A 56,624-nucleotide genomic window follows, 5' to 3' on the forward strand; every position below is an offset into this window, starting at 1 on the left:
GGGGGGGGGGGGGGGGGGCCCCGCGCCGCAGGTCACCGGGCGCACCCGCGCCGGCCGCGCCGCGCGTCGGGAGCGGAGCCGCCGTCGGGGGATGCGGAGGACGCCGGGTGGACGAGGCGACGTTCGCGGCGCCCCTCTGGGCCTGGGCGGCGGTGGGCGCGGTCATCGCCGTCATGCTCGCGGTGGACATACTCTCCCACCGCGACAACCACGTGATCGAACTGCGCGAGGCGCTGCTGTGGAGCGGCATCTGGATCGCGGCGGGGCTCACCTTCGGCCTGGTGATCTGGCTGTGGCGGGGCGGCGAGCCGGCCGTGGCGTACTTCTCCGGCTACCTGCTGGAGAAGGCGCTCTCCGTCGACAACGTCTTCGTCTTCGCGCTGCTGTTCGGGTACTTCCGGGTGCCCGCCGCGTACCAGCACAAGGTGCTCTTCTGGGGGGTCGTCGGCGCGCTCGCGTTCCGGCTGGCCTTCATCTTCGCCGGCGCGGAGCTGCTGGAGCGGCTGGCCTGGGCCGGCGTCGTGCTCGGCGCCTTCCTGATCTGGACGGGGTGGCGACTCGCGGTACGCGGCGAGCCGGACGTCGACCCCGACCGCAACGTCGCGGTCCGGGCGTTTCGGCGGCTGGTGCCCACGGAGCCCGGCTACCACGGCGGCCGGTTCACCGTCCGGGTCGGCGGCCGGCGTCGGGCCACGCTGCTGCTGGTGGCGCTGGTCGCGATCGAGGCCACCGACGTGGTCTTCGCGATCGACTCGGTGGCGGCCATCCTGGCCATCACCACCGACACGTTCCTCGTCTGGACGGCGACCGCGTTCGCCGTGCTCGGCCTGCGCAGCCTGTACTTCTGCCTGGCCGGGCTGCTGCGGCACTTCGGCTACCTGCGGTACGGGCTGGCCGTGCTGCTGGCCTTCGCCGGGGTGAAACTGATCCTGGCCGAGACGCCGGTCGGGAAGCTGCCGGTCTGGTTGACCCTCGCGGTGGTGGTGCTGACGCTGTCGATCGCGATCGGGTGGAGCGTTTTCGACGCCCGTCGGGAGCGGCGCCGGCGCGCGGGCGGCTGACCGCGCGTCCACCGGTCGCGGCCGGGCCGCGGCGCTCAGCCCGCCCGCACGACCGGGTCGGCGAGCTGGGCGCAGAGCACGGCGGGCGCTTCGGCGAGCGACGGGCCGTACCAGGTCAGGTGCCTGCCGGAGAGCAGCGCGCAGGGGGTGCCGGGGAATGCCTCCGGCCCGTCGTCGGCGGTGAAGCGGTACGGCTCGTCGGGCAGCACCACCAGCTCCGGCGCGCGGGCGCGCAGCTCGTCGAGGATCGGCCGGGGATAGCGCTCGACGTCGTCGGCGTACACGTTGGTCACGCCGAGCCGGCGCAGCACGTCGCCGGCGAAGGTGTCGGCGCCGAGCACCACCCACGGCCGCCGCCAGACCGGCACCACCGCCCGGCGGTACGGCGGGGCCGTGGGCAGCGCGGACCACGCCCGGCGGGCCGCGGCGAGCCAGTCGGGTTCGCCCGGGGCGCCCAGGTCGCGGAGCAGGTCCGCCAGCTCGGTCAGCGCCTCGTCGACGGTACGCGGGTAGGTCACCCGCACCGGCACGCCGGCGGCGGCCAGCGCGTCGGCGTCCTCCCGGCGGTTCTCCTCGACGTTGAGCAGGACCAGGTCGGGCCGCAGCGCGAGCACCCGGTCCAGGTCGGGGTACTTGCTCCCGCCGACCCGCGCGACGTCGAGCCCGGCGGGGTGGGTGCACCAGTCGGTGGCGCCGACCAGCAGACCCGGCAGGGTCAGGGCGACGGCCTCGGTCAGCGACGGCACCAGCGACACGACCCGCACCCCGCGCACCTCCCCGGTTCAGTGCGCCGACCGCCGGCGCACCGGTCGATCATGCCCCGACCCGTGGCGCGGCTCGCGGCCCGGGCGACCCTTGCGACGTCTCTACAACGTTGTAATACTCGGCTGGTCCCGTCAGGAGGTTCGATGAGGTCCCACTCCACCGCGCCCGCGCCGCGCGCCGACCAGCCCGCCGCCCCCGTCGAGGAGGAGGTGCCCCTGGAGGCGCTCGGCGACCTCTACCGGGACGGCATCACCGCGTGCCGGGGCGCCTTCGCCGTGGACTGGGTGGAGCGCGTCGGCGAGGACGTCGACGCCGCGTTCCGGGAGGCCCGCTCCCGGCCCGACGGCGCGGTCGGCCGCGGCCCACAGCGGTGGTACGTGGAGATCCACCCCGAGCAGCTGCGCGGGTTCGTCGACCTGGTGACCCACCCCTGGGTGGCCGCGGTGTGCCGGGCCGTGCTCGGCCCCGACTACCAGATCGTCGAGCTCGGGTTCGACATCCCGTTCCCCGGCGCGGTCATGCAGCCGTGGCACCGGGACTTCCCGATGCCGGAGGACACCCGCCGGCAGCGGCGGCTGACCTCGCTGGCCTTCAACCTGACCACCGTCGACACGGTGGAGGAGATGGGCCCGTTCGAGATCGCCCCGGGCACCCAGTGGGACGACGGGCGGGACTTCGACCACCAGATGTTCCCGCCCAGGGAGCGCTACCCCCGCTACGAGCAACGGGCGGTCCGCAAGTACCCGCAGCGCGGCGACATCTCCGCCCGCTCCGCGCTGACCATCCACCGCGGCACGCCGAACGTCTCCGCCCTGTCCCGGCCGGTGCTGGTGCTCGGCGTCGACGCGCCGGGAGCGGGCAACGCCGACCACCACGACATGGCGGTCACCCGGGGGTACTGGGAGAGCCTGCCCGAGCAGGTGCGCGCGCACCTGTCCTGCCCGGTGGTCGACGCCCTGACGCCGATCCGGCAGAAGCACACCATCGAGGGCCTGGTGATGGGCGCGGAGTAGCCCCGGGGCGGCTAGTGGGTGGTGGGGCGCAGCCAGCGCTGCCGGGTCAGCGCGTACTCCACCTCGCCGTGCTCCGCGCCGTCGATCATCTCCGGCCAGTCCCCGACGTACGTCCGCACGAGCCGCAGCCCGGCCTTCTCCATGACCGAACGCGAGGCGGCGTTGACGGTCATCGTGTTCGCGGTGACCCGCTGCACGCCGAGCTCGGTGAAGCCCTTGTCGATCAACGCCCGGCAGCCCTCGGTGGCGAGACCGACCCCCCAGGCGGCCCGGCGCAGCCGGTAGCCCAGCTCCACCTCCCGGGCGTCGCCGTCGCGGGTCGGGCGGAACTCGAACCAGCCCAGGAAGTCGCCCGACTCCCGGCCCAGCGCCGCCCACCACCCCAGCCCCGGCGGACGCCGGTAGTGGGCGAGGATCCGGGGCAGGACGCGCTCCCGGACGGCCTCGGGCGGGGTGGGGCGCCCGCCGGTGAGGTACCGCATCACCTCGGGGTCGCCGTCCAGCTCGACGAGCAGGTCGGCGTCGTCGGGGGTGAACTCGCGCAGCACCAGCCGCGGGGTGCTCAGGAAGACGCTCACCCGCCCATCCCACCGGCGCGGGCGGGGGGGCCTCAAACGAATTCCGGCCGTGCGGTCCGAGGGGCACCGCCACCGAGCCGGTCATGATCGACGGCCTAGACTCGCCCCGGCCGACGAGTCGGCCTCCGATCGGCGGCGGGACGGACGGATCAGGCGGATGACGAGCACCGGTGGTGGGGACGACTCCTGGCTGCGGGCGGTTGCCGGCGACGGCGGGCGCGGCCCGCTGCTCGCCCGGGACGGCCAGCTCGTGCACGGCCCCCGCCGGCTCGGCGAGTTGGTGCACGGGCGTCCGCCGGGCGTCACCGGCAACCAGTGGAGCACGGCCCTGCGGGAGGGCTACGACCTCGTCGTCTGCGCCGCCGACACGGCCCGGCCGGTGTTCGCCGTCGAGATCGGCCCCGTCGCGCCCCCCGGCTCCGCCGGGCAGCGGGTCGAGCGGCTGAAGAACGCGGTCGCCGAGGCGGTCGGCCTGGCGGTGCTGCGGATCGGGTCGCCAACGCTGCGCGCCGATGCCCACGGGCGCCGGATCGTGGCGTACGTGATCGACGCGCGCGGGTACGCGGCCCTCGGCGCGGGAGAGGCCGACGACGCCGACGTGCCCCCGGTCGGCTTCCGCGACATCCTCGGCCGGCTGCCCGACGGGCGCACCGGTCACGTCAACGACCTCGGCGCCCTGGCCCGGGCCGCCGCCGTCGAGGCGTACGTGGCGCGGCGGCTGGTCGACCCGATCGTGCGCGGGTTGCACGTGCGCTGGGCCGGCGGGCCGGCCGAGGGGTGGAGCTGGGTGCGGGTGCGCCCCGGCGCCTGCCTCGTGGAGCGGGTGACGGTGCACGAGCAGCGCGTCTCCGCGGGGGTGGATCCGGGGCGGCTGGCCGAGGACCTGGCGGCGGTGGCCGTCGGCGAGCGGATGCGCGCGCTGGACGCGGCCGAGCCGGTGCTCACGCCCCGGGACGAGTTGCTGGCCGAGATCCGGCGGCTGGAGTCCCGGCAGGGCGAGATGACGGACGGCTTCGCGTTCGTCCACCTCTGCGCGGACTGACCCGCCCCGCCTCGGCACCTGACCGCCCGCGTGCCCGACGCACCCCGCCGGCCCGACGCACCCCGCCGGTCCGACGCGCCCCGCCGGTCCGACGCGCCCCGCCGGTCCGACGCGCCCCGCCGGTCCGCGACGCTCCCGCCGAGCACGCTCCCCGCCGCGCTGCCGGCCTCGTGCGACCCGATCGCCATCCCGGCGTACGCGGGGCTGAGGCCGCGTAGCGACACCGGGTGGACGCCGAGGCGGATGGCGACGAAACTGCCCAGCCGCTTGATCAGAATGGCCGTCCAGGGGTGCCAGAAGGTGCGGGGCGACCGCCGGCCGTCTGGCTCCACCAGCGCGTCGTCCGCCACCTCCGAGATCGCACCGGTAATGCCCGACAAATCTGTCGGTCATTACGCTCGGGAAGTGCCACGAACCCCGGTCGCGGCGGTGTGATCGTGGTGATGATCACGCCGGAGGGGACGGGGTGCGGCCGGTTGTCGGCCGGCGGCCCGACGAGGCGCCGATGGCCGAAGCGGCGAATGGGTCGGGCCGAGAATGTTCCCGCGACCGGGTGCCGGTCGTGCGAATGGACGGCCGTGGGAAAAGACCGGCGGGGCCGCGCTGATTCCTCAGCGTGACCCCGCACGAGCCCGAGCGTGAGCCCGGTGCCGGTCAGCGGTTCTTGTACGCCTCGACGACCTCGACCGGGATGCGGCCACGCTCGGAAATCTTGTAGCCGTTCTTGGTGGCCCATTCCCGGATGGCCCGGTTCTGCTCCCGGTCCATTCCCGAGCCGCCCGGCGTGCCCGCCCGGCGGGGCGCCCGCCCGGTGTCGACGGATCCGCGACCGATCCGCCGGCCAGCGTTGATGTACGGGTCGAGGGCCTTACGGAGCACGCCCGCGTTCTCGTCGGAGACGTCGATGGTGTAGGCCACTCCGTCCAGACTGAACTCGACGGTCCGGTCGGCCTTTCCACCGTCGAGGTCGTCGGTCAGGACCGTGATTACTTTTCTCGCCATCGTCAATTACTCCCTGTGTGGGGCGGGGTGTGGTCAAAGTTTGACGTATCCCACGGCGAATCCGCAACAATGCGCGTCGTCCTCATTTCGGCGGGTCGCGTTATCGCGGGAAAACGGCTCGGCGCAAAGCCCGGGGTTCAGTCGCCGAGCAGACCGGCGTGCCCGGCGAGCGCCGCCGCCTCGGCCCGGGTGGAGACCCGCAACTTCCGCAGCAGCGCGGCCGTCATCCGCTTCACGGTGCGTTCCGAGACGTGCATCCGTTCGGCGATCTCGAGAGTGCTGCGGCCCGCCGCGATGGCCCGCAGCATGGCCCGTTCCTCGTCGTCGAGGTCGACCGGGGCCGCCCGGCCGGGACGCAGCAGCGCGCGCAGCAGGTGCCCCGGCAGCACCGCCCAGCCGTCGAGGACGGCCAGCAGCGGGGGCAGCAGCTCCTCCGGCTCGGCGGTCTTCGGCAGGTACCCCTCAGCGCCGGCGCGCAGCGCCTCCAGGGCGGGAGCCGGGTCCTCCGCGCCCGACATGGCCACCACCCGCACCCGGGGCGTGGTGCGCCGGATCGCCGCCACCGCCCGGACCCCGCCCGGCGGCGGCATGTGCAGGTCGACCAGCGCCAGGTCGGGCAGGCAGCGGCTGACCAGCGAGGCGGCGGCCGACGCGTCGCCGGTGGAGCCCACCACCGCCGCCCGCCCGTCGGTCGTGGCCGGCAGCAGCAGTTCCAGCCCGCGGACGAACAGCGGGTGGTCGTCCACGACGGCCAACCGGACGACGGGGGGAGCGGGCATGTCTGGGCCGTTCCCGAGCGGGTACCGATCATGCGGCCGTGGGCCGAACGAGGGAGGTCGGGCGGATGCGCGGACGGCACGGGGGGCGGGGACCGCTGCGGGTGCTCCGGTGGGCGGGGCCCGAACCCGGTCCGGCCGACCCGGCGGCCCTGGACACCGACCCGGAACTGCTGCTGCGCGTGCTCTGCCACGAGTTCCGCACCCCGGTCAGCGCCCTCACCTCGCTCACCCGGGCGCTCGCCGACGACCGGCTTCCGCTCACCGGCGACGACCGGCGTGCCATCACCGCGCTGGCCCACGAGCAGGCCGTACACCTGCAGGGCCTGCTGCGCGACGCGGCCGCCGGCACCGGGGCCCTCGCGCCGGCGGCGGACCCGACGGCGCCGCTGGCGGAGATCCTGCGCGGCGCGGCGGCCCTGGTGCCCTCGCACCGCCGGCTGACCGGGGTGACCCGACGGGCCGGGGCGTGCCTGGTGCCGCGGCGCCGGACCCGGCAGGTGGTGACCAACCTGGTGGAGAACGCGCTGCGGCACGGCCCGGCCGAGGGCCGGATCGGCATCCACGCCGCGCTCGGCCGCGCCGGCCTGCGCATCGTCGTCACCGACGAGGGGCGGATCGACCCGACCCTCGTCGAGGCGCTCTGCCGGCCCGCTCCCGCCCCCGGGCCCTGCGGGCTCGGGCTGTGGATCGTCCGGCGGCTGCTCGCCGCCGACGGCGGGCGCCTGCGCCTGCACCGGCTGCGCCCGCGCGGGGTGGCCCTCGAGGTGGTGCTGCCCGCGTCCCCGGCGACAGGTTGACCCCGCCGGGCCGCCGGTTGGCCCGATGGGGCCGGCCGTCGCGGGAACCGCCTCGGTGACAGCCCGACCGGCACCGAGGAGGACACGTGTTCAGCCACATCAAGGACCTGCAGTTCGAGGCCAAGCCGGACGGCCCGGACGCCGCGTTCGCGCGCCGGCTCCAGGAGATCCTGGGCGGCAAGTGGGGCGAGATGACCGTCGCCAACCAGTACCTCTACCAGGGCTGGAACTGCCGCCTGCCGGGCAAGTACAAGGACCTCTTCCTCGACGTCGGCACCGAGGAGATGGGCCACGTCGAGATGATCGCCACGATGATCACCCGGCTGCTGGAGAACGCGCCGCTGTCGTTGCAGGAGGCCGCCGCCGACAACCCGATGGTGGGGGCGATCTACGGCGGGTCCAACCCGGCGCACTTCATCCACGGCGGCGGCGGCGCCCTGCCGGCCGACAGCAACGGCGTGCCCTGGAACGGCGCCTTCATCACCGCCAGCGGCAACCTGATGGCCGACTTCCAGCTCAACGTCACCGCCGAGGCGCAGGGCCGGCTCCAGGTGGCCCGGCTGTTCAACATGACCGACGACCCCGGGGTCAAGAACATGCTGCGCTTCCTGCTGGCCCGCGACACCATGCACCAGAACATGTGGATGGCGGCCATCGAGCAGCTCAAGGAGGACGGCCTGGAGGAGATGCCGGTGCCGGACGCGTTCCCCGACTCCAAGGAGTTCACCGAGAAGTTCAGCTACACGTACCTGGACTTCTCGCCGGGCACCGACGCGTCGGAGGGGCGCTGGGCGTCCGGGCCGGCGCCCGACGGCAAGGGCGAGTTCCGCTACGACCACAGCCCGCGCGCGCACGCGCCCGAGCCGGTCCTGCCGCCCGGCGACCCGCGGCTCTACGGCACGAACCCGGGCCTCGCCAAGGGCGCCGTCAACAAGGTCAAGAGCAAGCTCACCTGACGTCGTCGCGCCGGGCCGTCCGCGAGCGGCGGACGGCCCGGGCGGCCCCGTACCCGCCGGAGGTGTGCCGTGACCGAACTCGTGCTCCGCCCGCTCGCGGACGCGTTCATGCAGGTGGGTGTCTACGTCGCCGTCATGGTGGCCCTCTTCGGCTGGCTGCGCTGGCGCCACGGCGACCGGGTCACCGACGGGCTCACCAGCCGGCCCCGGCTCGGTCCGCTGGTCGGCGCCCTGCTCGGGGTCAGCCCCGGCTGCGGCGGGGCGATCATCCTGATGCCGCTGTACGCCCGGGGGAAGGTCTCCTTCGGCACCGTGGTCGCCGCCCTGGCGGCCACCATGGGGGACTCGTCGTGGGTGGTGCTCGCCTGGAATCCCGTGTTCGCCCTGAAGATCCACGCGCTGCTCTTCGCGGTCGGCCTCGTGACCGGGTACGTCGTCGACGCGCTCGGCATCGACCCGGCCCGCGCGGCCGACCGCCGGGTCGCCGCCGCGCCCGCGCCGGTCGGCCCGGCCGCCGCGGGCGGACTGGACCTCGCCGGGTCGCGGCGGCTGCTCGGCGGGCTGCTGCCCCGCGTGCCGGCGTCCACGGCGTTCTGGGGGCTGACCACGCCGGCGTTCGCGGTGTCGGTGCCGGTGGTCTTCCAGCTGGTCGACCCGGGCGCGCTGACGCGGTCCCTCGGGGGCGTCGACCCGTACCTGGCGCTGGGGGTGCTCGGCTCGCTGACCGCGGCGCTGATCTTCGCCGGGGGGCGCGGGAAGCTGGCCGACGACAGCCTGGAGACGGCGCAGCCCCGGTCGCTGCGGGAGATGCTGCGGCACAGCGCGCACGAGGCGTCCTTCGTCACCGTCTGGGTCGCCGTGGCGTACCTGGCCTGGCAGGTGGTGACCACGACGACCGGCTTCGACGGCTCGCAGCTCGCCCTCACCGGGCTCGTCGGCGTGCTGGTCGGCGCGGGCATCGGCCTCATCCCCGGCTGCGCGGTGCAGATCGTCTTCACCGGCCTCTACGTCAGCGGCGGCCTGCCGCTGCCCACCCTGGTCGCCAACGCGATCAGCCAGGACGGCGACGCGCTGATTCCGCTCGCCGCGCTGCGCCGGCACTCGGCGGCGCTCGCCACCGTCGTCACCACCGTCCCGGCGGCGGCCGTCGGCGCCGCCCTGCTCGTCCTGCTCTGACCCCGTACGAAGGGAGAGACCCGATGCCCGTCGCGATCCCGATCGCCCGCGCCCGGCGCAAGCTCGTCGTCTTCGCCGTGCTGACCGGCCTCGCCGCGCTGGCCGGCCTGCCCGGCTGGACCGTCGCCGCGCTGGCGCTGACCTGCCTGGCGATCCCGCTCGCCGTGGCGGCGGCCGGGGGCGCCGCACTGGCGCGTGAGCTGCTGCGTCCGACGCGCGGCGCGGCGGCGCCGAGTGGCCTGGGTCACAACCCGGAACAAGGGGAACGCTTTGTTACTTGAGTTGGACACGCTCAACTCAACGCGATAGCAGGTGTTCGATGGCAACTCTTCCGGTACTTCCCCTGACCGACGCCGTGCTCCTGCCCGGCATGGTGATCCCGGTGACCCTCGACCCGACCACCCAGGCCGCCGTCGACGCGGCCCGCGCCACCGGCGAGGGCAAGCTGCTCGCCGTGCCCCGCCTCGACGGCGAGTACGGCCCCGTCGGCGCGGTCGCCACCATCGAGAAGGTCGGCCGGCTGCCCAGCGGCGAACCGGCCGCCGTGCTGCGCGGCCTGTCCCGCGCCCGGATCGGCTCGGGCGTGCCCGGGCCCGGCGCGGCGCTCTGGGTCGAGGCGACCGAACTCGACGAACCCGCTCCCGCCGGCCGCGCCCGCGAGCTCGCCCGCGAGTACCGCGCCCTGATGACGTCCGTGCTCCAGCAGCGCGGCGCCTGGCAGGTCATCGACGCGATCGAGCGGATGACCGACCTCTCCGAGCTGGCCGACTCGGCCGGCTACGTCTCCTGGCTCAGCCTGGCCCAGAAGACCGAGCTGCTCGCCGCGCCGGACGTCACCGCCCGGCTGGAACTGCTCGTCGGCTGGGTGAAGGACCACCTGGCCGAGCAGGAGATCGCCGAGCAGATCAGCACCGACGTCCGCGAGGGACTGGAGAAGTCCCAGCGGGAGTTCCTGCTCCGTCAGCAGCTCTCCGCCATCCGCAAGGAACTCGGCGAGGACGAGCCGGACGGCTCCGCCGACTACCGGGCCCGCGTCGAGGCCGCCGACCTGCCCGACAAGGTCCGCGAGGCGGCCCTGCGCGAGGTCGGCAAGCTGGAGCGGGCCAGCGACGCCTCCCCGGAGGCGGGCTGGATCCGCACCTGGCTCGACACGGTGCTGGAGATGCCGTGGGGCACCCGTACCGAGGACAACACGGACCTGGCCGCGGCCCGCGCCGTGCTCGACGCCGACCACGCCGGCCTGGCCGACGTGAAGGACCGCATCCTGGAGTACCTCGCCGTGCGCAACCGGCGGGCCGAGCGCAACCTCGGCGTCGTCGGCGGCCGGGGCTCCGGCGCGGTGCTCGCCCTCGCCGGCCCGCCCGGCGTCGGCAAGACCAGCCTCGGCGAGTCGATCGCCCACGCGCTCGGCCGCAACTTCGTGCGGGTCTCCCTCGGCGGCGTGCGCGACGAGGCCGAGATCCGCGGCCACCGGCGCACCTACGTCGGCGCGCTGCCCGGCCGGATCGTGCGCGCCCTGCGCGAGGCCGGCTCGATGAACCCGGTCGTGCTCCTCGACGAGGTCGACAAGCTCGCCGCCGGCTACTCCGGCGACCCGGCCGCCGCCCTGCTCGAGGTGCTCGACCCGGCGCAGAACCACACCTTCCGCGACCACTACCTCGAGGTGGACCTCGACCTGTCCGACGTGCTCTTCCTGGCCACCGCCAACGTGGTGGAGGCCATCCCCGGCCCGCTGCTGGACCGGATGGAGCTGGTCACCCTCGACGGGTACACGGAGGAGGAGAAGGTCGCCATCGCCCGGGACCACCTGCTGCCCCGGCAGCGGGAGCGGGCCGGGCTCACCGCCGAGGAGGTCGCCGTCGCCGACGACGCCCTCGCCCGGATCGCGGGCGAGTACACCCGCGAGGCCGGCGTACGGCAGCTCGAACGCTCCCTGGCGAAGATCCTCCGCAAGGTCGCGGTGGCCCTGGCGACCGACCCGGCACCCGTCCGCGTCGACACCGGCAACCTCGCCACCTACCTCGGGCGGCCGAAGTTCACGCCGGAGTCGGCGGAACGCACGGCCGTGCCCGGCGTCGCCACCGGCCTGGCGGTCACCGGAGCCGGGGGCGACGTGCTCTTCATCGAGGCCACCAGCATGGAGGGCGAGCCGGGGCTGACGCTGACCGGCCAGCTCGGCGACGTGATGAAGGAGTCGGCGCACATCGCGCTGTCGTACCTGCGCTCCAACGGGCGCCGGCTCGGGCTGGACCCGAACGCCCTCGCCGGGCGGCGGATCCACCTGCACGTGCCGGCGGGCGCGGTGCCCAAGGACGGCCCCAGCGCGGGCATCACCATGGTGACCGCCCTGGCGTCGCTGGCCAGCGGCCGGCCGGTGCGGCCCGAGTTCGGGATGACCGGCGAGGTGACCCTCTCCGGCCGGGTACTGCCCATCGGCGGGGTCAAGCAGAAGCTGCTCGCCGCCCACCGGGCCGGCCTGACCGAGGTGATCATCCCGGCCCGCAACGAGCCGGACCTGGACGACCTGCCCGCCGAGGTCCGGGAGGCGCTGACCGTGCACACCCTGGCCGACGTCGCCGACGTGCTCGCCCTGGCGCTGCGCCCGGCCGACGCCGACACCCGCCCGGATCCGGCGCTGGCCGCCGCCTGAGGCGTCGAGGAAGGGGCCCCTGCCGCCTGGCAGGGGCCCCTTCCTCCGTCGGGGGCGTGGGCAGGGAAGGCCCTCGCCCGCACCGTCCTAGCGGCGGTCGCGCCGGTCGAAGTCGCGGTCGCGGCGCTCGCGCCGGTCGGCCCCGTCGAAGCGGTCGCCGCCGCCGCCGTCGCCGTCACGGTCTCGGCGTACGGTCGCCTTGCGGCCCTTGATGGTGCTGCCCCGTAGCCCGGCGATCACCTCGTCGGCGACGCTCTGGGGCACCTCCACCAGCGAGAACCGGTCGGCGATCTCGATCGAGCCGATGTCCCGGCCGCTGACCCCGGTCTCGCCGGTGATCGCGCCCACCAGGTCCTGCGGCCGGACCCCGGCGCGCCGGCCCAGCCCGATGAAGACCTGGGTGGTGCCGCCGGTACGGGGCCGGGCGCCGCCACGCCGCTCGCCCCGGCCGCCGGTCTCGGGCCGCCCCTCGCGCGGGCCCCGGACGGGGACCTGGGGGATCTCCTCCTCGTCGTCCGAGCCGGGCGACGTCGCCTCGTGCGCCAGCTTGACCGCCGCGAGGGCCACCTCCACCAGGTCGAACTCGTCGGTCAACGACTCCACGATCGCCCGGTACGGGTCGAGGTCGTCCTCGAGCAGGCTCTCCCGCAGGGCGCCCTGGGTCAGCTCCAACCGCCGGGTGCGCATGTCCGCCACCGTCGGGATCTTGTCGATGGCGATCCGCTGGCCGGTGACCCGCTCGATGGTCTTGAGCATCCGGTGCTCGCGCGGCTCGGCGAGGGTGATCGCCACGCCCTCCCGCCCGGCCCGGCCGACCCGGCCGATGCGGTGCACGTACGACTCGGGAGCCGACGGCACGTCGTAGTTGACCACGTGGGTGAGCTGCTCGACGTCCAGGCCGCGGGCCGCCACGTCGGTGGCCACCAGCAGGTCCGCGGTGCCCGTGCGCAGCCGGCCCATCACCCGGTCGCGCTGCTCCTGGCTCATCCCGCCGTGCAGCGCCTCGGCCCGGTAGCCCCGGCCGTTCATGGTCTCGGTGAGCCGGTCGACCTCCTCGCGGCTGCGGCAGAAGACGATCGCGGCGGTGGGGGACTCGACGTCCAGCACCCGCCCCAGCGCCGCCGGCTTGTGCGCCCGGGCGACGATGTACGCGCTCTGCCGCACCCGGGGTGCCTCGCCGGCCACCTGCTGTTCGCGGGCGATGAGGATGCGTACCGGGTCGGTCAGGTGCTTGCGGGCCAGCCCGTCGATGCGCGCCGGCATCGTCGCCGAGAAGAGCACCGTCTGCCGCTGTGCCGGCGCGTGCTCCAGGATCGCCTCGATGTCCTCGGCGAAGCCCATGTCGAGCATCTCGTCGGCCTCGTCGAGCACCACCGTGGCCAGCGAGCCCAGGTCGAGCGTGCCCCGGGCGATGTGGTCGAGCGCGCGGCCCGGGGTGGCGACCACGACGTCGACCCCGAGGTCGAGGGCGCGCAGCTGCCGGCCGATCGGCTGCCCGCCGTAAATGGGCAGCACCCGCGCGCCCAGGTCCTTGCCGTAGCGGTGGAACGCCTCGGAGACCTGCACCGCGAGCTCGCGGGTGGGCACCAGCACGAGCGCCACCGGGGCGCCGCCGGGCCGGTCGTCGGGCATCCGCTGCAACAGCGGCAGCGCGAAGGCGGCCGTCTTGCCCGTGCCCGTCGCGGCCTGACCCAGCAGGTCCCGACCGGCCAGCAGGGGCGGGATAGCCTCCCGCTGGATCGGGGTGGGCTCCTCGTAGCCCAGGGCGGACAGCGCGCCCAGCAACTCGGCGCGCAGCCCGAGATCCGCGAAGGCGCTCGTGTCGTCGAGGGCGTCGGGGCCGGGCTCGGTGGGCGGGTCGTGCCGTACGGGTGCGGAACTCATGCCGTCAAGCTTTTCATCACCGCCGCGACGCCGTTTCGCCGACCGGCACAACGGCCACCCGCGCGGGGCCGGCGGGCGCCCGTCGCCCTGCTCCGGCGGGCTAGCCTGACGGCGTGCGTACGGTCGAACTGGTCTGCTCGCCCGACCTGGAGGCCGCGTTGCGCGGCGCCTGGGAGCGGCTGGCCGCGGTGGGGCTGCCCAGCCTGGCCCGCAACGCCCACCCGACCAACCGGCCGCACCTGACCCTCGCCGCCGTCGACGGGTTCCCGCCCGGCGCCCGGCAGCGGCTGGCCGCCCTGCTCGACGCGGCGTTGCCGCTGCCGGTGCGGCTGGACCGGATCGCGGTGCTCGACGGCAGCGCGCCGCTGGTGTGGCTGGTGCACCCGTCGCCGGAGCTGACCGCACTGCACGCGTCGGTCTGGGACGTCCTCGCCGGGGCGCCCGGACAGCGCCCCTGGCACGCGCCGGGGCGCTGGCAGCCGCACCTGAGCCTGGCGCTGCGCTTCCGCGACGCCGACCGCCGGCTGGCCCGGGCGGTGGCAGGCGTCGACCGCCCCGACGGTGCCTTCGTCGCCGGGCGCAGCTACGACGGGCAGACCCGCACGGTCAGCCCGCTCGGCGGCGCCGACCCGGTGGGGGTGCCGGGCCGGCCGCCGCGGGGCGCCTGAGACACGCTCGGGCCCCCGCCGTGTCCGGCGGGGGCCCGAGCGCGGGGGTTCAGCGGTGGAAGCGCAGGTAGTCGAAGTGCGCGGTGACCGCCGGGTCGGCGCCGCCGTGCGCGACCAGCCCGATCCGGGGGGTGGTGTCGGCCGGGAAGGTCCACACCCCGCCCCACGTCCAGTTCCGCCCGTCCCGGCTGGAGCCGGCCCGGAACTCGTGCTCGCCGGTCTCCGGGTCGACCCGGTGCGCCAGCCGCAGCCAGGTGGTGGTCGCCGGGGTGCCGACGATGTTGCCCCCGTAGACCGGCTGGCCGGCGAAGGGCAGCTCGTAGCCGTACTCCACCTGCCGGGTGTTCCAGATGGCGACCTGCGCCAGCCGGGCGAACCGGTCGTCGTCGACGTAGGCGACCAGCCCGGCCTGCTGGTAGTTGCGGACGGTCTCCTCGCCGAGGTCCAGGGTCAACTTCGTCTCCACGACGTAGTCGCCGCCGGGCGCGTCGCGCAGCAGCACGCCGGCGGTGTTGCCGGTACCGGTCAGGTCGGCGCCCTGCACAGGCCAGCGCAGCGCCCCGCCGGACACGGTGGCCGCCGGGTCCTGCCGGACCCACCGCCACGCCGGGTCCAGCCCGCCGGTGAACTCGTCGGAGAACGCGGGCAGCAGGCGGCCCGCCCGCGGCTCGGCCACGGCGTGACGGACCGGGCGGTGCAGCCGGGCGACGCTGACGTTGTCGAACCCGGCGGCCCCGCCGGTCGCGGTGAGCGTGAGCCGCCCGGCCACCGGCCGCGCCAGCGGCAGCGACACCACCGCCAGCTGGTCGCCGAGCCGGGCCGGGCTCAGCTCGGCCACCAGGTGCCGGCCGCGTACCTCGACGGCGAGGTGGTGCCCGGCCGCGGCGTCGAAGCCGGCGGGCAGCGGCGCGCTTGCGGTGCGGTCGCCGTCGCGGGCGACCAGCCGGCCGGCGGCGGCGTCCACCCGCACCGAGACCCGGTCGCCGAGCGTGACCCCGGCCGCCCCGGTGGCGGGAAGCCGCAGGTCGGCCTCCGCCCGCACGTCCCCGCCCACGGTCGTACGGCTGGTCAGCGCGCCGCTGCCGGTGAGCCGGCCGTCGGCGACCCGCCATTCCCCGGCGCCGCGTCGCCAGCCGGCCAGCCCGGCGTCGAAGCGCTCGTCGATCCGCGCGGTGGTGACCGGTGCGGGTCGGGCGCCCTCGGAGGGGCCGGCACCGGCGTTCACCGTCGGCCAGCCGTCGATCCAGTCGAGGCGGTCCAGCAGCATCGGTCGCTCGTTGATGCCGAACGGCTCGTCCAGGTACGGGTCGGCCCGGTCGATCGCGTGGTAGACGATCCAGTCCTGGCCGGAGAGGTCGGTGAGGAAGCCGTTGTGGCCGGTGCCGATCCACCGGTTGCCGTTCTGGGTGAGCACGGGCGTGCCGCCGGCCCGGGAGGCGGTCAGCGCGATGCCGTCGCGGTCGACGAACGGCCCGCGCGGGTCGCGGGAGCGGCCGACGTGGACGGAGTAGCCGGTGGCCGGGCCGGCGCAGCAGTTGGCCGTGGAGGCGAACAGGTAGTACCAGCCGTCGTGGCGCACCACGTGGCTGCCCTCGAACTTGTTGTCGATGGCGACCGGCGTGGGCGTGCCGACCGCGCGCAGCCCGTCGGGGGAGAGCTCGGTCACCGAGATCCCGCCGTAGTAGCTGCCGTGGTAGAGGTAGTGGCGGCCGTCGACGTCGGTGAACTGGCTCGGGTCGATGGTCCACAGCCAGCCGCCACCACCGCCGGGCCGCGGCGCGACCACGGGCTCCTCGGCGAAGGTCCACGGGCCGGTCGGGGTGGGCGCGGTGGCCGCGCCGACGGCGAAGTCACCGCCGTCGGGGGAGACGGTCGTGTCGGTGACAGTCACGTACATGACCCAGCGGTTGCCGATGCGGCGCACGTCGGGGGCCCAGAAGCCGGCGCCGGGCGCCGCGTACGACGGGCGCTGGTCGGCGCCGAAGGCGTCCCCGACGTACGTCCAGTCGACCAGGTCGGCCGAGCGGGCGGTGGGAACCCGGTGGAACGTCCCCTCGCCCTCGCGCAGCGGGTCGGTGGTGCCGTACGCGTACCAGAAACCGTCCTCACCACGGACGATCACGGGGTCGGCGAAGGTGTCGGCGAACCCGGCCGAGACGGGGTTGCGGTAGCGGGGCTCGGGTGCGGCGGCGGCCGGCGCGGACGCCGTCGCGGCCAGGACCAGACCGGCGACGGCGGCGAGCGCCCCGGCGCGGCGGAGATGTCCCATCAGACCTGCCTCGGGTGCGAGAGATGTCGACCAGGATCGGTGCGTGTCCGTTTCTACAACGTTGGATACAACGTTGTAAAGACGTGGCGACCCTTCGGCGCCGGCCGCAGGGTGCCCGTGCCAGCATGGAGTCCGTGACCACCCCCGCGCCGGACGGCCGGGCCCTCGCCCGGCTCGCCGCCCTGCTCGCCGACGACACCCGGGCCCGCATCTGCCTGGCCCTGCTCGACGGCCGGGCGTGGACGGCGGGGGAGCTGGCCCGGCTCGCCGGGGTGGCCCCGTCCACCGCCAGCGACCACCTCACCCGCCTGGTCGGGGGCGGGCTGTTGGTCGAGCAACGGCAGGGACGACACCGCTACGTCCAGCTCGCCGGCCCCTCGGCGGCCCAGTTGGTCGAGGATCTGGCCGGCTACGCGCCCGGGCGGTCCGAGCCGGCCCGCTCGCTGCGCGCCGCCCGTGCCGGCGCTGCCCTGGCGTACGCCCGCACCTGCTACGACCACCTGGCCGGGCACCTCGGGGTGCTGCTGCGCGACAGGCTGCTCGCGCGCGGGCTGCTCGACGGCGCCGGCGGGTCGGCGCTCACCTCGGCCGGGCGAGGCTGGTTGGCTGAGCTGGGGGTGCCGATCGCGCCGCTGCGGGCCGCCCGCCGTCCCCTGGTGCGCGACTGCCTGGACTGGACCGAGCGCCGGCCGCACCTGGCCGGCGCGTTGGGCGCGGCGCTGTGCGCCCGCTTCTTCGAGGCGGGCTGGCTGACCCGCGGCGGCGGACGGGAGGTCCGGCTGACCCCGGACGGTGCTCCGGCGCTGGCCGCCGCACTCGGTCTCGCCCCGGCCGACCTCGCGCCGCCCGCGACCGCGCCGGACCGCGGAAGCGGTCGCGCCTGACTCGGTCGCGCCTGATCCGGTCGCGCCTGATCCGGTCGCGCCTGATCCGGTCGCGCCTGACTCGGCCGCGCCTCGTTTGCCCCGTGCGGCGCCTTCGGACCTCGTTTCTCGAGACGGTTCGCATTCCCTCGAAACGGCTCGGACCTCGTTCCTTGAGGCGGACGGCGAGGGAGCCAGTCGCCGCCCTCGTTACCGATCGTGACGGCCGGGTGGGTCACTCACTGTCACTGCCAACGTCCCGGCCTCCCGGTGTCCTCTGCGCCCTTTGCTCTGCATTCCTCGGCGCACCACCAGGCTGAGCTGGGTATCTGACGAGGGCGTGATGATCGAGGGCGCAAGCTTCGTTGACCGTCAGTAGCTGTTGCGTATGTGGATGCAGAGCAAAGGAGTCGGAGGCATGTGGGGCCGGCCGGCTGTGACCGTCACTTTTCGTGATGGTGTGGTTGGCGTCGGCCGGTCGCGGCGATCCGTGGAGCGGTCCCGTGGTCCGACCGTGACGGCGCCGCACGCGCCGGCAGCCGACGTTTCGGCGGGCGCCGAAGGGTTCCGGCCCTACCGTCGCGGAGGCGACCGTCGCCGGCCCCATGGGCCCGACCATGATCGAGGTGGAGCCCCGATGAACGCGCGCTGCGCCGCCTTCCACGCCCTGCACCGCGCCGCCCGGCCGCTGCTGCTGCCCAACGCCTGGGACCACGCCAGCGCCGCCGCGTTCGTGGCGCACGGGTACCCGGCGGTCGGCACCACCAGCCTGGGGGTCGCGGCCGCCGCCGGCGTGCCGGACGCGGCGGCCGCCACCCGGGCGGAGAACCTCCGCCTGGCCCGGGCGCTGCGCCCGCTCCCGGTACTGGTGACCGTCGACGTGGAGGCGGGGTACGCCGACGACCCGGCGGTCGTCGCCGGGCTGGTGGCGGAGCTGGCCGCGCTCGGGGTGGTGGGGGTGAACGTCGAGGACGGCCGGGCGGACGGCACCCTCGACCCGCCCGAGCTGGCGGCGGCGAAGGTGGCCGCCATCAAGGCCGCGGCGCCCGACCTGTTCGTCAACGCCCGCACCGACCCGTGGTGGCTCGGCACGCCCGATCCCCTGCCGGAGGCCCTGCGCCGGGCCCGCGCGTACCTGGCCGCCGGGGCGGACGGGATCTTCGTGCCCGGGGCGCCGGACGCCGCCACCGTCGCCGCGCTCGTCGCGGGGATCGACGCGCCGCTGAACGTGCTGCACCGGCCGGGCGGGCCTACCCTCGACGAGCTGCGGGCGCTCGGCGTGGCCCGGGTGAGCACGGGCTCGCTGCTGTTCCGGGCCGCGCTGGGCGCCGCCCTGGACGCCCTGGACGCCGTCCGGTCCGGCGCCGCGCCGCGCGCCGAACCGCCCTCGTACGCCGAGGTGCAGCGGTTGAGCGGGGCGTCCCGACCGTGACCCTTCGTGCGCGGCGGTGACCCTCGGGCATCCCGAAGAAGTAGATAGGAGGATTGTTCGGACTCATCCCTTCCGGCCCAATTACGGTGTGTGCAGGGCGATGCACACAGTGATGCCGTGACGGGAGAGAGGACCCGACCATGCGAGTGCCCAGCCGAAGCCCAGGACAGCGGCCCGGTTCTCCCGTCACACCCGCCGCCCCGGCCCGTCGGCGCGCGTTCGCCACGCCGACGCGACCCGCCGCCGCGCCGGACCTGGACGCCTACCGGGCGGCCGTGGCCGAGCTGCTGGTCGAGGTCGGCGCACTGGCCGACGCGTCGTGCACCACCGCCCGGCAGGTGCTGATCGACGACCGACTGCGCGAACCCGCCATCGCCGCCGTGCTCGACGCCACCGGGCAGGGGCTCGTCGGCGCGCGCGAGACGCTGCTGCTGGAGATGGCCCGCTACCAGCCCAACGTGCGCAGCTCCGCCGCCGACCTCACCGCGCTGGTCCGGATCTACCTGCTCTCCCGCATCGACGTGATGTGGTGGCGCGACGCCCCCACCTTCCTCACCGACGCCCAGGTCGACGCCAGCCCCGACCTGGTGGACCTGGAGTGGCTGCGCCGGCGGGACCTGCTGCGCTTCCGCTACACCGAGCAGCCGCGGACGCTGTTGCGACGCGGGCTGCGGGCGGTGCGGCGCCGGCTGCTGCCCGACGCCACGCCGCGCACCGCCGGCCTGCGGTTCCGGCGGGCCCGCCGCGAGATGGTGGCGCTGCTCAACGACCTCGCCCGGCAGTTCGCCGCCAGCACCCCGCCCGGCACGCCGCCGCTGTGGGTGACCAGCCTGGTCCGCAGCGCCGAGCACCAGCACCGGCTGCGCCGACTCGGGTACGCCGCCATGGTGCCCAGCGGCCACTGCCTCGGCTGGGCGGTCGACGTCGAGATGGAGTGGTTCGGCCGCTTCGGCGTCCGGGACACCCTGGCCGAGCTGCTGCTGGCCCGGCAGCGGGCCGGCGAGGTCAACGTGGTCGACGAGGGGCAGGCCTGGCACCTGTGCCTGGCGCCACCGGCACGGCGGCGGCTGCGGCGGGCGTACGAAGCCGAGATGGGGGTCTGAGCCGATGTGCGGCATCGCGTTGAGCCTCGGCCCCGAGGCCGATCCGACGACCTTCCGGCGGATGCTCGCCACCCTCGCGCCACGCGGCGAGGTCACCGAGACCCGCTACGAGAACGGCCTGCTCACCGGCACCCGCCGGCTGCCGATCGTGGACCGGGAACGCGCGGTGCAGCCGTGGGTGTCCGCCGACGAGCGGTGGCTGCTCTGCTACAACGGCGAGGTCTTCAACCACCACGAGCTGCGCGCGGAACTGGTCCGGCTGGGACACCGCTTCCGCAGCGCCAGCGACACCGAGGTGGTGCTCGCCGCGTTCCTGCGGTGGGGCGAGGGCATGGTGACCCGGCTGCGCGGCGAGTACGCCTTCGCCGTCGTGGAACGGGCCACCGGCCGGGCCTACCTGGTCCGGGACCCGCTCGGCGTCAAGCCGCTGTACTGGGCGCGGACGCCCGGCTGCCTGCACGTCGCCAGCGAGGTCAAGGCGCTGGTCGGGCACCGCGCCCCGATCGTCGAGGTGCCGCCCGGGCACCACGGCTGGGCGGAGCCCGACGGGTCGGTCCGGCTGCGCGCGTACGTCGACCTGCTCACCCTCGGCGACGGGCTGCCGGTGGTGGACGACCCGGACGAGGCCGCCCTGCTCGTCCGTGCCGCCCTCACCGACAGCATCCGGATGCGGGTGGACACCGACCTCACCGTGGGGGTGGTGCTCTCCGGCGGGCTGGACAGCTCGCTGGCCCTGCTGCACGTGCGCGAGATGCACCCCGACTGCGTCGCCGTCACGGTCGGCGTGCCGGACAGCCCCGACGTCGCGTACGCGCGGCGGCTCGCGAAGGACGTGGGGGTGCCGCACGAGGTCGTCGAGCTGCGCCCCCGCGACATCCGGCTGGCCGACATCCGGGAGGCCATCCGGATGTCCGAGCTGACCGAGTACGGGGACATCATCAACGCGGTGGTCACCGTGCCGCTGTTCCGCCGGCTGCGCGACCTGGGCGTGAAGGTGGTGCTCACCGGGGACGGCTCGGACGAGCTGTTCGGCGGCTACCCGATGTACCACGAGGTCGGCCCCGAGGCGTCCCGCCGCCTCTTCCTGCACAAGATCCGCAACCTCTGCCGTACGGAGTTGCAGCGCGTCGACCGGGCCAGCATGGGGCACGGCGTGGAGGCCCGCGTGCCGTTCCTCGACCTGAGCCTCGTCGAGCTGGCGATGCGGCTGCCCATCGGGCTGAAGATGCGCGAGGGGCAGGAGAAGTGGATCGTCCGGCGGGCCTTCGCCGACCTGCTGCCCGACTACGTCCGGCGCCGGCCGAAGAATCCGATGTCGTACTCCTCGGGGCTGCACGAGCGGGCCCGGCTCTACAAGCCGCTCTTCGCCCGGCTGCACCGCTCGTTCGGCTACCACCTGCTCGAACCGGTGCGCCGCGACTTCGACAACGTGCTGACCCGGTGCGGCAACGACCTGGACCGGGCCATCGCCGACGGCCGGGCCCGGCCCGACTACACCCTGCTGGAGCACGCCCGCGACCTGGCCGGCGCGGCGAAGTGGAACGCCGCCCCGATGGTGCGCCGGCTGGTCGGGCCGCGCCGCACCCGGGGCGACGAGGCGCCGCTGCCGGGGTGACCGGCCGCCACCCGCGCGACCATGGGCGCGACTGTGGCCGGACACTCCCCGGGCTCGGCGTGGATCAACCGGGGCGGTCGCGGGTAGTGGTCCGGCATGGCGGAACTGGACGTGATGGTGGTCGGGCAGGTGGCCCGGGACCTCGTGCTGCTGGTGGACGAGGTCCCGCAGGCCGGCGGGACCACCCCGGTACGGCGGCGGCGCGAGCTGCTCGGCGGCAAGGGGGCCAACCAGGCCGTCGGGCTGGCGCAGCTCGGCGCCGCCGTCGGCCTGCTCGGGGTGGTCGGCGACGACGAGGTGGGGGAGCGGCTGCTGGCGCAGGCGCGGGCCGACGGCATCGACGTCGGGTGCGTGCGGCGCCGGCCGGACACCGCGACCGGGCTCATCGTCGACGTGGTCGACGCCGACGCCGGGTGGCGCTACCTGGAGGACATTCCCGAGGCCACCCTGCTCACCCCCGACGACGTCGCCGGGGCGGCGTCCGCGCTGCGGGCCGCCCGGGCCGTGCTGGTGCAGCTCCAGCAGCCGGCGCGGGCCGCCCTGGCCGCGGCCCGGACCGCCCGGGAGGCGGACCGGCTGGTCGTGCTCGACGGCGCGCCGGCCGAGGCGGCCGACGCCGACGCGCTGCTCGCCCTCGCCGACGTGCTGCGTGCCGACGCGCAGGAGGTCGAGCTGATCACCGGCGACGCGCCGCGGGACGCCGCGGCGGGGCTCGCCGCCGGGCGCGCGCTGCTGCGGCGCGGCCCGTCGCTGCTGGCCGTCGAGGTGGCCGGGGAGGGCAACGCGTTCGTCTGGCCCGACGGCGAGCTGTTCGTGCCGCTGAGCGAGACGCCCACCGTGGACGACACCGGCGCCGGGGACGCCTTCGTCGCCGCGCTGACCCTGGGCGTGCTGCGCGGCGAGCCCCGTGAGCGGGTCGCGCGGCACGCCGTCGCGGCGGCCGGCGCCACCGTGGGCCATCCGGGCGGCCGGCCCGCGCTGACGCCCGAGGCGATCCGCGCGCAGCTCGACCGGATCCCGGCCGGGTGAGCGGCGCTCACCGCACCGGAAGCCGGTAGCGGTGCTCGCCGCCGCCCGCCGCGGTGGTCAACCGGACCTCCCCGCCGCGCAGGTCGTACGTCACCGACCAGCGGGTGTGTGCCTGCCGGACGCCGCGGAGGATCCGGAAGGCCGCGGTGGCGTCCGCCACGCCGCCGCTGCCCTCGAGTGCCTCGGCGACGATCCGGTAGCGGCGGTCCGCGCGGCGACGCTCCTCCGCGACGCCGACGACCGGCACGTTGGTCAGTGCCCGCCAGCCGCCCACGCCTCGCTCGACGCGCAACCGGCCGTCGACGAACTCGACCACGGCCGAGGCGCCACCACGGTCGGCGATCAGGTAGTGCAGCGGCGGGCCGCCCGCGAAGTCCACGTTGTACCGCCGGAAGACCGCCACCGCCTCGTCGACCGTCGCCGCGCGGTCGAGCACCAGCCGCAGGACGCGTACCGATCCGACGGTGGCCCGGCCCGGGTCGCGCTCGGCGCGGGCGCCGTCGTCCGCGGCGAGGCCGACCGCCAGGCCGCGCTCGTTCATGCCGTCGAAGGGCAGCAGCGGCGCGTCGAGCAGCCGCCGGTCGCCGGCCGGGTCGGCGCCCACCCCGAGGTAGGACATGTCGACCACCGAGATGCTGGCGTACGCGTCCGGCGGATCGGTGCGCAGCACCAGCGCCGGATTGGCGTCCCAGTCGAAGTTGCGGGCGAACAGCGGCCGGTCGGGATCGCCGGCGGCGACGAAGAGCGAACACCCGAACGGCTCCGCCGCGGCGGCGTCCGTGCCCACCATCGGGTCGTACGCCCCGACGTAGGTCATCTCGTACAGCGGGAGGTCGGCGACCCTGCGCAGGCTGGCCAGCGTCCGGCGGACCTGGTCGGCGTCCTGCCGGGACGCGCTCGGCGCGCCGGTCGTCGTCACGGGCGCCGCGACGGGCCCCGGGTCCGCGGTCGAGCAGGCGCCGGCGGCCAGCACCAGGGCCAGGCCGGCGCCGAGGAGAGTTCTCCGCATGACCGTTGGACGCGGTGGCGGCGGCGGACGGTTGTCCACCGGGGAGGGTTTTCCGCCCCGGGGGCCCGGGTATCCCGGAAGACCTGACCGAGAGGCGGGTGACTGACATGAAGCGCAACCAGTACCACGTCGTGCCGAACGGCGGCGGCTGGAAGGTCGAGCAGGGCAACCAGGTCGTCGGCACGTTCGACACCAAGCAGCTCGCCGTCGAGGCGGGGCGCCGGGCGGCGCACGGCAACGAGCCGAGCCAGCTCGTCGTGCACACCTCCGACGGCAAGATCGAGACGGAGTACACGTACCAGAACGACCCGTACCCGCCAGCCGGCTGACCGCCGCGTCCACCGTGGACAGCGACGGGCCCGACCCCCTGCGGGGTCGGGCCCGTCGTCGCTGTGCGACTACCAGCTCAGGTAGCTGGGCTGGGTCTGCGCGTTCAGCTCGCGGTACCGGACGAGGTTCGCCGTCCAGGTCCGCCAGTCGGTCAGCTTCAGGACGTCGAGGCCCTTGCGCATGTCGTTGGAGTAGATGTAGCCGTTGTAGTAGTACGCGGACCAGGAGCCGCCCCCGGTCAGCCGGTCGACCGACAGCGGGCCCCGCTCCCAGAACGCGATCTCCTTCGGGTCGGCCGAGTCGGTGAAGTCCCAGACGGAGATGCCGCCCTGGTACCACGCCTGGACCATGATGTCGCGCCCGAGCACGGGGATCAGCGAGCCGTTGTGCGCCACGCAGTTCTCGGTGTCGGCGTTGATCCGGGGAATCTTGTAGTAGCTGCGGAAGACCATCGTCCGGGCGTCGCCACGGCCGGTGATGTCGTAGATCGCGTCGGCGCCGCGCCGGGGGCCGATCGCCTCGGTGCACGTGGCCGCGCTGCCGCCGCCCAGCTCGTCGGTGAAGACGACCTTGGTGCCGGCGTTGTTGAACGTGGCCGAGTGCCAGAACGCGAAGTTGACGGTGTCCCGCACCCGGTTGATCAGCCGCGGGGCCTCCCGGTCCGAGATGTCCATCAGGATGCCGTCACCCATGCACGCGCCCGCCGCGAGGTCCTTCTCCGGGTAGGCGGTGATGTCGTGGCAGCCGGTGGTCGCCGAACCGCCGGGCCGACCCTCGTAGCCGCCGTCGGGGAAGAGGTTCGGGGATGCCACCACCGCCGCGTCGGTGGGCGACTTCACCGGCACCTTGACGATGGAGACGGAGTCGTGCGGGGGCTGGCAGTCGGGGAACTCCGCCCGCGGGCTGTACGAGGAGACGTACACGTAGACGGTCCTGCGGTCCTTGCCCGGCACGAGGGTGTGGGTGTGCGACCCGCAGGCCGTCTCCACCGCCTTGACGTATCGCGGGCTGGCCTTGTCGCTGATGTCGAAGACCTTGATGCCCTCCCAGGACGCCTTCTCCGTCGCCGGCGCGCTGGTGCTGTTGCAGGAGTCGTCGCTGCGGGAGGAGTCGGTGGAGAGGAACAGCAGGTCGCCGTGGACGGAGATGTCGTTCTGCGACCCGGGGCAGTAGACCTGCGACACCACGGTCGGCGCGGTCGGCCGGGAGATGTCGTAGACGACGAAGCCGTTGTAGTTGCCGGCGAAGGCGTAGTGGCCCTGGAAGGCGAGGTCGCTGTTCGTGGCGTCCAGCGGCGCCTGCTTCGGCAGGTTGGCGACCTGCCGCAGGTTGGGGCTGCTGACGATCTCGTCGACGCCGGGGATGGTGTCGGTGGTGTCCACCGGGCCCGATGGGGCGGACCGCGTCACCGTCCCGGCGCTTCCCGGTGCGGCGGTGGCGACGCTGGCGAGGAGGAGGCCGGCCGCGGCCAGGCTCACGGTGGTGAGCCGCCTGGCCCGCGGGGTGCGAAAAGTGGTCATCGGCGATGCCCTTCGCAAGGGGATGGCGATTGCGCACACCTTACCGTCCAATGAGTTCCATCGATGTGATGCACGTCACACAAAAGGATCCCTGTCGATGTATAGCATCGCCATGACCTCTACCGGGGGGAGTGGCCCATGACCAACCGCCGCGCGCGGACGCCGGCCGTCGTCATATCCGCGCTCCTGCTCGTCGTGGTGGTGGTCGTCCTGTCCCGTTCCGGTGGCGGCTCGACCACGGCTCCGGCGGCACAGGTCACCGCCAGCGTCCCGACGGCCGGTCCGGACCGGCCCGCGGTGATCGTGCCCGGTCGGCCGGGGGAGGCCGCCGCGACCCGGCCGGCCGCGGAGCTGCGCGACGCGGCCACGTCCCGGCACAACTCGATGGACGTCTGGTTCGTCCGGATGATGATTCCGCACCACGCCCAGGCGCTGGAGATGGCGGAGCTGGCCCCCGACCGCGCCGCCGACCCGGCCCTGCGCGCCCTCGCCGAGCGGATCCGGGCCAGCCAGGGCCCGGAGATCGGCATGATGCGGGGCTGGTTGCAGGAGCGTGGCCTCCCCACCGAGGTCGCCGGGCACGACCACGCCGGCATGCGGGGCATGCAGACGCCCCAGGCGATCAGGCAGCTCGCCGCGGCGCGGGGCGCCGAGTTCGACCGGCTCTTCGTGCGGATGATGACGGAGCACCACCAGGGCGCGGTCCGGATGGCCACGGACCTGCTCAAGGTCGGCGCCGACCTCACCCTGTCGGAGTTCGCCAACTCCGTCGCCACCGAGCAGACCGTCGAGATCGACCGGATGCGCGAGCTGCTCTCCTGATCCGGGCCGGCGGCCGACCGGGATCGGGGCGGAGGACCCCCTGAACTGCGGCACGTACGCTGGGTGACCGTGAACCGCACGATCTTCGGCCGCCCCCTGCGCGGCGTCGGCTTCGACGTCCTCGTCGCCGTCGCGGTGGTGCTCCTCGCCCTCGCCGGCCTGGCGAACCAGCCCGGCGGATGGAAGGCCACCCTGGTCGGCGCGGCGATGGCGGTGGCGTTGCTGTTCCGCCGGGCCCACCCGTCGGCGGTCGCCCTGGTCGTGGCGGCGCTCGCGCTGGTGCAGGTGGTCGCCGGGTGGGGGCCGCTGGCCTTCGACGTCGCGGTGCTGATCGCCCTCTACAGCGTGGTCAAGTACGCCGACCGGCTCCGCGACGGGGTCCTCGCCGGGATCGGCGCCGCCGTCGGGGTGGTGCTCGCCGGCCTCCAGACCCAGGGCGTCATCGCCTGGTGGGCGACGGCGATCTACTACGGCCTGGTCACCGGGGCGGTCTGGCTGGTCGGGCTGAACGTGCGGACCCGCCGGCTCTACGTGCTCAGCCTCGAGGAACGGGCCGCCACCCTGGAGCGGGAACGCGAGGCGGAGGCGCGCGCCGCGGTCGCCGGGGAGCGCACCCGCATCGCCCGGGAACTGCACGACGTGGTGGCACACAGCATGGCCGTGATGATCGTGCAGGCCGACGGGGCGCGGTTCATGCTCGACCGGGACCCGGAGACCGCCCGCCAGGCGGTCAAGGTGGTCGCCGACACCGGCCGGCAGGCGCTGGAGGAGATGCGCCGGCTGGTCGGCGTACTGCGGGAGCCCAGCCCGCCGGACGCGGCGGCCGGGCCGGGCGCGGCGGGCGAGCCCGACGGCGCCGGGGTGGCCGCCGACCCGGAGCACCGCCGGCTGGTGCTGGCCGAACTCCCGGCCCTGCTCGACCGGTTCCGCGCCGCCGGCCTCCAGGCGCGGCACACGGTCACCGGGCAGCCGACGCCGATGCCGCCGGGGCTGGAGCTGACCGTCTACCGGGTGGTGCAGGAGGGGCTCACCAACGCGCTGAAGCACGCCGGGGTCGGCGCCGGCGTCGAGGTCACCGTCGCCCACGCCGACGACGCCGTGCTGGTCCGGGTCGTCGACGACGGGCGCGGCCGGCCCCCGGTCAGCCCGGCGCCGTCCGGCGGGCACGGCCTGGTCGGCATGCGCGAGCGGGTCGGCGTGTACGACGGCGCCCTGACCGCCGGGCCGCGACTCGCCGGGGGCTGGCAGGTCGAGGCGCGGCTACCGCTACCGTCGACGTCCGGAACGACGGAGGTGACGGCGGCATGACGGTCCGCGTGGTGATCGTGGACGACCAGGCGCTGGTCCGCGCCGGTTTCCGGATGGTGCTGGACTCCCAGCCGGACCTGGCGGTCGTCGGCGAGGCCATCGACGGGGCCGACGCCCTGCGGCTGCTGGCCCGCGTCGAGGCCGACGTCGTGGTGATGGACGTCCGGATGCCCACCATGGACGGGGTGGAGGCCACCCGCCGGATCTGCCGGGACCGTCCCGCCGGATCGCCCCGGGTGCTGGTGCTCACCACCTTCGACACCGAGGAGGACGCGTTCGCCGCGCTCCAGGCCGGCGCCAGCGGATTCCTGCTCAAGAACGTCCCGCCGGAGGAACTGCTGGCGGCCATCCGGGTGGTCGCCCAGGGCGACTCGGTGGTCGCCCCGTCCATCACCCGGCGGCTGCTCGACCGGTTCGCCGGCCGGCTCGGCCCGGGGCCCGCCGAGGACCCCCGGATCGGCCAGCTGACCGAACGCGAGCGGGAGGTCCTGCTGCTGGTGGCGCAGGGCCTCTCCAACGCCGAGATCGCCGCCCGGGTGCACGTCGCGGAGGCCACCGTGAAGACGCACGTCGGGCGGATCCTCGCCAAGCTCCAGCTCCGCGACCGGGTGCAGGCCGTGGTGCTGGCGTATGAGACCGGGCTGGTCACCCCCGGCGGCTGAGCCCGGCTACGACCCAGGTCGTACGGGCCCACCCCGTCAGGGACTCCCCAGGTCGCAGCGGGATCACCGCGTGCGGGTGGACGCGGCCGGGCCGGCGGCGCCCATAGCGTCGGAGACGTCCCAGCCACGATCTCCACGGGGAGCTCCACGTGTCCGTCGCACCTCCCGCGCACGCCACCGCCGGCGTCGCGGTCACCGCCCGCGGCCTGTCCAAGCGGTACGGCTCCGGCCAGGCCGCCGTCGTCGCCCTCGACGGCGTCGACGTCGACTTCGCCGCCGGTCGCTTCACCGCCATCATGGGCCCGTCCGGCTCCGGCAAGTCCACCCTCATGCACTGCCTCGCCGGCCTGGACCGGCCCACCTCCGGCAGCGTGCGCGTCGGCGACGCCGAGCTCGCCCGCCTCGACGACAAGCGGCTCACCCTGCTGCGCCGCGACCGGGTCGGCTTCGTGTTCCAGAAGTTCAACCTGCTGCCGGCGCTGAGCGCCGAGGAGAACATCGTGCTGCCCCTGGCGATCGCCGGCCGGCGGCCGGAGCGGGCCTGGCTGCGCCAGGTCGTCGCCGCGGTGGGGCTCGCCGACCGGCTGCGTCACCGTCCCGCCGAGCTCTCCGGCGGCCAGCAGCAGCGGGTGGCGGTGGCCCGCGCGCTGATCACCAAGCCGTGGGTGATCTTCGCCGACGAGCCGACCGGCAACCTGGACTCGCGCTCCGGCGCCGAGGTGCTGCGCCTGCTCCGTGAGGCCGTCGACACCCTCGGCCAGACGGTGATCATGGTGACCCACGACCCGTCGGCCGCCGGGCACGCGGACCGGGTGGTCTTCCTCGCCGACGGCCGGCCGGTGCGGGACCTCACCGCGCCGACCGCCGAGCGGGTGCTCGACGCGCTGGCCGGCCTCGACCCGGCGCGCGTGCCGGCCGCCGGCCGCGAGGCGGTGGCCCGGTGATCCGCACGACCCTGCGCCAGCTCCGCGCCGAGGCGCTGCGCCTGATGCTCTCGTCGCTGGCCATCGTGCTCGGCGTCGCGTTCATCGCCGGCACGCTGATCTTCGTCGACGGGATGCGGGCCGGCGCGTACGACCGGGCCGGGGCGTTCGACCGGCACACCGACCTCGCCGTCCACTCCGCCACCGACGACCCGCTGCCGACCGCCCTGGTCGAGAAGGTGCGCTCCCTCGACGGGGTCGCCGCCGCCGAGGGGGAACTGCTCGGCTCCGGCGGGATCGTCGGCGCCGACGGCCGCCCCGTGCTCGGCTACGCCGTCCTCGCCGCGATCCCGGTGGACCCGGCGCTGCGCTCGTACGACGTGGTGGCCGGCCGGCTGCCCGACCGCCCCGGCGAGGTGGTGCTGGACGCCGGGACCGCCGAGGAGGAGGGCTTCCCCCTCGGCGCCGCGGTACGCGTCGGCGGCGGCGGGGGAGCGGCCCGCCCGTACACGCTGGTCGGCACGGTCGACGTGGCCGGCACCGCCCGCGACGTCGGCGGTCCGTTCATCGGCCTGGTCGGCGCGGACGCCCTCGCGGCGACCGGCCAGCGGGGCTACGACCGGATCATGGTGGCCGCCCGGCCCGGCGCGGCCGAGGGGGCGCTGGCCGAGCGGGCCGCCGAGGTCGCCGGCGCCGGCGCGACCGTCAAGACCCGGCAGCGCATCCTCGACGACGCCGTGACCGACGCGGTCCGCGACCTGGAGCAGTTCAACATGGTGCTGCTGACCTTCGCCGGGGTCGCCGTCGTGGTCGCCGGCTTCGTCATCGCCAACACCTTCGCCATCGTGCTCGCCCAGCGGACCCGGCGGACCGCGCTGCTGCGGCTGGTCGGCGCGACCCGGGGCCAGCTGTTCCGCGCGGCGCTGCTGGAGGCCGCGCTGGTCGGCCTGGTCGCCTCCGCGGCCGGCGTGCTGATCGGCGTGGCCCTGGCCGGCGGCATGGACCAGCTGATGACGCGGCTCGACGCGCCGGTCTCCGGCGGGCTCACCGTCACCGGCCCGACCGTGCTGGTCAGCCTGCTGCTGGGCACGGCGATCACGATGGGCGCCGCCCTGCTGCCCGCGTGGCGGGGCACCCGCGTCGCCCCGGTCGCCGCGCTCACCGACGCGGCGGTCCAGCCCGCCCGGGGCGCCGGACGGCTCCGGCTGACCGTCGGGGCGCTGGTCCTCGCCGCCGGAATCGCCGCGCTGGTCGGCGCCGCGTCCGCCGTCCAGGTGGTGCTGGTGGCCGCCGGCGGCGTGCTCACCTTCTTCGGGATCGTGCTCTTCGGCCCGGTGCTCGTGCCCGCCCTGGTCCGGATGCTGGGGTGGCCGGCCCGCAGGCTGTTCGGGGCCACCGCCGCCCTGGCCGTGGCGAATGCCGTGCGCAACCCGCGCCGGATCGCCGCGACCGCCACGGCCCTGGTGATCGGGATCGGTCTGGTGTCGGCCTTCGTGGTCGGCGCCCGCAGCACCAAGGACGGCATCGAGCGCAGCGTGGACGCCGAGATCGGGGTCGACTGGCTCGTCACCGGGATCGGCGGGGACCTGCCCGCGCCGCTCGTGGCCGAGCTGCGCGCCCGGCCCGAGCTGGCGGTGGTGCACGAGCAGCGCGCCGCCGTCGCCGCCGACGTGCAGATCCAGGCCGCGCACCCCGCCCTGGTCGGCCGGACGCTGACGGGCGTCGTGGCGGGCGAGGTCGACCGGCTGGCGCCCGGGTGGGTGCTGGTGCACCGGGAGCTGGCCGAGGCCCGGGGCTGGACGACCGGCTCCACCGTCACCGTGCGTGGCCGGTCGTTCCGGGTGGCCGCGGTCGTCACCGCCGACGGGCCGACGCTCGCCGGCAGCCCCGTCCCCGCCGGTCACGTGATCGACGTGGTGGACGCCGACTTCGCCGCCCTCTTCCCCGACGAGCGGGGCTACCTTGCGGAGATCGACCCCGCCGACGGGGTCTCCGCCGGGCAGGCCCGGGCCGCCATCGAGGCGGTGGTCGCCCGCTATCCGACGGCGAACCTGATGGACCAGGGCGCGTACAAGAAGATGCTCACCGCCACGGTCGACATGCTGCTCGCCTTCGTCACCGCGCTGCTGGGCCTGGCCGTGGTGATCGCGCTGGTCGGGGTCGCGAACACGCTGAGCCTGTCGGTGGTGGAGCGGACCCGGGAGAACGCCGTACTGCGGGCTGTCGGACTGACCCGGGGCCGGATGCGCGCCATGCTGGCCGTCGAGGCGGTGCTGATGGCGCTCGTCGGCGCGGTGCTCGGGATCGGCCTCGGCACCGGCGTCAGCGCCGCCACGATGGCCCTGCTGGCCCGGATCAGCGGCGACTTCACCGTGGTGCTGCCGGTGGGGCAGCTCGCGATGATCCTCGGGGTCGCGGTCGTGGCCGCCCTGGTCGCCTCGGTGCTGCCGGCCCGCCGGGCGCTGTCCCGGCCGGTCGTCGAGGCGCTCGGCGACCAGTGACATCCGCCGGCCGGTCCCGTCGCCCGCCGAGGCGCGGGACCGGCCAGCGGTGCCGGGTCTAGAGGCGCTCCACCACCGGGCCGACACACCGGTTGCGGGTGTCGAAGACGTACCGGGCGTGCCGGGTCACGAGGTCGTAGTCGAAGTCGTCGTGGTCGGTGACCACCACCACCGCGTCCGCCGCGCGGACCTCCCGCTCGGTCAGCTCCACCACGAGCACGCCGCCCGGGATCTGGTGCGGCTCCGCGTACGGCTCCACCGCCCGGACGTCCGCGCCGAGGGCCTGCAGGCGCCGGGCCACGTCGACGGCGGGGGAGTCGCGCATGTCGCCGGTGTTCTTCTTGTACGCCAGCCCGAGCAGCAGCAGCCGGGCCCCGCTGACGGCGCGGCCGGTCCGGTTCAGCCCGTTCATGATCCGTTGGGCCACGTGCTCGGGCATCTCGTGGTTGACGTCGTTGGCCAACTCGATGAACCGGAACTGCCGCCCGAGGCGCCGCTTGACCTGCCAGGACAGGTAGCACGGGTCGATCGGCAGGCAGTGCCCGCCGACCCCCGGGCCGGGCCGGAACGGCATGAAGCCGAACGGCTTGGTCTCCGCCGCCTCGATCGCCTGCCACACGTCGATGTCGAGGTGGTGGGAGAGCATCGTCAGCTCGTTGATCAGGGCGATGTTCACCTGGCGGAACGTGTTCTCGATGAGCTTGGTCAGCTCCGCCACCCGGGTGGAGTCCACCGGCACGGTCCGTTCCACGAGCCGGCGGTAGAACCCGTCCACCCGGGCGAGCGCGACCGCGTCCATCCCGGAGACCACCTTCGGGGTGTTCTCCAGGTGCCAGGTCCGGTTGCCCGGGTCGATCCGCTCGGGGCTGTAGCCCAGGTGGAAGTCGCCCGGGCTGCGCAGGCCGCTGGCCGACTCCAGCAGCGGCCGCAGCAGCTCCTCGGTGGTGCCGGGATAGGTGGTGGACTCAAGGATCACCGTGCAGCCCGGCCGCACGTACGGGCCGATGCCGACGCCGGCCTGCTCCACGAAGCTGAGGTCGGGCGTGCCGTCGCGCAGCGGCGTGGGCACCGTGATCACGCAGATGTCGAAGCCCTCCGCGTCGGTGTACGCCGTGCTCGGCCGGTACCGGCCGCTGCCCAGCGCCCGGCCCAGCCGGTCGGTGGGGATGTCCTCGACGAACGACTCACCCGACGCGAGCCGCTTGACCCGGTCGGAGTCGACGTCCAGCCCGACCACGTCCAGGCCGGCCTCGACGGCCCGCATGGCCAGCGGCAGGCCGACGTACCCCTGGCCGATCACGACCAACTTCTCAACGCTCACCCGGACTCCCGAGGCAGACTACGGAAAGAACCTGCTTGGGAGCGTAGAGCGATCTCTGTGCCCGTAAGTCCGGTTTGGGATTATCGGTGCCGCTGGGGTGTGCGCAGCGTCAGGAAAAGAAGCACGCCGGGCGGCGTCGGCAGGCCGCGCGGGACCCCACGGCCGGCCGGGCGGGGGCGCGGACCACGCCGACCGGCGGCCCCACCGCCGTGGACGGGGGCCGTGCCGGGGTCAGACCACCGGCGGGTTCTCCGGCTCGGGCGGCGTGGTCTCCGTCTCGGTCGGCTCCACCGGCGGCGTGGTCTGCGTCGGAGGGCTGCTGCTGGGCGTCGGCTCCGGCGCGTCGTCGGTCTTGGTGGGCTCCGGTGACTCCGGAGCCGCCGACCTGCTCGGCTGGGGGGAGACCGGGGGCGTGGTGGCCGACGGCGAGGGGCTGGTGGTGGAGCCGGCGGGCCGCAAGGGTCGGGTGGGGCCGTCGGGGGCGTCGTCCTGCTCCGCCGGCGCCTCGACGCCGCCGCTCGGCTCGGCGGCCGGGGTGGTGGCCTGCGGCACCTTGACCGCCGGCGCGTCGGCCTCGCTGGTCATGCCGAGCGCCGCCCCGAGAGCCCCCAGCGCCACCAGCACCGCCGCCGCCGCGCCGACGAGGGTGCCGCGCAGCTTCCGGCGAGCGACGGTCGCGCCGACCGGCGCGTCGGTGCGGGTGCCCCGGTCGACGCCGCCCGCCGCCGCGGCGGCGGGCACCATGGCCGTCGGCGCGGACGGGTCGGACACGGCGGCGCGGGCGGCCTCGGCCATCGCCGCCGCGGAGCTGAACCGGTCGGCCGGATCCTTGGCCAGGGCGCGGGAGACCAGCGCGCGGACCGCCTCCGGAACGTCGTGCGGCAGCTCCGGCGGCTCGTCGTCGAGGTGGCGCACGGCGACCTGCAGCGGGTTGTCGCCGGTGAACGGCGGGCTGCCGCTGAGGCAGCAGTAGGCCACGGCGCCGAGGGCGTAGATGTCGGTCGCCCCGGACACCGGCCGGCCGGCTGCCTGCTCCGGCGCCATGTAGAGCGCGGTGCCGGGCACCGCGTTGGTGCTGGTGATGCTGGTGACGTTGGTCGAGCGGGCGACGCCGAAGTCGACCAGCACGACGCTGCCGTCCTCCTGCACCAGCAGGTTGCTCGGCTTGACGTCGCGGTGCACGATCCCGCCGAGGTGCGCGGCGTGCAGCGCCTGCGCGACCTGCGCCACGATCGCCATGGTCTCGGCCACGTCGAGGCGCCCGGCGGCCTCGATCCGCTTGGACAGCGGCTGACCCGTCACGAACTCCATGACCAGGTAGTCGGCCCGGCCGCCGTCGGGCAGGTCGTCCTCGCCGCAGTCGAAGACCTGGACGATGCCCGGGTGGCGCAGGGCGGCCATGATCCGGGCCTCGGCGCGGAAGCGGGCGATGAAGTCGGGGTCGGAGACCAGGGCCGGCAGCAGGACCTTGACCGCGACCTGCCGGCCGAGGACGAGGTCCTTGCCCCGCCAGACGTCGCCCATGCCGCCCGTGGCGACACGCTCGTCCAGGCGGTAGCGACCGCTGAGTACGACCTCCGATGACAACACAGCACCACCGTACCCAGACCGGCGGGGATCGGCGCGCCGCCCGCCGCCGGCCCGACCCGCTGCGGCCGCCGGGCGGGGGCGGCGGGACCGCACCCGCGTCGGATAGGCTGTGACCGCCCGCGGACCGTGTGTGACGGCATTCCACCCATCTGCGCCGCACGCTGGGCGAATGCGTCGCCGTGCGCGACCGCCGAGAGGCGCAGCGTCCCAGGCCCCCGCTTCGTTACGGCGACGCCCCGCCCGAACGGCTAGATAATTCTCACTCTTCTGCCCACGCGATCGGGCTTGCCCGAACGGCCCGGCGCTCCTACCGTTAGCCCGACTTCGGGCCCGCCCCACGGCGTCGCCGCGGCACCTGCGCCACCGGCCGTGCCGCCACGGCAGGAGTCCAGACGTACCGTCCGGGCGATGCGGTCCCGGGCGTGATCAGGTCAGCGGGGGGCTGAGGGTGCGGGATCAGGTCCGGTTGCCGGGCCGTGCTTGCCTCGCGTACGCCCACGTCGGCGTGCGGGGCCTGCGCGTGTCGACGGGACGGAAGCGGCGGCCCCATGACGGGTGAGCTGAACGAGGCTGTCGTGGCGGCGCAGGCCGGTGACGAGGACGCCTTCCGCTTCCTCTACCGCAGCCTCCAGCCCGGCCTGCTGCGATACCTGACCGCCCTGGTCGGCGCGGACGCCGAGGACGTCGCGTCCGAGGCCTGGCTGCAGATCTCCCGCGACCTGCCCAGCTTCACCGGTGGCGAGTTCCGGGCCTGGACCGTCACCATCGCCCGCAACCGGGCCATGGACCACCTGCGCCGGCAGCGCCGTCGCCCCTCGCTTCCCGTGCCGGTGCAGGCGCTCGCCGAACTGGCCGGCGACGCCGACACCGCGGAACGGGCCGGCGAGACGATCGGCACCGAGGCGGCGCTCGCGCTGATCGCCACCCTGCCGCCCCGCGAGGCCGAGGCCGTCCTGCTCCGCGCGGTCATCGGGCTGGACGCCGAGACCGCCGGCCGGGTGCTCGGCCGCCGGCCCGGCGCCGTGCGCACCGCCGCCCACCGGGGGCTGCGCCGGCTCGCCGCGCTGATGGAACGCCACGACCCGACCCAGTCGCCGGCCGCCCCCGAGGCCGCCGCGCCGCCCCGACCGCGTACCGGCCGGCGGCAGGCGTCGCACGCCGAGCCGGCGGACGGTTGACGTGAGGGGATTCAGCATGTTCTTCCGTCGGGCCGAGCGGCCCGCCGACCGCGACGCGTCCGACCGGCTCCTCGACGCGGCTCGCGCGGGCACGCCCCGTACGCCGGAGACCGACGGGTCCGACCCGCTCGCCCGGCTGCTCTCCGCCGCCGCCGCCCCCGCCCGGCCCGGCGAACTGGCCGGGGAGGAGGACGCCCTGGCCGCGTTCCGGGCGGCCCGCGCGGCCGGCCCCGCCGCCGGGGCGGTCCCGCCGCCACGCCGGCGCCGGTTCACCGCCGGCGCCGTGGCCTGGGGTGCGGGGATCGCCGTCACCGCGACCGCGGGCGCCGCCTTCGCGGCCGTCACCCTGGACCGCGCCGACGACCCGGTCCCGCCGCCCCGCCCCGCCACCCCGACGCCGGCCACCCCGGGGCCGGGCACCACGGAGCCGGAGCGGGACGGGCCCACCGCAGCCACCGGCGGCCACCCCAGCGGGAGCGCGCCCCATCCCTCCGCCGCTCCCACCTCGGGCGCGCCCGTTCCCGGCACCACCGCCGACGGCAGCCGCCGGACGCCGGAGCCGCGCACCGAGGAGCTGCGCGGCCTCTGCCAGGCGTACCTGGCCAGGGGGCCGGCGCAGCGGGACAAGGCCCTGGACACCCCCGCGTTCGCCCAGCTGGTGACCGCGGCGGGCGGCCGGGAGCGGGTGGGGGACTTCTGCGGGGAACTGCTGCCCGAGGCGGCGGCGGAGGAGACGCCGACTGCGCCGAGAAGGGGGCCGACGACACCGCCGACCCCGGCCCCGGACAACGCCGGCCGGCCCGCCCCGGTCACGCCGGGCGGCTGATTTTCCCGCCCCGTTCCGGTGGGGCGGCCCGCCCGTTTCCGCTGCACGTTCCGGCCGGCCGCGCCATGTTCGTCTGCTAGACAGGAGTGCGTGGGGCCGCCGACGCCCTCGCCGACGACGGTGGGTGGCGTTACGGTGACACGGACCGGAAGTCGGCCGGGGAAGGGGGCCCGTCCTGTGGTGACGTCGCCGGAGCTCGACCGGACCACCGTCCTGCGGGAGTCCGCCGCCGCCGAGGGCCACCTCGCGCGCATCTGCTTCAAGACCGGCCCACCGACCCGCACCGGCGTCGAACTCGAATGGACCGTGCACGACGTCGCCGACCCCGCCCGCCCGGTCGACGGCGAGCGGCTCCGGGCGGCCCTGGGGCGACACAGCCCCCGCACCCTCGACCGCGCGAGCCCCGCCGAGCCGCTCCCACACGGTGGCACCGTGACCGTGGAGCCCGGCGGGCAGCTGGAGATCTCCACCGCGCCCCGCTCCTCGCTCGCCACCCTCATCCACGCCACCGACGGCGACATCGCCGAGCTGAGCGGCCTGCTCGACGCCGCCGGGCTGGTCCTCGGGCGCAGCGGCATCGACCCGCACCGGCCGCCCCGCCCGGTGGTCGAAGGCCCCCGCTACCGCGCCATGCGCCACGTCTTCGACCGACGCGGTCCGGCCGGCCGGACGATGATGTACAGCACCGCCGGTCTCCAGGTCTGCCTGGACGCCGGGGAGCCGGAACACCTGCCCGACCGCTGGGCGGCCGTGCACGCGCTCGGGCCGCCCCTGCTGGCCGCGTTCGCCACGGCCGAACGGCACGCCGGTCGCAGCACGGGCTGGGCGTCCGCCCGGATGGCCGCCTGGTACGGCATCGACCCGGCCCGCACCCGTCCCGTCTGGACGCCGGAGACCGACGTCGACCCGGTCACTGCCTGGACCAGGTACGTCCTCGCCGCGCCGCTGCTCTGCGTGCGCGGCGACGGCCCCGACTGGACGCCGCCGCCGGGGATCACGTTCGCCGACTGGGTCGACGGGGCGCTGCCCCGGCCGCCCACCACCGACGACCTCGACTACCACGTGAGCACCCTCTTTCCGCCGGTGCGACCCCGGGGCTACCTGGAGCTGCGCTATCTCGACACGCAGCCCGGTCGGGGCTGGGTGCTCCCGCTCGCCGTGCTGGCCGTCCTGCTCGCCGACCCCGGCACGGTCCGCGCGGCCCGCGTCGTCGCCGGGCCGGTGGCGCACCGCTGGCACGCCGCCGCCCGCCACGGTCTGCGCGACCCGGCGCTGGCCGCCGTGGCGGCCGACCTGTTCGACCTGGCCCTCACGGCCCTGCCCCGGCTCGACCTGCCGGCGGCCCTGCACGACGACATCGACCGAGGCCTACGGCGGCGACGGGACGCCGCGGGGAGGAGTCACCGGTGACCGGAGCGACGACGCGGGTGGGCCCTGAGCAGTTGCGCAGCCGGATCGCGGCGGAGCTGGAACGCACGCGCGCCCGCACCGCCCTGCTGACCGAGGCGGTCGACGAGGCCGACCTGGTGCGGCAGCACTCGCCGCTGATGTCCCCGCTGGTCTGGGACCTCGCCCACGTCGGCAACCAGGAGGAACTCTGGTTGGTCCGGGACGTGGGCGGGCGCGAGCCCGTCCGGCGGGACATCGACGACCTGTACGACGCGTTCAAGCAGCCCCGCCGGGACCGCCCGACCCTGCCGCTGCTGCCCCCGCGGGAGGCCCGGGCCTACCTGCTCACCGTCCGGGAGAAGGTGCTCGACCTGCTGGACCGGGTCGCGTTCACCGACCGGCCGCTGGTCGCCGACGGCTTCGCCTTCGGGATGATCGTGCAGCACGAGCAGCAGCACGACGAGACGATGCTCGCCACCCACCAGCTGCGCGCCGGCCCGGCGGTGCTGCACGCCCCGCCGCCGCCGGAGCCGAGGGTGCGGGTCGACGCCGAGGTGCTGGTGCCGGCCGGCGAGTTCACCATGGGCACCGACACCGACCCGTGGGCGCTGGACAACGAGCGCCCCGCCCACCGGGTCCATCTGCCGGCGTACGTGATCGACGCCGCGCCGGTGACCAACGGGCGCTACCGCGAGTTCATCGCCGACGGCGGCTACGACGACCCGCGCTGGTGGAGCCCGGCCGGCTGGCGGCACCGACGGGAGGCGGAGCTGTCCGCGCCGATGCACTGGCGACGCGACGGCGACGGCTGGGCCTACCGGCGGTTCGGGCGGTGGGCGCCGGTGCGCGACGACGAGCCGGTGGTGCACGTCTGCTACCACGAGGCGCAGGCGTACGCCGCCTGGGCCGGCAAGCGGCTGCCGACGGAGGCGGAGTGGGAGAAGGCGGCCCGCTGGGACCCGGCCACCGGCCGCTCCCGCCGCTACCCCTGGGGCGACGACGACCCCACCGCCGAGCGCGCCAACCTGGGCCAGCGGCACCTGTGGCCCGCCCCGGTGGGCGCCTACCCGGGCGGTGCCTCCCCGCTGGGTGTGCACCAGCTCGTCGGCGACGTGTGGGAGTGGACCTCCACCCCGTTCCGGGGGTATCCCGGCTTCACCGCGTTCCCCTACCGCGAATACTCGGAGGTCTTCTTCGGCGACGACCACCGCGTGCTGCGCGGCGGGTCGTTCGGCACCGACCGGGCCGCCTGCCGGGGCACCTTCCGCAACTGGGACTACCCGATCCGGCGGCAGATCTTCAGCGGCTTCCGATGTGCGCGGGACGCCCGGCCGGAGGAGTCGCAGCCGTGAGGACGCCGCTGCCGGACGGTCGGGTCGCGCGCCGACCGGGCGCCCTGCCCCGGGGCCGGCGCCCGGGGCAGGCCGCCGCCGGGCCGGGCGGTACCGCCTGATGTGCCGCCACCTGGCCTACCTGGGGCCGCCGGTCACCCTGCGGGAACTGCTCTTCGACCCGCCGTACTCCCTCGTGCGGCAGTCCTGGGCGCCGCGCGACATGCGCGGCGGTGGGACGATCAACGCCGACGGCTTCGGCGTCGGCTGGTACCCGGGCGACGGTGAGCCGGTGCGCTACCGGCGGTCGCAGCCGATCTGGAGCGATCCGACCATCGCCCAGCTCGCGGGGGTCACCTCGGCCGGCGCGGTGCTGGCCGCCGTCCGCTCGGCCACGGTGGGCATGGCGGTGCTCGACGGGGCCGCCGCCCCGTTCGCCGAGGGGCGCTGGCTGTTCAGCCACAACGGGGTGGTGCGGGGCTGGCCCGACTCGATGGTCGCGCTCGCCGCCACCCTGCCCGTACGCGACCTGCTCACCCTCGACGCGTCCACCGACTCGGCGCTGCTGTGGGCGCTGGTGCGGCACCGGCTGCGGGCGGGGGTGAAGCCGGCGCGCGCGATCGCCGAGACCGTGACGGCGGTGGCCGGGGCCGCCCCCGGGTCCCGGCTCAACCTGCTGCTCACCGACGGGCGCACCGTGGTGGCCAGCGTGGCCGGGCACGCGCTGTCGATCCGCGCGACGCCGGCCTCGGTGCTGCTGGCCTCCGAGCCGCACGACGACGACCCCGGCTGGCGTGCGGTGCCGGAGGGGCAACTGGTGGAGGCCACCGCGACGGGGGTGCGCGTCCGCGCCCTCGCCGAGGTCTGACCGCCGGGAAACAGAGACGTTCCATCCGACGACGAAGGGGACGACATGGGCGCGGAGCCGCTGGAGATCCACCTGGAGGAGCAGGACCTGGGGCGCAGCCTGCGGGAGGACGTCCGCACCGGCCTGACGGCCGAGGAGAAGTGGCTGCCCCCCAAGTGGTTCTACGACGCCCGCGGCAGCGAGCTGTTCGAGGAGATCACCCGGCTGCCGGAGTACTACCCGACCCGGGCCGAGCGCGCGGTGCTGGCCGAGCGGGCGGCCACGATCGCCGAGCTGACCGGGGCGAAGACGCTGATCGAGCTCGGTTCGGGTTCGTCGGAGAAGACCCGGCTGCTGCTGGACGCGTTCACCAGCCGGGGCGGGCTCGGCACGTTCGTGCCGCTGGACGTGTCGGTCAGCGCGCTGCGCCAGTCCACCGCCGAGATCGCCGCCGACTACCCCGGGCTGCGGGTGCGCGGCATCGTGGGGGACTTCACCCGCCACCTGGACCGCCTGCCGACCGGTGGGCGCCGGCTGGTGCTCTTCCTCGGCGGCACGGTCGGCAACCTCCTGCCGGCCGAGCGGGCGCGGTTCCTCGCCGCGATGCGGGCCGCGCTGGAGCCGGGGGACTGGCTGCTGATCGGCACCGACCTGGTGAAGGACCCGGCGGTGGTCGTGCCGGCGTACGACGACGCGGCCGGGGTCACCGCGGAGTTCAACCGCAACGTGCTGCGGGTGGTCAACCGGGAGCTGGGCGCCGACTTCGACCCGGCGGGGTTCGACCACGTCGCGCTCTGGGACCCGGAGCGGGAGTGGATCGAGATGCGGCTGCGGGCGCGGCGGCCGATGCGCGTCCGGGTGCTCGACCTGACGGTCACCTTCGCCGAGGGCGAGGAGTTGCGCACGGAGGTGTCGGCGAAGTTCCGGCCCGAGGGGATCGCCGCCGAGCTGGGCGCGGCCCGCTTCGCCGCCCACGACTTCTGGACCGACCTGGACGGCCTGTTCGGCGTCACCCTGGCCCGCGCCGAGTGACCGGCGGGGCTGCCCCGGCGTGATCGACGGCGGCCCGCCCGGGGCCGACCGGCGACGGCCGCCGGCGGGTGAGCATCTTCACCCGCCGGGGCCGGCTTGATCGGTGGTCGGCTAGGCTGGGCGGCGCGAAGGGGAGTAGCCCCCAATGTCGTGGTCGACACACTGGTGCGTTCCGCATCCGGCCACGCGGCCTCGGCATCCGAGGCGGGCGAGACCTTCGACCCAGGCTGTAGCAGCCGGGTCGAGGGCGCCCCCGTACCTCCTCCCGGCATGATCCGGAAGGATGTCATGGAAGGTTTCCTCGTCGCGCTGGTGGTCAGCTTCGGCGTCATCTTCGTCGCGGAGCTGGGGGACAAGTCCCAGCTGATGGCCCTGACCTTCGCCACCCGCTTCAAGACCGTACCGGTGCTGATCGGGATCACCGTCGCCACCGCCGTGGTGCACCTGGCCTCGGTGGCGATCGGCTACGGGCTCGGCGCCGCCCTGCCGACGGAGTGGATCTCGCTCGTCGCGGGCGTGGCGTTCCTCGGCTTCGGAGCCTGGACCCTGCGCGGTGACACCCTCACCGAGGAGGAGAAGCGCAAGGCCGAGAAGACCAACAAGTCCGCCATCGTCGCGGTGTCGGTCGCGTTCTTCCTGGCCGAGTTGGGCGACAAGACCATGCTCGCCACCATCACCCTCGCCACCCAGTACGGCTGGTTCGGCACCTGGCTCGGCTCGACGATCGGCATGGTGGCGGCGGACGCGCTCGCCATCCTCGTCGGGCGGATGCTCGGCCGGCGGCTGCCGGAGAAGACCATCAAGTACGGCGCCGCGGTGCTCTTCGCGATCTGCGGGCTCTGGCTGATCCTGGAGGCCGTCACGCAGCTCACCTGACGCCGACTACCGCCCTGCTGGCCGGGTATCGCCAGCGGGTGGGCGTCGAGGAGATCCTGCGCCAGGGCTACCAGAGCCTGGTCACCGCGGTGGAGGTCGCCGGCGCGGTGGTCATCTTCGTCGGGGCGGCCTGGGCGGCGCTGCGGTTCGTGGTCGAGGGACTGCGGCACCGCAGCGCCGCCGTGTTCACCCCGATCCGGCTCTCCCTGGGACGGTTCCTCACCCTCGGGCTGGAGTTCCAGCTCGCGGCCGACATCCTGCGTACGGCGGTCTCGCCGACCTTCGCCCAGATCGGCCAGCTGGCCGCCATCGCCGCGATCCGGACCGCGCTGAACTACTTCCTGGGCCGGGAGATCCGCCAGGAGCAGCAGCAGGTCCGCCAGGCGGAGCGCGGCGGGTGACGATCCGCGCCCTGGTCACCGCCACCACCGCCCTCGCCGCCCTGGCCGGGCTGGCGGTGCTGCTCGGCGCGGGCTCGTGGCGGTGCGCGATGCGGGTGTTGCTGGATCTGCTGACCGCCGCCGGGCTGTTGCGCCTGGCCGGCGACCAGGGCTGGACGGACCTGGCCGCGGCGGCGGCGATCGTCGTGCTGCGCCGGCTGCTCTGGGCCGCGCTCACCGCCGGCGGGCCGCCGTCGCGTGCGGGGCGGGACCGCGCCGGCGCGGCCCCGGAGGCGCCCGGGTGAACCGACGGCCGGCCGGCGGTGCCCCCGGTCTCAGCCCTCCCCGCGCTGGTAGACGTCCGGCACGCCGTCGCGGTCGGCGTCCACCCGTTCCGCCTCGGCGATGCGCCGGTAGGCGGCGTTGCGCCGCACCAGCACGACCGTGGCGAGCAGCGCGGCGATGACCGAGCCGGTCAGCACGGCCGCCTTGACGTTGTCGTCGGCGGCGCTGCCGGGGCCGAACGCGAGTTCGCCGATCAGCAGGGAGACGGTGAACCCGATCCCGGCGAGCAGCGCCACGCCGAGCAGGTCCGTCCAGGTGATGTCCTCGTCGAGCTGGGCCCGGGTGAACCGGGCGAGCAGGAAGGTCGAGCCGAAGATCCCGACGGCCTTGCCGAGCACCAGACCGGCGACGACGCCGATCACGATCGGGTCGGTGGCGATGGCGCCCAGGTCGGCGCCCCGCAGCGACACCCCCGCCGCGAAGAACGCGAAGATCGGCACGGCGAACCCGGCCGAGATCGGGCGCCAGCGGTGCTCGAGGTGCTCCGCGAGCCCGTGCGAGTCGCCGGCCTTGCCCCGCAGGACGGGCACGGTGAAGCCCAGCAGGACGCCCGCCACGGTGGCGTGCACCCCGGAGGCGTGCATCAGCGTCCAGGCGGTGACCGCGAGCGGGATCAGCGCCCACCACCAGGTCTTGCGCCGCTGCACGAGCAGGCCGAAGAGGGCGATCGGGGCCAGGGCGGCGAGCAGCGGCAACGGGCTGAAGTCGTCGGTGTAGAACATCGCGATGATGGTGATGGCGAGCAGGTCGTCGACCACCGCGAGGGTGAGCAGGAAGGCGCGCAGGCCCTGCGGCAGGTGGGAGCCGATGACGGCCAGCACGGCCAGGGCGAAGGCGATGTCCGTCGCGGTGGGAATGGCCCAGCCCCGCAGCCCGTCGCCGCCGGCGTTGACCGCGAGGTAGATCAGGGCGGGCGCCGCCATGCCGCCGACCGCCGCGACCACGGGCAGTGCCGCCCGGCGCGGGTCACGCAGTTCGCCCGCGACGAACTCCCGCTTGAGTTCCAGCCCGACGACGAAGAAGAAGATCGCCAGCAGGCCGTCGGCGGCCCAGGCGGCCAGGCTCAGGTCCAGGTGCAGGGCCGCCCCGCCCGACCAGGGCACCCACGCGCCGAGGGCGGCGTAGGCGGGCTCCCAGGGCGAGTTGGCCCAGACCAGCGCGATCACCGCGCCGAGCAGCAGGAGGCCGCCGCCGACGGTCTCGGTGCGCAGCACGTTGGCCAGGAACCGGGCCTCCGGCCAGGACGTACGCGAGAAGAACCGGCGGTTCGGGCGCTCGGGGCGGTCGGCGTGCGGGGTGCGGTCGGTCATGTGCGGGATCCACCTCGGGTCTCGGGCAGCACGGGTCGACGCCGACCAGGCTTCCCGGCACACCGTCCCCGACCCTATCCAGCACCGCCCTGAGCGGCGAGTCGGGACGGGCGATTGCCGGTGACGTCACGTCCGGTCGGTCCCACCCCGCCACCCGGAACGCCGTACGGCCGTTTGTCCGGTGGTGGGTCGGGCGCATGTGTCAAGGGGTGAAACCGCATAACTCGGGACATAAGGCGTATGAGTCGCTTTAATGGTTTCACGAGATTAAGTCGACCTTGGGGGTTTTCGTGAAGTTCTTTGGCGTTACCGGCCTGGTACGGAGGCGCGCCTGATGGACCTGTACCGCCAACTCCGCCTCGTGCGCCGGCACTGGTGGATCGTGCTCCTCACCGTCATGGTCGCGCTCGGTGTCACCGCCCTCGTCACCGTCCGGGCCCAGCCCCGCTACGTGGCGTCGGTGACCTTCTTCGTCACCACGCCCAGCCAGGGCGTCACCGACGCCTACCAGGGCGGTCTCTTCCTCCAGCAGCGGGTCAAGTCCTACGCCGAGTTGCTGACCAGCGACCGGCTCGCGCAGAGCGTGGTCGCCGAGAACCCGGTCGGGCTCACCGCCGAGGAGGTCCAGCGCCGGGTCAGCACCTCCACCGAGACCGGCACCGTGCTGCTGCGCGCGTCGGTGACCGACACGGACCAGAACCGGGCCCTGAAGGTCACCGAGGTGCTCGCCGCGAAGTTCGTCGAGCTGGTGCAGAAGGTGGAGACGACCCAGGACGGCAAGGCCGGCCCGATCAGGATCGAGGTGGTCAGCGGGCCCCGGGTCACCCCGACCCCCGTGTCGCCCCAGCCGGTCCGCAACTTCGCCGTGGGTACCCTCCTCGGCCTGCTCGCCGGCGTGGGCCTGGCGGTCTTGCGCGGGGTCGCCGACGTCCGCCTGCGCGACGCCGCCGGCCTGCAACGCACCACCGGCAGCCCGCTGCTCGGCGAGATCCCCTTCGAGAGCACCGCGAAGTCGGAGCCGTTGATCGTCGGCGAGGCGGCGAACTCCGCGCGGGCCGAGGCGGTCCGCAAGCTGCGCACCAACCTGCGCTTCGTCGACGTGCACGAGCCCGCCCGCGTCATCGCGGTCACCAGTGCCCTGCAGGGCGAGGGCAAGACCACGCTCTCCTGCAACCTGGCGATCGCCCTGGCCGAGGCCGGCTGGCGGGTGCTGCTGGTCGACGCCGACCTGCGCCGCCCGAAGGTCGCCGACTACCTGGGGCTCGACGCCGGCATCGGGCTCACCGACGTGCTGGTCGGCGACGTCCAGGTCGGTGACGTGGTGCAGCGCTGGGGCGACAAGTCCCTGCTGGTGCTCCCGAGCGGCTCGGCCCCGCCGAACCCCAGCGAGCTGCTCGGCTCCAAGGCGATGGCGGACCTGCTGCTCGCCCTGCGGGAGTCCGCCGACATCGTCATCATCGACACCGCCCCGCTGCTGGCCGTGACCGACGGCGTGGTGGTGGCCGTGCAGGCCGACGGCGCACTCCTGGTCTCGCAGCAGGGCCGCACCTCGCGCAGCCAGGTGGTGCAGGCCGCCCGCGCCCTGAACTCGGTCTCCGTCCGGCTGCTCGGCTGCGTGCTGAACATGGCCAAGGTGGCCAAGGCCGAGGCGTACCAGTACGAGGCCTACCGGGTGGTCACCGGTGCCGCGACCGCTGACGCGCCGGCCGACCCGGCCACGACCGCCCGGCACGCGGAGCGGATCGACGGCGTCGTCAGCGACCGTACGCAGGAACTCACCCGGCTGTCCCGATGAGCGCCGCGAGGGGGCGCATCGCGCGTTCGATCTCCTCCGCACAGCGTCGGAAGTCGGCGACGGTACCGCCGAGCGGGTCCCGCAGGTCGTCCGCGTCCGCGGTGGCGGGTTGCAGCCGCCCCCGGGCGCGGGCGGCCGCCTCGACCGCCGCCCGCAGGGGGCCGTCGGTCGGCTCCGTCGTCGGGTCGACGGCCGCGGCCAGCCGGCCGAACTGGCGCAGGGTGAACGTCCGGTGCAGCGCGGCCGGCGCGAGCGCGGTGCACACCGAACGCTGGCGGCGCGTCGCCGCCAGCACCAGCGTCGCCCCGACCAGGTGCTCCCGGCGCAGCCGCCGGCTGCGGAAGTCGGTGGGGTCCCCGCCGGTCTCCGCCGCCAGGTCCGCCGCGTACGGGTGCATCGGCAGGTCGTCGACGGCGTCCGTGCCGGCGCTGGCGACCGTCACCGCGCGCCCGGCCAGCAGGCGACGGGCGATGTACTCGGCCATGGGTGAGCGGCACAGGTTGGCGTGGCAGACGAACAGCACCCGGTCGACCATGCGGACCCCTCTCGTCGGTGCCGTCGCGGACGGTGGCGTCGCGACGGCCGCCGGCCGGCGGAGCCGGCCGGAGGTGGAGGGGTTGTCGGCATCGTACGCGGGCCGGGCGCGTGCACGTCACGCTGCCGCGCCGAGGAGTCCCCTCCGGACGGAGGCGGGTCGGTGAGGATCGGGATCCTGACGTACCACTTCCCGCCCGAGCCGGCGTTCATCCCGGGCAGCCTCGCCGAGGAGCTCGCCGTGCGGGGGCACGAGGTGAAGGTGCTGACCGGCTTCCCGGACTATCCCGGCGGTCACGTCTACCCGGGCTGGCGGCAGCGCTGGCGGCACGAGACCCGCAGCGAGCGGCTGACCGTGCGGCGGGTCCCGCGTTACTCCGCGGGGGACGGGTCGGTCCGCAGCCGGATGGCCGGGCACCTGTCGTTCGCCGGCAGCGCGACGTTGGCCGGGCGGTCGTACCTGGCCGACGTCGACGCCCTCTACGTCCACCTGCCGCCGGCGAACGCCTTCGCCGCGGTGGGCCTGCTCCGCCTGCTGGGCCGGGTGCCGACCGTCGTGCACGTGCAGGACGTCTGGGCGGAGGACGAGCCGGTCGGGGCCGAGAACGGGCGGTGGGCCGGGCGCGTCGCCGCCGCGATGACGCGGGCCTACCGGGCCGCCGACGGGATCGCCGTCGCCGCGCCGTCGCTGCGCGACCGGGTCGTCGCGGCGGGCGCGGACCCGTCCCGGGTGCGGGTGGTGCTCAACTGGACCGACGAGCGGATCTTCCACCCCGCCCGGCCCAGCCGCGCGGCCCGCCGGCTGGTCCGGCGCGACGAGCGCTGCGTGGTCATGCACGCCGGCACCATCGGCGCCCGGCAGGGCCTGGAGACGGCGGTACGGGCGGCGGCGGCGCTGGGCCACACGGTGGACCTCGTCCTGGTGGGCTCGGGCGCGGACGAGCGGCGGGTGCGGGGGCTCGCCGCCGACCTGCGTGCCGAGAACGTGCGCTTCGTCGAGCGGCGCTCGCCGCCGGACATGCCTGACCTGTACGCCGCCGCCGACTACCAGCTCGTCATGCTGCGGGACCTACCCGAGCTGCGCAGCACCCTGCCGGCGAAGCTCCAGGCGGCGTTCTCCTGCGCCGTGCCCGTGGTGGCCTCCGCCGGCGGCGACACCGCCGACCTCGTGGAACGGGCCCGGGCGGGGCTCTCCTGCCCGCCGGGGGACTGGGCGAGCCTGGCCGACCGGTTCTGGCTGGCCGCCACCATCCCGCCGCCCGCCCGGGCCGACATGGGCCGGCGCGGCCGGGAGGCGTACCTGCGGGAGATGTCGATGTCGGCGGGTGTCGACCGGATCGAGCGGCTGCTGTACGACGCCGCCGCCGGGCGCTCCGGCGTGCGGTGAGCGGCGAGCGGGGCTCGCGTACCGGTCAACTGCGTCATCTCTGGGCGAAAACGATCGTTAGCAGTGAGGAACGGCAGCGGGACGGGGTCCGCCCGCCGTTTCCCGGGAAGGACGTGTGGTGTGACGGAGAACGCGAGACCGCGTCGACGGCGTGGTCGTTCCCGCCGGCGGCGGCAGGTGCGCAGGGCCCTGCTCGCCGCCCTCGTGGTGGGCTCGCTGCTGCTGCTGACCGGCGGCTGGGTGGGCTTCCGGGGCTGGCAGGCCCGCGCCCACCTGCTCAACGCCGCCGGCCTGGCCCGGGAACTCAGCGCCCAGGTGGTCGGGGGCGACACCGCCAGGGCGCAGCGCACCCTCGCGGCGCTCCAGGAGCAGTCCGGCAGCGCCCGCGCGGCGACCGGTGACCCCGGCTGGTCGGTCGGGCGGCACACCCCGTACGCGGGGGACAACCTGGCCGCCGTCCGGCAGATCTCGGTGGCCATTGACGACCTGGCCCGGCAGGCGTTCCCGCCGCTGCTGCGCGCCGACCTGACCAGCATGGTGCCGGCGGGCGGGCGGCTGGACGTGGGCCGGCTGCGGGCCCTGTCGGCCGAGCTGACCACGGTCAACGCCACGGTGCAGGGCGCCCGGAGCAGCCTCGCGTCGGTGCCCACCGGCGGCCTGGTCGCCCAGGTCCGGCAGGCGCTCGCCGACCTGCGGGGCGAGATCGACCGGCTGGCCAACCTGACCGCCGCCGCGGACCAGGCCACCCGACTGCTCCCGCCGCTGCTGGGCGCCGACGGCCCCCGCACCTACCTCGTGGTCTCCCAGAACCCCGCCGAGCTGCGCGCCACCGGCGGCATGATCGGCGCGTACGCCGTCATCCACGCGGCCGACGGCCGGGTCCGGATGGGTCGGCAGGGCACCAGCAGCACGCTGGGCCGGTTCCAGCCGCCGCTGAAGGTGCCCGCGGAGGTGCGCGGCCTCTGGGCCGACCTGCCCGGGATCTACCCGGCCGACGTCAACCTCACCCCGCACTTCCCGACCGCCGCCGCCCTCTACCGGGAGATGTTCCGGCGCCGCACGAAGACCACGGTGGACGGCGTGCTCGCCGTCGACCCGGTGGTGCTGTCGTACCTGCTCAAGGCCACCGGCCCGGTGATGGTGCCCGGCGGGGCCCCGCTGGCCGCCGAGAAGGTCGTGCAGACGGTGCTCAGCGACAGCTACCAGCGGATGGACAACGAGAAACAGGACGCCTTCTTCGCCGCCTCCGCCGCCGCCGTGTTCGACGCGCTGGTCACGAAGAATGTAGACCCGAAGGCGTTGTTGTCCGCATTTGACCGTGCTGTCACTGAACGCCGGATATTGTTCTGGAGTGCCCGACCTGAAGAGCAACGGACCATCGGCGACAGCCGGATGGCCGGGGCGCTTCCGGAGAAGGACACCGTGCCGACGGTCGGCGTGTTCCTCAACGACGGCAGCGGCGCGAAGCTCGGCTACTACCTCCGGCCGTCGGCGACCCTGGCGGTCGGCGGCTGCCGGCCCGACGGCCGCCGGGAGCTCCGGCTCCGGGTCACGCTGCGTTCGTCGGCGCCGGAGTCGGGGCTCAGCGAGTCGGTCCTCGGTCTCGGTCTGGCCGGTGACCCGTACACCGTCCGCACGTTGGTGTCGGTGCACAGCCCGGCGGGCGGGGCGGTGCTCGCCGCCCGCCTGGACGGCGTCGAGACGGCGGTGGGCAGCGGCACCGAACGGCGCCGCCAGGTCGGCACCGTCAACGTCGAGGTCGGCCCGGGGGACTCCCGCACGTTGGAGGTCACCGTGCTGACGGCGGCCACCGGCGTCGGCACCGCCGAGCTGTGGCTGACCCCCACCGCCACCCCATGGACCACCCAAGTTGTTTCCGCACCAAGCTGTGATCAGTAGGAGGGAACCAATCATGCGGCTATCCCGCATCATCATGGCGCTCACGGTCGGTGTGGCCGTGCTGGCCGCGCCGACCGCAGCGGGGGCGGCGCAGCCGCAGCCGGCGCCGGGCACCGGAACGCCACAGCCCCCGGTCTACCCGCCGGGCGGCGACCCGACGCTCGCGGTGAGCCCGCCGACCGTCGTGGTCGGCCAGACCGCCACCCTGATCGGCAAGGGCTGGGGGCCGGGCGAGACGGTGATCATCACCGTCAGCCCGCCGCCGTTCGCCGCCGCCGTGCCGGGCGCCGACCAGGCGCGCCGCAGCAACGGGGAGCTGGTCGCCATGGCGCCGGTCTCGTTCCAGCGGGCGCCCCAGCCGAGCCCCAGGACCCTGACGGTCACGGCGGACGGTCGCGGCGAATTCCGCACCACCTACACGCCGCGTCACCACGGCACGTACACCTTCCGCGCCGAAGGCCAGACGTACCACCGAGTGGCGACCGCGACGCTGACCGTGCTCAAGAAGCACGCGCCGCCGCTGCCCGTCACGGGCGACAGCCTGAGCACCCCGATGAAGTTCGGCGGTGGCCTCGTCGGCGCCGGCGCGGTGCTCCTGCTGCTCTCGCTGGTCTGGCGCAAGCGCCACCGCCTCGGCATGGGGGCCGCGCGCTGACGGTGGAACGCCTCCGGGCAGGGCCCGGACACCGCGAAAGGGCTGGCGCCCGTCGGACACCTCCGACGGGCGCCAGCTCGTGCCGTGCCGCCCTGTCCGCTCCCGCCGCGCCGGCCCACCCGGGTGCGGCGCGGCCCGCCCTCGGCGGGGGAGCCACCAGGCACACGGCCGGCGACGAGGCCTGCCCGCGTCGTCCACGGCAGGGCCAGCCGGCCGTCCGGGCACCCTCGTCCGCCAGGCGGGGACATGGCACCATGACCGTGTCCTCCGCCGCCGGGTGGCCGGGGCACGACATCGATGGAGTCGGGATGACAGGACTGGCCGGCGCGCCGGTGCCGGGGCTGGCGCCACTGTGGACGCACGACCCGGTCACCGCCGGCCCCTACCGGCTGGTCGGCCGGCTGGGCGCGGGCGGTCAGGGAGTGGTCTACCTCGGCGAGGACGACCAGGGCCACCAGGTGGCGGTCAAGATGATCAACATCGACCTGAGTGATCCCCGGGCCCGGTCGCAGTTCATGAAGGAGATCGCCGCGGCGCGCCGCGTGGTCCCGTTCTGCACCGCCCAGGTGCTCTTCGCCGACGTGGACGGCGAACGGCCCTACGTGGTCAGCGAGTTCATCGAGGGCCCGACCCTCTACCGGCACGTCCGCGAGCAGGGACCGGTCGCCGGCAACGCCCTGCACCGCCTCGCCGTCGGCACCGCCACCGCGCTCGCCGCCATCCACCGCTCCGACGTCGTGCACTGCGATCTGAAGCCGGACAACGTGGTGCTCGGCCGCGACGGTCCCCGGGTGATCGACTTCGGCATCGCCCGCGCCCTGGGCGTCACCGAGACGGTGACGAGCCGGGTCATGGGGACCACCGCGTACATGGCCCCGGAGCGGTTCCGCAACGACTCGGTCGGCCCGCCCTGCGACGTCTTCGCCTGGGCCGCCACCATCGCCTTCGCCGCCGGGGGCCGGCCGCCGTTTGGCAACGACTCCCTCTTCGCGGTGATGCACCGGGTGCTGAACGACCCGCCCGACCTGCCCCCGCTGCCGCCGGGCCTGGACGAGCTGATCCGGCAGTGCCTGGCCAAGGAACCGGCGGACCGGCCGCAGGCCGAACAGGTGCTGATGCGGCTGCTCGGGCAGGACGTCGGGGCCGCCGGCCCGCTGCGCCGGGAGACCGTGCTCCAGTTGGGCAACGAGACCGCCGGCGCGCCGACGCCGAACCAGCCGCTGCCGTTGCCCCGTACCGCGTCGGAGCCGCCGGCGGCCCGGTCGGAGCCGACGGCACCGGTCCGGGTCGGTACGACGCCGGCGCCGGTGCCGGCGCCCACGGGCCGAGCGGCACCGACGCCACCGACCCGGGTCGGTACGGCACCGGTGCCGACGGCACGGCCGGAATGGACGGTGTCGCCGGAGGACCGGGAGACGCCGCGGAGTCCGTCCGCGGTCCCCGCCACCGGCGGCCCCGCGACGCCGTCCGAAACGGAGGATGGCGGCTGGGGGCGGCGGCTGCGCCGTGAGTCGGTCGACGCCGGAGGCATCTCGACCGCGATCTTCCTCGGCTCGGTCGGCGCCGCCGCCGGCTACGTCGCCTCGACCGCGGTGGGCTCGGCCGCGGCGACCGGGGCGAGCACCTTCGTCGTGGTCTACGTGGTGCGGCTGCTGGTCGCGACGGCGCTCGGCGGCCGGTCCGACCGCTCCTGACCGAGGGGCGGCGGGCCCGGCACCGCCGTTGGCGCCGCACCGATAGGTTGACTGCCACCAGTCGATCGCCGAGGAGGACGTCCCCATGGCCCCAGCCCCGTCGCGCACCCGGAAGTGGTTGCCGTACACCGCGGCCGTCACCGCCGGGCTGCTGGTCATCGCCGGGGCGTTCGTGCTCGTGCGGCAGCGGGACGCGGGCACCGACCGGCCCAGGGCCGACTGCGCCACCGACCTGGACGTCAACTCCTCCACCGAGAAGGCGGCGCTGCTGGTCGAGCTGGCCAGGCGGTACAACGACAGCGGCCGGTCGCTCGACGGGGGCGGCTGTGCCCAGGTGCACGTCAGCGCCCTGAACTCGGGCAAGGCCACCGAGGCGCTGGCCGTCGGCTGGAGCGGCACCAACCTGCCGGAGCCGCAGGTCTGGTTGCCGACGTCGAGCCTGTGGACCGGTCAGCTCCAGCTGCTCGACCGGGCCGCCGGGCGGCCGCCCCAGACCCCGGACCGCTATCCGTCGATCGCCAACAGCCCGCTGGTGATCGCGATGCCGCAGCCCAAGGGCGAGCTGGTACGCGGGCGCGGGCCGCTGGGCTGGGGGGAGATCCTCGGCCTCTCCGGGCGGCAGGGCTGGGCGGGCTTCGGCCGGCCGGAGTGGGGCCGCTTCACCTTCGGCAAGGACAACCCGAACCTCTCCACCTCGGGGCTGGCGGCGACCATCGCCACCTACTACGCCGCCGCGAAGCGCTCCAGCGACCTGACCAAGTCGGACCTGTCGGACCCGAAGGTGACCCGGTTCGTCCGGCAGATCGAGGCCAACGTGTCGCACTACAGCGACGACTCGGTGGAGCTGCTGCGCGACCTCGCCGAGGCCGACCTGGCGGGCGGGGGCGCCGGCGCCGGCGACATGAGCGCCATCGTCATGCAGGAGGAACTTGTCCACCTCTACAACGAGGGCGGGCTGAGCCCGCGGCAGGAGGGCCAGGAGCGGGGCCCCCGGCCGAAGGTGCCGCTGGTCGCCGTCCACCCGGAGGAGGGCACCTTCAACCTGGACCACCCGTTCGTGGTCCTCCCCTCCGCCGACGAACGGCAGCGGGCGGCGGCGGACGACTTCCTGAAGTTCCTGACCGAGGACGACCAGCAGAAGAGCTTCGCGCGCCTCGGCTTCCGCGACCACGAGCGGCGGGCCTCGGCGGAGCTGCTCGCCAGCGTCGGCGCCGAGCCCACCGGCGGGCTGACCTACTTCGCGCCGCCGAACCCGGCGGTGGTCGAGGCGATGCTGGACGGCTGGGGCACGCTGCGCAAGAAGGCCAACATCCTGATCGCGCTGGACACCTCCGGATCGATGTTGGCCCCGATCGGCGACCGCACCCGCTTCCAGGTCGCCTCGGCCGCGGCGGCCAAGGGGCTCGCGCTGCTCAACTCCGAGGACCGGGTCGGGCTCTGGTCGTTCTCCTCGGAGACCAGGAAGCGGCCCGAAGGCCCGTACCGGGAGGAGGTCCGGCTCGGCGACTTCGACCAGAAGCGGATCGACAGCCGCATCGCCGGTCTGCACGTCGCGGGGGAAACCGCGCTCTACGCGACGGTCCGTGCCGCCCACAAGCAGATGCTCGAGCGGTACGACCCGCAACGGATCAACGCGGTCGTCGTGCTGACCGACGGCAAGAACGAGTACCCCCGGGACAACGACCTGGCCCGGCTGCTCGCCGACGTCACCCTGGACCCGCAGCGCCCGGTGAAGGTCTTCTGCATCGCCTTCGACGGGGAGTCGGACTTCGCCACGCTGGACCGGATCGCCAAGGCGTCGTCGGGCAAGGCGTTCGACGCCACCGACCCCGCCAAGATCGACGAGGCGTTCGTGAAGCTGGTCAGCAGCTTCTGAGCGTCCCGCCCGCAGGGGCCGCCCGGTCAGATCAGCCCGTGGGCCAGCATCGCCTCCGCCACCCGGCGGAACCCGTCGATGTTGGCCCCGGCCACGTAGTCGCCGGGCAGCCCGTACTCCTCGGCGGTGTTCCAGCAGCGGTCGTGAATGTCCCGCATGATGTCGCGCAGCCGCTGCTCCGACTCGGCGAACGTCCACGAGTCCCGGCTGGCGTTCTGCTGCATCTCCAGCGCGCTCACCGCCACCCCGCCGGCGTTGGCCGCCTTGCCCGGCGCGAAGCGCACCCCGGCCCGGCCGAGGATACGTACCGCTTCCGGCGTGGTGGGCATGTTCGCGCCCTCCACCACCGCGACGCAGCCGCCGGCCACGAGCGCGGCGGCCTCCGCGCCGCCGATCTCGTTCTGCGTCGCGCACGGCAGCGCCAGGTCGCAGGGCACCTCCCAGACGGTACGACCGGAGACCGCCGCCGCGTGCGGCACGTGCCGGGCGTAGTCGTCGAGCCGGGCCCGGCGCTGCTCCTTCAGCTCCCGCAGCAGCTCCAGGTCGATGCCCTTGTCGTCCACCACGTAGCCGGACGAGTCGGAGCAGGCGACCACCCTCCCGCCGAGCTGGTGCACCTTCTCGATCGCGTAGATCGCCACGTTGCCGGAGCCGGAGACCACGACCCGCTTGCCGTCCAGGCTGTCCCCGGCCCGCCTGAGCATCTCGTCGGCGAAGAAGACCGCCCCGTAGCCGGTCGCCTCCCGACGCACCTGCGCGCCCCCGTACGCCAGGCCCTTGCCGGTGAGCACCCCGGACTCGTACCGGTTGGTGATCCGCTTGTACTGGCCGAACAGGTAGCCGATCTCCCGGCCACCCACGCCGATGTCCCCGGCCGGCACGTCGGTCTCCGCGCCGATGTGCCGGTACAGCTCGGTCATGAAGCTCTGGCAGAACCGCATCACCTCCCGGTCCGAGCGCCCCTTCGGGTCGAAGTCCGCGCCGCCCTTGCCGCCGCCGATCGACAGCCCGGTCAACGCGTTCTTGAAGATCTGCTCGAAGCCGAGGAACTTCACGATCCCGAGGTAGACCGACGGGTGGAAGCGCAGCCCGCCCTTGAACGGGCCGAGCGCGCTGTTGAACTCCACCCGGAAGCCCCGGTTTACCTGGATCCGGCCGCGGTCGTCCTCCCACGGCACCCGGAAGATGACCTGCCGCTCCGGCTCGCAGATCCGCTCGATGATCCGCGCCTCGGTGTACTCGGGGTGTCGGGCCAGCGCCGGGCCGATGCTCTCCAGCACCTCGCGTACCGCCTGGTGGAACTCCGGCTCGCCCGGATTGCGGGCGACCACGCTGGTGAACACCGTCTCCACGGTCTCCGGCATACGACACGTCCCTTCGCTCGGGTAGACCCTGTTGCTACCACCCGCGTCGGGTCACCCGCCAGCCGTCCCGGGATACGGACCGTGACCTTCGTCCGGTTGACTAATCGCGTGGACGAGTCGATCTGGGACGTGGTCCGGGCCTCGCGCGGCTGGCTGGACGCCGCCAACGGCACCGGGCAGACCGAAATGACCTGCCGGATCCTCAAACTGACCGAGGAGGCGGGAGAGGCGGCGAGCGCCTGGATCGGTCTGCTCGGTCAGAACCCGCGCAAGGGCGTCACGCACAGCCGCGAGGACGTGGCGGCCGAGCTGGCGGACGCGGCGTTCACCGCGCTGGTCGCCATCGAGAGCCTCGGGTTGGACGCCCGTTCCGTGCTCGACGCGTGCGCCAGGAAGGCCCGCTCCCGCGTCGGACCGCCTCCCGGCTGAGCCGCCGCGCGCGGCGGCTCAGCCGGTGGCTGCGGTGACCGTCACAGGCCGTGGCGGCGGTCGCCCACCACCTGCTCGCAGAGCGCCGCCTCCGACCGCGCGGAGAACGGGCCGCGGTGGGCGGCGACCGCCAGCCGGGTCTCCTCGGCGACCAGATCGGCGTTGATCTGGGCCGCCACGACCACGCCGGCCGCCGCGGCGGCGCCGACCTGGGCCGCCGGATCGGTGACGTTGCCGGCGACCCACACGCCGGGCACGTCGGTGCGGCCCGTCGCGTCGGCGGGGACGTGCTCGCCGACCCCCGCCGGGTGTTCGACCGGTCGCAGCCCGAGCGCCGCGAGGAAATTGGCGCGCGCCACCATCCGCGACGAGACGGCCAGCGCCTCGCGGCCGACGACCGTGCCGTCGCCCAGCCGTACGCCCACCAGGCGGTCCTCGACGACCTCCAGGGACGCCACCTCGCCGTGCACCACGCGGATGCCGCGGGCGGCCAGTTGCTCGGCCTGCTCGTCGGTGAGGGGCGGCATGGTGTGGCAGAAGTACGTGACGTCGGCGCTCAGCTGCCGGAACAGCAACGCCTGGTGCACCGACATCGGCCCGCCGGCCAGGATGCCGATGGCCCGGTCGCGCACCTCCCAGCCGTGGCAGTACGGGCAGTGCAGGACGTCCCTGCCCCACCGCTCCCGCAGCCCCGGGACCGCCGGCAGCTCGTCCACCAGCCCGGCGGCCACCAGCAGGCGCCGCGCCCGTACCGTCCGACCGTCGCCCAGCGTCACCACGAACCCGCCGCCGTCGCGGTCCACGGCGCC

Annotated in this window: 50 protein-coding genes (1 of these 50 running past the window's edge); 36 read left to right on the forward strand and 14 right to left on the reverse strand. The window is 75.0% G+C overall.

The features are described from left to right. Window positions 1-173: 173 nt before the first annotated feature. On the forward strand, window positions 174-1,061 hold the full coding sequence (locus AB0G08_RS16690) for a TerC family protein (protein ID WP_358088445.1): 888 nt from the start codon (window positions 174-176) through the stop codon (window positions 1,059-1,061). 35 nt (window positions 1,062-1,096) lie between these two features. Here the strand turns inward: AB0G08_RS16690 and AB0G08_RS16695 are convergent, their stop codons facing one another. Next, on the reverse strand, window positions 1,097-1,825 hold the full coding sequence (locus tag AB0G08_RS16695) for a helical backbone metal receptor (protein WP_358088234.1): 729 nt from the start codon (window positions 1,823-1,825) through the stop codon (window positions 1,097-1,099). Window positions 1,826-1,969: 144 nt separating this feature from the next. Here AB0G08_RS16695 and AB0G08_RS16700 point away from each other — a divergent pair, with 144 nt between their 5' ends. Beyond that, a complete protein-coding gene (locus tag AB0G08_RS16700) occupies window positions 1,970-2,839 on the forward strand; it encodes a phytanoyl-CoA dioxygenase family protein (protein ID WP_358088237.1) in 870 nt (289 codons plus the stop codon). Window positions 2,840-2,850: 11 nt separating this feature from the next. On the opposite strand, the gene AB0G08_RS16705 is transcribed toward AB0G08_RS16700, so the two are convergent. Continuing rightward, entirely contained in the window at window positions 2,851-3,417 is a 567-nt protein-coding gene (locus AB0G08_RS16705) for a GNAT family N-acetyltransferase (RefSeq protein WP_358088240.1), read from the reverse strand. Window positions 3,418-3,574: 157 nt separating this feature from the next. Between AB0G08_RS16705 and AB0G08_RS16710 the strand changes: the two genes are divergently transcribed. Continuing rightward, complete coding sequence (locus AB0G08_RS16710; RefSeq protein WP_358088243.1) at window positions 3,575-4,459, forward strand: hypothetical protein; 885 nt, start codon at window positions 3,575-3,577, stop codon at window positions 4,457-4,459. A 654-nt stretch (window positions 4,460-5,113) separates the two neighbouring features. Here the strand turns inward: AB0G08_RS16710 and AB0G08_RS16715 are convergent. Both AB0G08_RS16715 and AB0G08_RS16720 read right to left on the reverse strand, forming a co-directional pair. Beyond that, window positions 5,114-5,461, reverse strand: a complete 348-nt coding sequence (locus AB0G08_RS16715) for an Lsr2 family protein (RefSeq protein WP_350927678.1) — start codon at window positions 5,459-5,461, stop codon at window positions 5,114-5,116. A gap of 137 nt (window positions 5,462-5,598) precedes the next feature. Beyond that, window positions 5,599-6,240, reverse strand: coding sequence for a response regulator transcription factor (locus AB0G08_RS16720; protein WP_358088246.1), 642 nt, complete (start codon window positions 6,238-6,240; stop codon window positions 5,599-5,601). 65 nt (window positions 6,241-6,305) lie between these two features. On the opposite strand from AB0G08_RS16720, the gene AB0G08_RS16725 reads away from it, so the two are divergent. The 5 genes from AB0G08_RS16725 (at window position 6,306) to lon (ending at window position 11,819) form a co-directional block, all read left to right on the forward strand. After that, window positions 6,306-7,037 carry a HAMP domain-containing sensor histidine kinase gene (locus tag AB0G08_RS16725; protein ID WP_358088249.1) on the forward strand — a complete coding sequence of 244 codons (732 nt, stop codon included), beginning with the start codon at window positions 6,306-6,308 and terminating at the stop codon, window positions 7,035-7,037. An 86-nt stretch (window positions 7,038-7,123) separates the two neighbouring features. After that, the gene (locus tag AB0G08_RS16730) at window positions 7,124-7,993 is read left to right on the forward strand and encodes a manganese catalase family protein (RefSeq protein WP_357882513.1); all 870 of its coding nucleotides are present in this window, start codon (window positions 7,124-7,126) and stop codon (window positions 7,991-7,993) included. A 69-nt stretch (window positions 7,994-8,062) separates the two neighbouring features. Continuing rightward, window positions 8,063-9,169: a putative manganese transporter gene (locus AB0G08_RS16735; protein ID WP_358088252.1), complete on the forward strand. Its 1,107-nt coding sequence runs from the start codon at window positions 8,063-8,065 to the stop codon at window positions 9,167-9,169. Between the two features lie 23 nt (window positions 9,170-9,192). Further along, complete coding sequence (locus tag AB0G08_RS16740; protein ID WP_358088255.1) at window positions 9,193-9,450, forward strand: hypothetical protein; 258 nt, start codon at window positions 9,193-9,195, stop codon at window positions 9,448-9,450. A gap of 38 nt (window positions 9,451-9,488) precedes the next feature. Continuing rightward, the gene (gene lon / locus AB0G08_RS16745) at window positions 9,489-11,819 is read left to right on the forward strand and encodes an endopeptidase La (RefSeq protein WP_358088257.1); all 2,331 of its coding nucleotides are present in this window, start codon (window positions 9,489-9,491) and stop codon (window positions 11,817-11,819) included. An 87-nt stretch (window positions 11,820-11,906) separates the two neighbouring features. Here the strand turns inward: lon and AB0G08_RS16750 are convergent, their stop codons facing one another. Then, window positions 11,907-13,703: a DEAD/DEAH box helicase gene (locus AB0G08_RS16750; RefSeq protein WP_358088260.1), complete on the reverse strand. Its 1,797-nt coding sequence runs from the start codon at window positions 13,701-13,703 to the stop codon at window positions 11,907-11,909. Window positions 13,704-13,816: 113 nt separating this feature from the next. Between AB0G08_RS16750 and AB0G08_RS16755 the strand changes: the two genes are divergently transcribed. Then, window positions 13,817-14,371 (forward strand): 2'-5' RNA ligase family protein, encoded by a 555-nt coding sequence (locus AB0G08_RS16755; protein WP_358088262.1) that lies wholly within the window; start codon window positions 13,817-13,819, stop codon window positions 14,369-14,371. Window positions 14,372-14,420: 49 nt separating this feature from the next. Here AB0G08_RS16755 and AB0G08_RS16760 read toward each other — a convergent pair whose 3' ends face one another. Beyond that, entirely contained in the window at window positions 14,421-16,640 is a 2,220-nt protein-coding gene (locus tag AB0G08_RS16760; protein WP_358088265.1) for a family 43 glycosylhydrolase, read from the reverse strand. Between the two features lie 134 nt (window positions 16,641-16,774). Between AB0G08_RS16760 and AB0G08_RS16765 the strand changes: the two genes are divergently transcribed. The 5 genes from AB0G08_RS16765 (at window position 16,775) to AB0G08_RS16785 (ending at window position 22,682) form a co-directional block, all read left to right on the forward strand. Then, entirely contained in the window at window positions 16,775-17,524 is a 750-nt protein-coding gene (locus AB0G08_RS16765; protein WP_358088268.1) for a winged helix-turn-helix domain-containing protein, read from the forward strand. Window positions 17,525-18,140: 616 nt separating this feature from the next. Further along, the gene (locus tag AB0G08_RS16770; RefSeq protein WP_358088271.1) at window positions 18,141-18,935 is read left to right on the forward strand and encodes an isocitrate lyase/phosphoenolpyruvate mutase family protein; all 795 of its coding nucleotides are present in this window, start codon (window positions 18,141-18,143) and stop codon (window positions 18,933-18,935) included. Between the two features lie 140 nt (window positions 18,936-19,075). After that, window positions 19,076-20,038: a DUF5715 family protein gene (locus tag AB0G08_RS16775; protein WP_358088273.1), complete on the forward strand. Its 963-nt coding sequence runs from the start codon at window positions 19,076-19,078 to the stop codon at window positions 20,036-20,038. Between the two features lie 4 nt (window positions 20,039-20,042). Then, on the forward strand, window positions 20,043-21,653 hold the full coding sequence (locus AB0G08_RS16780; RefSeq protein WP_358088276.1) for an asparagine synthase-related protein: 1,611 nt from the start codon (window positions 20,043-20,045) through the stop codon (window positions 21,651-21,653). 96 nt (window positions 21,654-21,749) lie between these two features. Further along, the gene (locus AB0G08_RS16785) at window positions 21,750-22,682 is read left to right on the forward strand and encodes a PfkB family carbohydrate kinase (protein WP_358088279.1); all 933 of its coding nucleotides are present in this window, start codon (window positions 21,750-21,752) and stop codon (window positions 22,680-22,682) included. A 7-nt stretch (window positions 22,683-22,689) separates the two neighbouring features. Here the strand turns inward: AB0G08_RS16785 and AB0G08_RS16790 are convergent, their stop codons facing one another. Continuing rightward, the gene (locus AB0G08_RS16790) at window positions 22,690-23,691 is read right to left on the reverse strand and encodes a linear amide C-N hydrolase (RefSeq protein ID WP_358088282.1); all 1,002 of its coding nucleotides are present in this window, start codon (window positions 23,689-23,691) and stop codon (window positions 22,690-22,692) included. A 107-nt stretch (window positions 23,692-23,798) separates the two neighbouring features. On the opposite strand from AB0G08_RS16790, the gene AB0G08_RS16795 reads away from it, so the two are divergent. Beyond that, window positions 23,799-24,020: a DUF2188 domain-containing protein gene (locus AB0G08_RS16795; protein ID WP_121398663.1), complete on the forward strand. Its 222-nt coding sequence runs from the start codon at window positions 23,799-23,801 to the stop codon at window positions 24,018-24,020. A gap of 69 nt (window positions 24,021-24,089) precedes the next feature. On the opposite strand, the gene AB0G08_RS16800 is transcribed toward AB0G08_RS16795, so the two are convergent. Continuing rightward, window positions 24,090-25,541, reverse strand: coding sequence for a hypothetical protein (locus tag AB0G08_RS16800; protein WP_358088285.1), 1,452 nt, complete (start codon window positions 25,539-25,541; stop codon window positions 24,090-24,092). 138 nt (window positions 25,542-25,679) lie between these two features. On the opposite strand from AB0G08_RS16800, the gene AB0G08_RS16805 reads away from it, so the two are divergent. The 5 genes from AB0G08_RS16805 to AB0G08_RS16825 all read left to right on the forward strand — a co-directional run bounded on the left by AB0G08_RS16805 (window position 25,680) and on the right by AB0G08_RS16825 (window position 31,757). After that, complete coding sequence (locus AB0G08_RS16805; protein WP_358088288.1) at window positions 25,680-26,363, forward strand: DUF305 domain-containing protein; 684 nt, start codon at window positions 25,680-25,682, stop codon at window positions 26,361-26,363. Between the two features lie 63 nt (window positions 26,364-26,426). Further along, window positions 26,427-27,671 (forward strand): histidine kinase, encoded by a 1,245-nt coding sequence (locus AB0G08_RS16810; RefSeq protein WP_358088291.1) that lies wholly within the window; start codon window positions 26,427-26,429, stop codon window positions 27,669-27,671. Beyond that, window positions 27,668-28,333: a response regulator transcription factor gene (locus AB0G08_RS16815; protein WP_358088294.1), complete on the forward strand. Its 666-nt coding sequence runs from the start codon at window positions 27,668-27,670 to the stop codon at window positions 28,331-28,333. The genes AB0G08_RS16810 and AB0G08_RS16815 overlap by 4 nt, the downstream gene beginning before the upstream one ends. A gap of 149 nt (window positions 28,334-28,482) precedes the next feature. Then, a complete protein-coding gene (locus tag AB0G08_RS16820) occupies window positions 28,483-29,277 on the forward strand; it encodes an ABC transporter ATP-binding protein (RefSeq protein WP_358088297.1) in 795 nt (264 codons plus the stop codon). Continuing rightward, entirely contained in the window at window positions 29,274-31,757 is a 2,484-nt protein-coding gene (locus AB0G08_RS16825; protein WP_358088300.1) for an FtsX-like permease family protein, read from the forward strand. Before AB0G08_RS16820 ends, AB0G08_RS16825 begins: the two co-directional genes overlap by 4 nt. A gap of 58 nt (window positions 31,758-31,815) precedes the next feature. On the opposite strand, the gene AB0G08_RS16830 is transcribed toward AB0G08_RS16825, so the two are convergent. Next, window positions 31,816-33,078, reverse strand: a complete 1,263-nt coding sequence (locus tag AB0G08_RS16830; RefSeq protein ID WP_358088303.1) for a nucleotide sugar dehydrogenase — start codon at window positions 33,076-33,078, stop codon at window positions 31,816-31,818. Between the two features lie 231 nt (window positions 33,079-33,309). Further along, window positions 33,310-34,668 carry a protein kinase gene (locus AB0G08_RS16835; RefSeq protein ID WP_358088306.1) on the reverse strand — a complete coding sequence of 453 codons (1,359 nt, stop codon included), beginning with the start codon at window positions 34,666-34,668 and terminating at the stop codon, window positions 33,310-33,312. Window positions 34,669-35,216: 548 nt separating this feature from the next. Here AB0G08_RS16835 and AB0G08_RS16840 point away from each other — a divergent pair. The 9 genes from AB0G08_RS16840 (at window position 35,217) to AB0G08_RS16880 (ending at window position 42,832) form a co-directional block, all read left to right on the forward strand. Next, window positions 35,217-35,846 (forward strand): RNA polymerase sigma factor, encoded by a 630-nt coding sequence (locus tag AB0G08_RS16840; RefSeq protein ID WP_357880989.1) that lies wholly within the window; start codon window positions 35,217-35,219, stop codon window positions 35,844-35,846. A 16-nt stretch (window positions 35,847-35,862) separates the two neighbouring features. Then, window positions 35,863-36,672 (forward strand): hypothetical protein, encoded by an 810-nt coding sequence (locus tag AB0G08_RS16845; protein ID WP_358088309.1) that lies wholly within the window; start codon window positions 35,863-35,865, stop codon window positions 36,670-36,672. Between the two features lie 177 nt (window positions 36,673-36,849). Continuing rightward, on the forward strand, window positions 36,850-38,082 hold the full coding sequence (gene egtA, locus AB0G08_RS16850) for an ergothioneine biosynthesis glutamate--cysteine ligase EgtA (RefSeq protein WP_358088312.1): 1,233 nt from the start codon (window positions 36,850-36,852) through the stop codon (window positions 38,080-38,082). Further along, on the forward strand, window positions 38,079-39,413 hold the full coding sequence (egtB, locus tag AB0G08_RS16855) for an ergothioneine biosynthesis protein EgtB (RefSeq protein WP_358088315.1): 1,335 nt from the start codon (window positions 38,079-38,081) through the stop codon (window positions 39,411-39,413). The genes egtA and egtB overlap by 4 nt, the downstream gene beginning before the upstream one ends. Before the next feature lie 100 nt (window positions 39,414-39,513). Continuing rightward, window positions 39,514-40,260, forward strand: coding sequence for an ergothioneine biosynthesis protein EgtC (egtC, locus tag AB0G08_RS16860; RefSeq protein WP_358088318.1), 747 nt, complete (start codon window positions 39,514-39,516; stop codon window positions 40,258-40,260). A gap of 45 nt (window positions 40,261-40,305) precedes the next feature. Continuing rightward, a complete protein-coding gene (egtD, locus tag AB0G08_RS16865) occupies window positions 40,306-41,271 on the forward strand; it encodes an L-histidine N(alpha)-methyltransferase (RefSeq protein WP_358088321.1) in 966 nt (321 codons plus the stop codon). Window positions 41,272-41,559: 288 nt separating this feature from the next. Continuing rightward, window positions 41,560-42,147, forward strand: a complete 588-nt coding sequence (locus AB0G08_RS16870; RefSeq protein WP_358088324.1) for a TMEM165/GDT1 family protein — start codon at window positions 41,560-41,562, stop codon at window positions 42,145-42,147. Window positions 42,148-42,185: 38 nt separating this feature from the next. Beyond that, window positions 42,186-42,548 (forward strand): DUF1622 domain-containing protein, encoded by a 363-nt coding sequence (locus AB0G08_RS16875; protein WP_357881010.1) that lies wholly within the window; start codon window positions 42,186-42,188, stop codon window positions 42,546-42,548. Further along, complete coding sequence (locus AB0G08_RS16880; RefSeq protein WP_358088327.1) at window positions 42,545-42,832, forward strand: hypothetical protein; 288 nt, start codon at window positions 42,545-42,547, stop codon at window positions 42,830-42,832. Before AB0G08_RS16875 ends, AB0G08_RS16880 begins: the two co-directional genes overlap by 4 nt. A gap of 30 nt (window positions 42,833-42,862) precedes the next feature. On the opposite strand, the gene nhaA is transcribed toward AB0G08_RS16880, so the two are convergent. Continuing rightward, a complete protein-coding gene (nhaA, locus tag AB0G08_RS16885) occupies window positions 42,863-44,182 on the reverse strand; it encodes a Na+/H+ antiporter NhaA (RefSeq protein ID WP_358088330.1) in 1,320 nt (439 codons plus the stop codon). A 334-nt stretch (window positions 44,183-44,516) separates the two neighbouring features. On the opposite strand from nhaA, the gene AB0G08_RS16890 reads away from it, so the two are divergent. Beyond that, window positions 44,517-45,977, forward strand: coding sequence for a polysaccharide biosynthesis tyrosine autokinase (locus tag AB0G08_RS16890; RefSeq protein WP_358088332.1), 1,461 nt, complete (start codon window positions 44,517-44,519; stop codon window positions 45,975-45,977). Here AB0G08_RS16890 and AB0G08_RS16895 read toward each other — a convergent pair. Beyond that, window positions 45,958-46,512 (reverse strand): low molecular weight phosphatase family protein, encoded by a 555-nt coding sequence (locus AB0G08_RS16895; RefSeq protein WP_358088335.1) that lies wholly within the window; start codon window positions 46,510-46,512, stop codon window positions 45,958-45,960. The two genes, AB0G08_RS16890 and AB0G08_RS16895, sit on opposite strands and share 20 nt — an antisense overlap. Before the next feature lie 162 nt (window positions 46,513-46,674). Between AB0G08_RS16895 and AB0G08_RS16900 the strand changes: the two genes are divergently transcribed. The 5 genes from AB0G08_RS16900 (at window position 46,675) to AB0G08_RS16920 (ending at window position 54,022) form a co-directional block, all read left to right on the forward strand. After that, window positions 46,675-47,898 (forward strand): glycosyltransferase family 4 protein, encoded by a 1,224-nt coding sequence (locus AB0G08_RS16900; protein WP_358088338.1) that lies wholly within the window; start codon window positions 46,675-46,677, stop codon window positions 47,896-47,898. Window positions 47,899-48,075: 177 nt separating this feature from the next. Next, window positions 48,076-49,797 (forward strand): DUF4012 domain-containing protein, encoded by a 1,722-nt coding sequence (locus AB0G08_RS16905; RefSeq protein WP_358088341.1) that lies wholly within the window; start codon window positions 48,076-48,078, stop codon window positions 49,795-49,797. Between the two features lie 13 nt (window positions 49,798-49,810). Beyond that, window positions 49,811-50,452 (forward strand): hypothetical protein, encoded by a 642-nt coding sequence (locus tag AB0G08_RS16910; RefSeq protein ID WP_358088343.1) that lies wholly within the window; start codon window positions 49,811-49,813, stop codon window positions 50,450-50,452. 308 nt (window positions 50,453-50,760) lie between these two features. Next, the gene (locus AB0G08_RS16915; protein ID WP_358088346.1) at window positions 50,761-52,146 is read left to right on the forward strand and encodes a protein kinase; all 1,386 of its coding nucleotides are present in this window, start codon (window positions 50,761-50,763) and stop codon (window positions 52,144-52,146) included. Window positions 52,147-52,231: 85 nt separating this feature from the next. Continuing rightward, entirely contained in the window at window positions 52,232-54,022 is a 1,791-nt protein-coding gene (locus AB0G08_RS16920; protein WP_358088348.1) for an extracellular solute-binding protein, read from the forward strand. Between the two features lie 26 nt (window positions 54,023-54,048). Here AB0G08_RS16920 and gdhA read toward each other — a convergent pair whose 3' ends face one another. Next, window positions 54,049-55,386, reverse strand: coding sequence for an NADP-specific glutamate dehydrogenase (gene gdhA, locus AB0G08_RS16925; RefSeq protein ID WP_358088350.1), 1,338 nt, complete (start codon window positions 55,384-55,386; stop codon window positions 54,049-54,051). 108 nt (window positions 55,387-55,494) lie between these two features. On the opposite strand from gdhA, the gene AB0G08_RS16930 reads away from it, so the two are divergent. Continuing rightward, complete coding sequence (locus tag AB0G08_RS16930; protein WP_357881853.1) at window positions 55,495-55,815, forward strand: MazG-like family protein; 321 nt, start codon at window positions 55,495-55,497, stop codon at window positions 55,813-55,815. Between the two features lie 41 nt (window positions 55,816-55,856). Here AB0G08_RS16930 and AB0G08_RS16935 read toward each other — a convergent pair whose 3' ends face one another. After that, a protein-coding gene (locus tag AB0G08_RS16935; protein ID WP_358088352.1) for an NAD(P)/FAD-dependent oxidoreductase crosses the window boundary here: on the reverse strand, window positions 55,857-56,624 show its 3' portion. 252 nt of this gene lie beyond the right edge of the window; the window shows 768 of its 1,020 coding nt (coding positions 253-1,020); the start codon falls outside the window, past its right edge — the gene reads right to left on this strand; it ends in the stop codon at window positions 55,857-55,859.

Origin of the sequence: Micromonospora sp. NPDC023644 (assembly GCF_040640115.1) — a bacterium.
Taxonomy (GTDB): domain Bacteria; phylum Actinomycetota; class Actinomycetes; order Mycobacteriales; family Micromonosporaceae; genus Micromonospora.

Bases quoted from the DNA above. Each gene is read 5' to 3' on its own strand.
- AB0G08_RS16690 (WP_358088445.1), top strand. From the start codon at position 174: ATGCTCGCGGTGGACATACTCTCCCACCGCGACAACCACGTGATCGAA.
- AB0G08_RS16700 (WP_358088237.1), top strand. From the start codon at position 1,970: ATGAGGTCCCACTCCACCGCGCCCGCGCCGCGCGCCGACCAGCCCGCC.
- AB0G08_RS16710 (WP_358088243.1), top strand. From the start codon at position 3,575: ATGACGAGCACCGGTGGTGGGGACGACTCCTGGCTGCGGGCGGTTGCC.
- AB0G08_RS16715 (WP_350927678.1), bottom strand. From the start codon at position 5,461: ATGGCGAGAAAAGTAATCACGGTCCTGACCGACGACCTCGACGGTGGA.
- AB0G08_RS16720 (WP_358088246.1), bottom strand. From the start codon at position 6,240: ATGCCCGCTCCCCCCGTCGTCCGGTTGGCCGTCGTGGACGACCACCCG.
- AB0G08_RS16725 (WP_358088249.1), top strand. From the start codon at position 6,306: ATGCGCGGACGGCACGGGGGGCGGGGACCGCTGCGGGTGCTCCGGTGG.
- AB0G08_RS16740 (WP_358088255.1), top strand. From the start codon at position 9,193: ATGCCCGTCGCGATCCCGATCGCCCGCGCCCGGCGCAAGCTCGTCGTC.
- lon (WP_358088257.1), top strand. From the start codon at position 9,489: ATGGCAACTCTTCCGGTACTTCCCCTGACCGACGCCGTGCTCCTGCCC.
- AB0G08_RS16750 (WP_358088260.1), bottom strand. From the start codon at position 13,703: ATGAGTTCCGCACCCGTACGGCACGACCCGCCCACCGAGCCCGGCCCC.
- AB0G08_RS16760 (WP_358088265.1), bottom strand. From the start codon at position 16,640: ATGGGACATCTCCGCCGCGCCGGGGCGCTCGCCGCCGTCGCCGGTCTG.
- AB0G08_RS16770 (WP_358088271.1), top strand. From the start codon at position 18,141: ATGAACGCGCGCTGCGCCGCCTTCCACGCCCTGCACCGCGCCGCCCGG.
- AB0G08_RS16775 (WP_358088273.1), top strand. From the start codon at position 19,076: ATGCGAGTGCCCAGCCGAAGCCCAGGACAGCGGCCCGGTTCTCCCGTC.
- AB0G08_RS16780 (WP_358088276.1), top strand. From the start codon at position 20,043: ATGTGCGGCATCGCGTTGAGCCTCGGCCCCGAGGCCGATCCGACGACC.
- AB0G08_RS16785 (WP_358088279.1), top strand. From the start codon at position 21,750: ATGGCGGAACTGGACGTGATGGTGGTCGGGCAGGTGGCCCGGGACCTC.
- AB0G08_RS16790 (WP_358088282.1), bottom strand. From the start codon at position 23,691: ATGCGGAGAACTCTCCTCGGCGCCGGCCTGGCCCTGGTGCTGGCCGCC.
- AB0G08_RS16795 (WP_121398663.1), top strand. From the start codon at position 23,799: ATGAAGCGCAACCAGTACCACGTCGTGCCGAACGGCGGCGGCTGGAAG.
- AB0G08_RS16800 (WP_358088285.1), bottom strand. From the start codon at position 25,541: ATGACCACTTTTCGCACCCCGCGGGCCAGGCGGCTCACCACCGTGAGC.
- AB0G08_RS16805 (WP_358088288.1), top strand. From the start codon at position 25,680: ATGACCAACCGCCGCGCGCGGACGCCGGCCGTCGTCATATCCGCGCTC.
- AB0G08_RS16815 (WP_358088294.1), top strand. From the start codon at position 27,668: ATGACGGTCCGCGTGGTGATCGTGGACGACCAGGCGCTGGTCCGCGCC.
- AB0G08_RS16840 (WP_357880989.1), top strand. From the start codon at position 35,217: ATGACGGGTGAGCTGAACGAGGCTGTCGTGGCGGCGCAGGCCGGTGAC.
- AB0G08_RS16845 (WP_358088309.1), top strand. From the start codon at position 35,863: ATGTTCTTCCGTCGGGCCGAGCGGCCCGCCGACCGCGACGCGTCCGAC.
- egtC (WP_358088318.1), top strand. From the start codon at position 39,514: ATGTGCCGCCACCTGGCCTACCTGGGGCCGCCGGTCACCCTGCGGGAA.
- egtD (WP_358088321.1), top strand. From the start codon at position 40,306: ATGGGCGCGGAGCCGCTGGAGATCCACCTGGAGGAGCAGGACCTGGGG.
- AB0G08_RS16870 (WP_358088324.1), top strand. From the start codon at position 41,560: ATGGAAGGTTTCCTCGTCGCGCTGGTGGTCAGCTTCGGCGTCATCTTC.
- nhaA (WP_358088330.1), bottom strand. From the start codon at position 44,182: ATGACCGACCGCACCCCGCACGCCGACCGCCCCGAGCGCCCGAACCGC.
- AB0G08_RS16890 (WP_358088332.1), top strand. From the start codon at position 44,517: ATGGACCTGTACCGCCAACTCCGCCTCGTGCGCCGGCACTGGTGGATC.
- AB0G08_RS16895 (WP_358088335.1), bottom strand. From the start codon at position 46,512: ATGGTCGACCGGGTGCTGTTCGTCTGCCACGCCAACCTGTGCCGCTCA.
- AB0G08_RS16910 (WP_358088343.1), top strand. From the start codon at position 49,811: ATGCGGCTATCCCGCATCATCATGGCGCTCACGGTCGGTGTGGCCGTG.
- AB0G08_RS16915 (WP_358088346.1), top strand. From the start codon at position 50,761: ATGACAGGACTGGCCGGCGCGCCGGTGCCGGGGCTGGCGCCACTGTGG.
- AB0G08_RS16920 (WP_358088348.1), top strand. From the start codon at position 52,232: ATGGCCCCAGCCCCGTCGCGCACCCGGAAGTGGTTGCCGTACACCGCG.
- gdhA (WP_358088350.1), bottom strand. From the start codon at position 55,386: ATGCCGGAGACCGTGGAGACGGTGTTCACCAGCGTGGTCGCCCGCAAT.